At 67.2% G+C, this 51110-nt stretch carries 49 protein-coding genes; 26 read left to right on the forward strand and 23 right to left on the reverse strand.

Going from position 1 to position 51110, the window contains the following annotated elements:
• Positions 1-152: 152 nt before the first annotated feature.
• The 4 genes from R1L06_RS14345 to R1L06_RS14360 are packed head-to-tail and all read right to left on the reverse strand — an operon-like array spanning position 153 to position 3957.
• The gene (locus tag R1L06_RS14345; RefSeq protein WP_005414428.1) at positions 153-803 is read right to left on the reverse strand and encodes a response regulator; all 651 of its coding nucleotides are present in this window, start codon (positions 801-803) and stop codon (positions 153-155) included.
• 28 nt (positions 804-831) lie between these two features.
• The gene (locus tag R1L06_RS14350) at positions 832-1887 is read right to left on the reverse strand and encodes an ABC transporter substrate-binding protein (RefSeq protein ID WP_317218043.1); all 1056 of its coding nucleotides are present in this window, start codon (positions 1885-1887) and stop codon (positions 832-834) included.
• On the reverse strand, positions 1884-3275 hold the full coding sequence (locus tag R1L06_RS14355) for a sensor histidine kinase N-terminal domain-containing protein (RefSeq protein WP_317218061.1): 1392 nt from the start codon (positions 3273-3275) through the stop codon (positions 1884-1886). The genes R1L06_RS14350 and R1L06_RS14355 overlap by 4 nt, the downstream gene beginning before the upstream one ends.
• Complete coding sequence (locus R1L06_RS14360) at positions 3268-3957, reverse strand: response regulator transcription factor (protein ID WP_049463657.1); 690 nt, start codon at positions 3955-3957, stop codon at positions 3268-3270. The genes R1L06_RS14355 and R1L06_RS14360 overlap by 8 nt, the downstream gene beginning before the upstream one ends.
• A gap of 242 nt (positions 3958-4199) precedes the next feature.
• On the opposite strand from R1L06_RS14360, the gene R1L06_RS14365 reads away from it, so the two are divergent.
• The 5 genes from R1L06_RS14365 (at position 4200) to R1L06_RS14385 (ending at position 10698) form a co-directional block, all read left to right on the forward strand.
• Positions 4200-5339, forward strand: coding sequence for an OprO/OprP family phosphate-selective porin (locus R1L06_RS14365; RefSeq protein ID WP_142808079.1), 1140 nt, complete (start codon positions 4200-4202; stop codon positions 5337-5339).
• A gap of 75 nt (positions 5340-5414) precedes the next feature.
• Positions 5415-6743 carry a CitMHS family transporter gene (locus R1L06_RS14370; protein ID WP_032130486.1) on the forward strand — a complete coding sequence of 443 codons (1329 nt, stop codon included), beginning with the start codon at positions 5415-5417 and terminating at the stop codon, positions 6741-6743.
• A 24-nt stretch (positions 6744-6767) separates the two neighbouring features.
• Positions 6768-7508 (forward strand): acetoacetyl-CoA reductase, encoded by a 741-nt coding sequence (gene phbB / locus R1L06_RS14375; RefSeq protein WP_005419193.1) that lies wholly within the window; start codon positions 6768-6770, stop codon positions 7506-7508.
• Between the two features lie 207 nt (positions 7509-7715).
• The gene (locus tag R1L06_RS14380; protein ID WP_182266675.1) at positions 7716-8240 is read left to right on the forward strand and encodes a hypothetical protein; all 525 of its coding nucleotides are present in this window, start codon (positions 7716-7718) and stop codon (positions 8238-8240) included.
• A gap of 160 nt (positions 8241-8400) precedes the next feature.
• Positions 8401-10698 carry a TonB-dependent receptor gene (locus tag R1L06_RS14385; RefSeq protein WP_071228130.1) on the forward strand — a complete coding sequence of 766 codons (2298 nt, stop codon included), beginning with the start codon at positions 8401-8403 and terminating at the stop codon, positions 10696-10698.
• Positions 10699-11007: 309 nt separating this feature from the next.
• On the opposite strand, the gene R1L06_RS14390 is transcribed toward R1L06_RS14385, so the two are convergent.
• Positions 11008-12261, reverse strand: a complete 1254-nt coding sequence (locus R1L06_RS14390) for a flavohemoglobin expression-modulating QEGLA motif protein (RefSeq protein WP_317218044.1) — start codon at positions 12259-12261, stop codon at positions 11008-11010.
• A 227-nt stretch (positions 12262-12488) separates the two neighbouring features.
• On the reverse strand, positions 12489-13598 hold the full coding sequence (gene rsgA, locus R1L06_RS14395; RefSeq protein WP_032129866.1) for a ribosome small subunit-dependent GTPase A: 1110 nt from the start codon (positions 13596-13598) through the stop codon (positions 12489-12491).
• Positions 13599-13712: 114 nt separating this feature from the next.
• Between rsgA and R1L06_RS14400 the strand changes: the two genes are divergently transcribed.
• The 3 genes from R1L06_RS14400 to R1L06_RS14410 are packed head-to-tail and all read left to right on the forward strand — an operon-like array spanning position 13713 to position 16329.
• The gene (locus R1L06_RS14400) at positions 13713-14987 is read left to right on the forward strand and encodes a pyridoxal phosphate-dependent aminotransferase (protein WP_005414441.1); all 1275 of its coding nucleotides are present in this window, start codon (positions 13713-13715) and stop codon (positions 14985-14987) included.
• 3 nt (positions 14988-14990) lie between these two features.
• Positions 14991-15608 carry an SGNH/GDSL hydrolase family protein gene (locus tag R1L06_RS14405; RefSeq protein WP_317218045.1) on the forward strand — a complete coding sequence of 206 codons (618 nt, stop codon included), beginning with the start codon at positions 14991-14993 and terminating at the stop codon, positions 15606-15608.
• Positions 15609-15612: 4 nt separating this feature from the next.
• A complete protein-coding gene (locus R1L06_RS14410) occupies positions 15613-16329 on the forward strand; it encodes a class I SAM-dependent methyltransferase (RefSeq protein ID WP_049400245.1) in 717 nt (238 codons plus the stop codon).
• A gap of 68 nt (positions 16330-16397) precedes the next feature.
• Here R1L06_RS14410 and R1L06_RS14415 read toward each other — a convergent pair whose 3' ends face one another.
• Complete coding sequence (locus R1L06_RS14415) at positions 16398-17177, reverse strand: polysaccharide deacetylase family protein (protein WP_317218046.1); 780 nt, start codon at positions 17175-17177, stop codon at positions 16398-16400.
• Between the two features lie 59 nt (positions 17178-17236).
• Between R1L06_RS14415 and grxD the strand changes: the two genes are divergently transcribed.
• Entirely contained in the window at positions 17237-18163 is a 927-nt protein-coding gene (grxD, locus tag R1L06_RS14420) for a Grx4 family monothiol glutaredoxin (protein WP_049421809.1), read from the forward strand.
• A gap of 77 nt (positions 18164-18240) precedes the next feature.
• Here the strand turns inward: grxD and R1L06_RS14425 are convergent, their stop codons facing one another.
• Positions 18241-18780: a DUF924 family protein gene (locus tag R1L06_RS14425; RefSeq protein WP_006384394.1), complete on the reverse strand. Its 540-nt coding sequence runs from the start codon at positions 18778-18780 to the stop codon at positions 18241-18243.
• Between the two features lie 43 nt (positions 18781-18823).
• The gene (locus R1L06_RS14430) at positions 18824-19600 is read right to left on the reverse strand and encodes an AMP nucleosidase (protein ID WP_005414446.1); all 777 of its coding nucleotides are present in this window, start codon (positions 19598-19600) and stop codon (positions 18824-18826) included.
• Positions 19601-19751: 151 nt separating this feature from the next.
• Here R1L06_RS14430 and R1L06_RS14435 point away from each other — a divergent pair, with 151 nt between their 5' ends.
• From R1L06_RS14435 to R1L06_RS14455, 5 genes are all read left to right on the forward strand, one after another.
• Positions 19752-21161 carry an amidohydrolase gene (locus R1L06_RS14435; RefSeq protein WP_317218047.1) on the forward strand — a complete coding sequence of 470 codons (1410 nt, stop codon included), beginning with the start codon at positions 19752-19754 and terminating at the stop codon, positions 21159-21161.
• Positions 21161-22423, forward strand: coding sequence for an amidohydrolase family protein (locus tag R1L06_RS14440; protein WP_317218048.1), 1263 nt, complete (start codon positions 21161-21163; stop codon positions 22421-22423). The genes R1L06_RS14435 and R1L06_RS14440 overlap by 1 nt, the downstream gene beginning before the upstream one ends.
• 20 nt (positions 22424-22443) lie before the next feature.
• A complete protein-coding gene (locus R1L06_RS14445) occupies positions 22444-23076 on the forward strand; it encodes a 2-hydroxychromene-2-carboxylate isomerase (RefSeq protein ID WP_032129874.1) in 633 nt (210 codons plus the stop codon).
• Between the two features lie 95 nt (positions 23077-23171).
• Complete coding sequence (locus R1L06_RS14450; protein ID WP_032129875.1) at positions 23172-24113, forward strand: DegV family protein; 942 nt, start codon at positions 23172-23174, stop codon at positions 24111-24113.
• Positions 24114-24190: 77 nt separating this feature from the next.
• Positions 24191-24529, forward strand: coding sequence for a hypothetical protein (locus R1L06_RS14455; protein ID WP_032129876.1), 339 nt, complete (start codon positions 24191-24193; stop codon positions 24527-24529).
• A 144-nt stretch (positions 24530-24673) separates the two neighbouring features.
• Here the strand turns inward: R1L06_RS14455 and R1L06_RS14460 are convergent, their stop codons facing one another.
• From R1L06_RS14460 to R1L06_RS14475, 4 genes are all read right to left on the reverse strand, one after another.
• Positions 24674-26086 carry an efflux transporter outer membrane subunit gene (locus R1L06_RS14460; protein ID WP_317218049.1) on the reverse strand — a complete coding sequence of 471 codons (1413 nt, stop codon included), beginning with the start codon at positions 26084-26086 and terminating at the stop codon, positions 24674-24676.
• On the reverse strand, positions 26083-27165 hold the full coding sequence (locus R1L06_RS14465; protein ID WP_006384446.1) for an HlyD family secretion protein: 1083 nt from the start codon (positions 27163-27165) through the stop codon (positions 26083-26085). Before R1L06_RS14465 ends, R1L06_RS14460 begins: the two co-directional genes overlap by 4 nt.
• 21 nt (positions 27166-27186) lie before the next feature.
• Positions 27187-28716: an MFS transporter gene (locus tag R1L06_RS14470; RefSeq protein ID WP_032129878.1), complete on the reverse strand. Its 1530-nt coding sequence runs from the start codon at positions 28714-28716 to the stop codon at positions 27187-27189.
• Between the two features lie 153 nt (positions 28717-28869).
• Entirely contained in the window at positions 28870-29787 is a 918-nt protein-coding gene (locus R1L06_RS14475; RefSeq protein ID WP_032129879.1) for a LysR family transcriptional regulator, read from the reverse strand.
• Positions 29788-29928: 141 nt separating this feature from the next.
• Between R1L06_RS14475 and R1L06_RS14480 the strand changes: the two genes are divergently transcribed.
• A complete protein-coding gene (locus R1L06_RS14480) occupies positions 29929-30375 on the forward strand; it encodes a universal stress protein (protein WP_032129880.1) in 447 nt (148 codons plus the stop codon).
• 5 nt (positions 30376-30380) lie between these two features.
• Complete coding sequence (locus R1L06_RS14485; protein WP_049400257.1) at positions 30381-30851, forward strand: hypothetical protein; 471 nt, start codon at positions 30381-30383, stop codon at positions 30849-30851.
• Positions 30852-30905: 54 nt separating this feature from the next.
• Here R1L06_RS14485 and R1L06_RS14490 read toward each other — a convergent pair whose 3' ends face one another.
• The 5 genes from R1L06_RS14490 to frmR form a co-directional block, all read right to left on the reverse strand.
• Positions 30906-32342 (reverse strand): GGDEF domain-containing protein, encoded by a 1437-nt coding sequence (locus R1L06_RS14490; protein WP_317218050.1) that lies wholly within the window; start codon positions 32340-32342, stop codon positions 30906-30908.
• A gap of 13 nt (positions 32343-32355) precedes the next feature.
• Positions 32356-33186 carry an S-formylglutathione hydrolase gene (gene fghA, locus R1L06_RS14495; RefSeq protein WP_317218051.1) on the reverse strand — a complete coding sequence of 277 codons (831 nt, stop codon included), beginning with the start codon at positions 33184-33186 and terminating at the stop codon, positions 32356-32358.
• Between the two features lie 63 nt (positions 33187-33249).
• Positions 33250-33609, reverse strand: a complete 360-nt coding sequence (locus R1L06_RS14500) for a YqcC family protein (RefSeq protein ID WP_012512081.1) — start codon at positions 33607-33609, stop codon at positions 33250-33252.
• 8 nt (positions 33610-33617) lie between these two features.
• Positions 33618-34727: an S-(hydroxymethyl)glutathione dehydrogenase/class III alcohol dehydrogenase gene (locus tag R1L06_RS14505; RefSeq protein ID WP_012512082.1), complete on the reverse strand. Its 1110-nt coding sequence runs from the start codon at positions 34725-34727 to the stop codon at positions 33618-33620.
• Positions 34728-34784: 57 nt separating this feature from the next.
• Complete coding sequence (gene frmR / locus R1L06_RS14510; RefSeq protein WP_005411009.1) at positions 34785-35060, reverse strand: formaldehyde-responsive transcriptional repressor FrmR; 276 nt, start codon at positions 35058-35060, stop codon at positions 34785-34787.
• 212 nt (positions 35061-35272) lie between these two features.
• On the opposite strand from frmR, the gene R1L06_RS14515 reads away from it, so the two are divergent.
• On the forward strand, positions 35273-38362 hold the full coding sequence (locus R1L06_RS14515; RefSeq protein ID WP_317218052.1) for a TonB-dependent receptor domain-containing protein: 3090 nt from the start codon (positions 35273-35275) through the stop codon (positions 38360-38362).
• Positions 38363-38496: 134 nt separating this feature from the next.
• A complete protein-coding gene (locus tag R1L06_RS14520) occupies positions 38497-38994 on the forward strand; it encodes an Imm70 family immunity protein (RefSeq protein WP_317218053.1) in 498 nt (165 codons plus the stop codon).
• An 8-nt stretch (positions 38995-39002) separates the two neighbouring features.
• Here R1L06_RS14520 and R1L06_RS14525 read toward each other — a convergent pair whose 3' ends face one another.
• Positions 39003-39908 carry a LysR family transcriptional regulator gene (locus R1L06_RS14525; RefSeq protein WP_317218054.1) on the reverse strand — a complete coding sequence of 302 codons (906 nt, stop codon included), beginning with the start codon at positions 39906-39908 and terminating at the stop codon, positions 39003-39005.
• Between the two features lie 129 nt (positions 39909-40037).
• Here R1L06_RS14525 and R1L06_RS14530 point away from each other — a divergent pair, with 129 nt between their 5' ends.
• Both R1L06_RS14530 and R1L06_RS14535 read left to right on the forward strand, forming a co-directional pair.
• Positions 40038-41141, forward strand: coding sequence for an alkene reductase (locus R1L06_RS14530; protein ID WP_317218055.1), 1104 nt, complete (start codon positions 40038-40040; stop codon positions 41139-41141).
• Between the two features lie 59 nt (positions 41142-41200).
• Positions 41201-41617 carry a VOC family protein gene (locus R1L06_RS14535; protein ID WP_317218056.1) on the forward strand — a complete coding sequence of 139 codons (417 nt, stop codon included), beginning with the start codon at positions 41201-41203 and terminating at the stop codon, positions 41615-41617.
• Positions 41618-41629: 12 nt separating this feature from the next.
• On the opposite strand, the gene R1L06_RS14540 is transcribed toward R1L06_RS14535, so the two are convergent.
• Positions 41630-42325 (reverse strand): DAPG hydrolase family protein, encoded by a 696-nt coding sequence (locus R1L06_RS14540; RefSeq protein WP_049421839.1) that lies wholly within the window; start codon positions 42323-42325, stop codon positions 41630-41632.
• A 75-nt stretch (positions 42326-42400) separates the two neighbouring features.
• Between R1L06_RS14540 and R1L06_RS14545 the strand changes: the two genes are divergently transcribed.
• Positions 42401-43063 (forward strand): TetR/AcrR family transcriptional regulator, encoded by a 663-nt coding sequence (locus R1L06_RS14545; protein ID WP_317218057.1) that lies wholly within the window; start codon positions 42401-42403, stop codon positions 43061-43063.
• 51 nt (positions 43064-43114) lie between these two features.
• Here the strand turns inward: R1L06_RS14545 and R1L06_RS14550 are convergent, their stop codons facing one another.
• Together R1L06_RS14550 and R1L06_RS14555 are read right to left on the reverse strand one after the other, a co-directional pair.
• Positions 43115-43777 (reverse strand): SMI1/KNR4 family protein, encoded by a 663-nt coding sequence (locus R1L06_RS14550; protein WP_317218058.1) that lies wholly within the window; start codon positions 43775-43777, stop codon positions 43115-43117.
• Positions 43778-43906: 129 nt separating this feature from the next.
• A complete protein-coding gene (locus R1L06_RS14555; RefSeq protein WP_180845154.1) occupies positions 43907-44791 on the reverse strand; it encodes a LysR family transcriptional regulator in 885 nt (294 codons plus the stop codon).
• A 107-nt stretch (positions 44792-44898) separates the two neighbouring features.
• Here R1L06_RS14555 and R1L06_RS14560 point away from each other — a divergent pair, with 107 nt between their 5' ends.
• The 3 genes from R1L06_RS14560 (at position 44899) to R1L06_RS14570 (ending at position 47959) form a co-directional block, all read left to right on the forward strand.
• Positions 44899-45957, forward strand: a complete 1059-nt coding sequence (locus R1L06_RS14560) for an NAD(P)-dependent alcohol dehydrogenase (RefSeq protein WP_032129891.1) — start codon at positions 44899-44901, stop codon at positions 45955-45957.
• Positions 45958-46074: 117 nt separating this feature from the next.
• Entirely contained in the window at positions 46075-47331 is a 1257-nt protein-coding gene (locus tag R1L06_RS14565) for an NnrS family protein (RefSeq protein WP_317218059.1), read from the forward strand.
• A 31-nt stretch (positions 47332-47362) separates the two neighbouring features.
• A complete protein-coding gene (locus R1L06_RS14570; protein WP_032972196.1) occupies positions 47363-47959 on the forward strand; it encodes a GrpB family protein in 597 nt (198 codons plus the stop codon).
• Between the two features lie 45 nt (positions 47960-48004).
• On the opposite strand, the gene R1L06_RS14575 is transcribed toward R1L06_RS14570, so the two are convergent.
• Entirely contained in the window at positions 48005-49369 is a 1365-nt protein-coding gene (locus R1L06_RS14575) for a glutamate--cysteine ligase (RefSeq protein ID WP_317218060.1), read from the reverse strand.
• Between the two features lie 152 nt (positions 49370-49521).
• On the opposite strand from R1L06_RS14575, the gene R1L06_RS14580 reads away from it, so the two are divergent.
• On the forward strand, positions 49522-50226 hold the full coding sequence (locus R1L06_RS14580) for a VIT1/CCC1 transporter family protein (protein ID WP_049421856.1): 705 nt from the start codon (positions 49522-49524) through the stop codon (positions 50224-50226).
• Positions 50223-51047: a helix-turn-helix transcriptional regulator gene (locus tag R1L06_RS14585; protein ID WP_049400270.1), complete on the forward strand. Its 825-nt coding sequence runs from the start codon at positions 50223-50225 to the stop codon at positions 51045-51047. The genes R1L06_RS14580 and R1L06_RS14585 overlap by 4 nt, the downstream gene beginning before the upstream one ends.
• Positions 51048-51110 lie beyond the last annotated feature (63 nt).

Below are 51110 nucleotides of genomic sequence, written 5' to 3' on the forward strand. Positions count from 1 at the left end.
TTGCCGTGTGCGCAGGACAGCGCACACGAGCAAGCGGCGACCGAGCTTACATGGACGTACTTGCAGCGGCCCCTGCGCAGTCCACCTGCCCGGCCTCACCCATGAACTGCTCTACGTGTCCACCCACGAGGGGCTGCGCCGTTGGCTGGAAACTACAACCCGATGCCGGCGTCGCCCTCGGGCTCCAGCGCCTTCACCAGCACCGCCGCCTGCGTGCGGCTATGGCATTCGAGCTTCTTCAGGATCGCGGTGACATGCACCTTCACCGTGTTCTCGGCCAATCCCAGCGTATAGGCAATCTGCTTGTTGAGCAGGCCATCGGCCAGGCACAGCAGCACGCGGAACTGCTGCGGGGTCAGCTGGGCCAGGCGGCTGGCCAGCAGGGCGTCGGCCTCTGAGCGTTCGGCGGCCATCGCCGGGAACCACAAGCCGCCATCAAGGACCGCCTGCACCGCCTCGCCGATGGTCTCGGCCGGGGCCGACTTCGGGATGAAACCGGCGGCACCGAACTGCTGGGCGCGGCGAATCACACGGGGGTGGTCGTTGGACGAGAGGATCACCACCGGGATGTCCGGATGCGAGCCACGCACGTGCAGCAGCGCGGAAAAACCGTGTGCGCCAGGCATGGTCAGGTCGAGCAGCACCAGGTCCACGTCCGGGTGCGCGTCGAGGGCTTCGGCCAATGCCTCGGCGCTGGCGACCTCGCGCACCTGCGCCAGCGGCAGGCTCTGCCGCAATGACTGCACCACCGCCGAACGCAGCAGCGGGTGGTCATCGGCGATCAGGATGGTGTATTCGCTCATGCCGCCATTGTACGGGCAGGCCGTCGCCTCAGCGCCCTGCCGGCTCCACGCTGCTGCGCCAGGCATCGAGGAACTGGCGGCGTTTGAGTGCATCCAGGTACACCAGCAGGCCCGGGCCCAGCTGGATCGGGCGGCGGCTGCGGCCGGGCGCATCGTCGCCACGTGCGCTGCCGGTGACGATCGGCATCAGCCGTGCCTCGCGTGACAGCACCTGCTGGCCACGCGGCGACAACAGGTAGTCGAGGAAGCGCCGGGCTTCTTCCGGGTGTGGGCCGGTGCGTGGAATCACCGCGGTACGCAGTACCACCAGCGTGTAGTCCTCAGGCTCCACAATCGCCAGCGGAGCACCCGCGTCGATGCGCGCCTGCGCGTAAGAGCCGAGCACGTTGTAGACCAGCGACAGCTGTCCGCTGGCCACCTTGTCCAGCAGCACGCCGGTGCGCTCCTCGCGCACCACGTCGTTGTCGCCCAGCGCGCCCAGCAGCGCACCGGCGATGCTGCCACGCTGCGCATCCTGCGTTGACAGCAGGTAGCCGACGCTGCTGCGTTCGATGTCATAGGTGCCGACCCTGCCGCGCAGCGGTGCGCCTTCGGCGCGCAACCGGTCCAGCAGTTGCCGGCGCGTGTGCGGCACCTTCGCCGACGGCAGTGCACGGGTGTTGTAGACCATCACCACCGGCTCGTAGCTGATGCCGAATGCCTCGCTGCGCCACTGCGCCCAGGCCGGCAGCGCGGCGGTCTGCGCGGAGCGGTGCGGCAGTGCATGACCATCGTTGACCAGCTTGGTCTGCAGGTCCATGCCACTGGAGATCAGCAGGTCCGGCGATGCCGGTCCGCCGCGGTCGTGCAGGTACCGCGCGTACAGGTCCTGGGTGATGATGTCCTCGTACACCACTTCGGTGCCCGGGTGCAGCCGCTGGTAGTCGGCGATGACCACCGCGAACACTTCGATGTCGGTGGTGCCGTGGATGCGCAGCTGCGCCGTGGTCTTTGCCTGTGCGGGAAAACGGCGCACATCGCCGGGCGCGGCCAGCACCGGCAGGGCCAACAGCAGGGCAACGGCGGTGGCGAACAGGCGGATCATGAACTGCTCCGGGGCAGGCGGATGGTAGCGATCAAACCACCCTGCGGACGGTTGCTGAGATCGATGCGGCCGCCATGGCTGTCGACCACGCGCTTGACGATGGCCAGGCCCAGCCCGGCGCCGCCGGACGGCGCGCCCTCGCCACGGGCGAAGCGCTCGAACACGCGTTCGGCATCGGCGGCGGCAATGCCGGCACCGTGGTCGGCGATGGTCAGCACGGCCTGCCCGCCTTCCACGGTCAATGCGATCTGCAACGGACCGTCGCCGCTGTACTTGAGTGCATTGTCGACCAGGTTCTTGATCGCCTCGCGCAGCAGCAGCGCATCGCCATGCACCTGTACCGGCTCGGCGGTCATCGCCAGCTGCACGCGCGGCGCCGGGCCGGCCTGCGGCAGCGCTTCATGCAGGGCCTGGTGCACGGTCTCGGCCAGATCCACTGCAGCAAAGCGCTGCAGATGCGAACGATGGATCACGCTGGCATCGCTGAGCAACTGATTCAACAACCGGCTCATGTGGGTGGCGTTGCGCTCGATCGCCTGCAGGCTGCGCCGCATGTCTTCGGGATCGTCGTCATCCAGCGCCAGCTGTGCCTGCGCACGCAATGCCGCCAACGGCGTGCGCATCTGGTGCGCGGCCTCGGCCATGAACGCACGCAAGGTCTCGTTGCTGCTGGATAGGCGTTCCATGAAGCGGTTCAACGCCGCCACCATCTGGTCCATCTCGCGCGGTACACGGGCATCCAGCGGCTTCAGGTCAGAGGGCTCGCGGCGTGACAGCTCGCGTTCCACCCGCACCAATGGCCGGAATGCGCGATGCACGCCAAAGGCCACCAGCGCCAGCAGCAGGCCGGACAGCACACCGATCGCCAGCAGTGCGCGGTTGACCATGTCCTGCGCGACCGCTTCACGCGCACGCCGGGTCTGGCCGACCTGCACCTGTACTTCGCCCTGCGCCGAGGCGGCGGCGAAACTGCGGCCGACCACCACGAAGCGCACGGTCTCGCCACTGTACGCCGCATCAAACAGCTGCGGTTGCGTGCCGGGCCGGCGCGGCGGCGCCGGCAGGTCGCCATAGCCGGTGATCAGGTTGCCACGGCTGTCGGCGACCCGATAGAACACGCGGTCTTCCGGGGCCATCGCCAGCAGGTCCAGCGCCGCATAGGGCAGATCGACCTGCCATTGGCCATCGACCAGGGCCACCGAATCGGCAATGGACAACGCCGAGGACACCAACAGGTGATCGTAGGAACGGTTGGCGGCGCGCTGGCCATAGCCGCGCGCGGCAAACAGCAGAGCCACCGCGAACACCGCCAGCAACGCGCCGAGGTAGAGCAGCAGCGTGCGCCGCAGCGAGCCCGGTGCGGCGTTCGCGGTCCGCGCGTCAGCCATCGGCGTCGGCGCTGTCATCACTGGCTTCCAGCAGGTAGCCAACGCCGCGCACCGTGGTGATGCGCAGCGGTGCACCTGCCAGCTTCTTTCTAAGGCGCCCCACATACAGCTCGATGGCATTCGGGCCGGCTTCATCGTCGAAGCCGAACAGGCCATTGCCTATCTCATCCTTGCCGACCACCTGGCCGAGGCGGCCGACCAGAATCTCCAGCAGCCGGTACTCGCGGTTCGGCAGTTCGATCGGTTCGCCGTCGAGGCTGACCCGGTGCGCGGCATTGTCGAACTGGAAGCCACCGATCTGCACCACTTCGCTGGCCTGGCCGCGCGCGCGTCGCAGCAGCACGCGGCAGCGCGCTTCGAACTCGCGGAAATCGAACGGCTTGCCCAGGTAATCGTCGGCGCCGACGTCCAGCGCCTGCACACGGTCTTCGATGCCGTCGCGCGCGGTCAGCATCAGCACCGGTGTGCTGTCGCCGCGCTCGCGCATGCCGGCCAGCACGCGCAGGCCATCGAGCTTGGGCAGGCCGATATCCAGAACCACCAAGTCGAAGCTCTGGTAGCGCAGCACGCTGGCGGCCGCCAGGCCATCGGCCTGCCAGTCCACGGCGTGCCCACTGCGGCGCATGCGGCGGATGATCGCATCGGCCAGATCCGGGTTGTCTTCGACCAGCAGCAGGCGCATGGGCACGGGGGTGGGAGGGGAAACGAATGCTACCGCATGCCGCCGCCGCGCTTGCCGGGCGTGGCCCAGTGAGCGCAGTGGCCGGTTTTACGCTGCACCGCACAATCCGTTGACAGGACGATGACAGCTACGGCAACCCAGACTGCGGCCGCGCACCGTCCGGTGCCCACGATTGCCGCGCGCCTGGCGCGCACCTGGGAGGGTTTGTGGAATTCACGTTTGCCTGGCGGCGCCCTGCCGCCATGATGGCGCTGGCTGCCCTGTCGGCGCCGGCCTTTGCCGCCGAAGACGATCGTCCGGTCACGGCCTCGCTCGGAGGCCGCCTGCACCTGGACTTCGCCACCTTCGACAACGACAATCGCGGTACGCCGAACAAGGATGACACCGAGATCCGCCGTGCCTGGGTCGATGTGTCCGGCAAGTTCTTCGTGGTCGACTACAAGCTGGAAGCCGATTTCTCCGGCGACCGCGTCGAGGCCAAGGACGTGTACCTGGCACGCAGCTTCGGCAAGGCCGGCAAGCTGACCGTGGGCCAGTTCAAGCAGTACTTCTCGCTGGATGACCGCACCAGCTCCAACTACGGCAGCTTCCTGGAGCGCGGCAACGCCGGCACCACGCTGGCACCGCTGTATCGCCTGGGCGCATCGTGGCAGGCCAATCCGGGTGACTTTACCTGGGCGGCCAGCATCTACAGCCTGGAGAGCATCGACGCCTGGCAGGTGAAGGGCCGTGCCGCCGGTGGCCGCGTCACCTGGGCGCCCTCGCCCAGCGATGGCGACGTGCTGCACCTGGGCCTGTCGCTGGCCCGTGAGGCCTACGACAACCCCGGCGCCAATGGCGTGCCTGGCCTGCGCATCCGCCCGCGCCCGGCCGGCCACCTATCCGACGAGAGCCGCCTGACCCTGGTCGACTTCTCCGCCGGCCGCGATACCGACGTCAACAAGTGGTCGCTGGAATACGCGCAGGTGCGCGGTCCGCTGTCGTGGCAGGGCGAATTCAGTGGAGCCACCTTCGATGACGGCGCGCAGCGTGGCGACGTGATGGCGGCCTACGGCATGCTCAGCTGGTTCGTCACCGGCGAAAGCCGCGCCTACGACCGCAAGACCGGCCGCTTCGCGCGGGTGAAGGACATCCGCCACAAGGCCGGTGCCTTCGAAGTGGCGCTGCGCTACGACCAGATGTGGGGCGCACAGCACCTCGACGGTGCCCCCGACCTGCGCCGCGGCAGCACCGAAGCATGGACGCTGGGTGGCAACTGGTACCTGCGCGACAACCTGCGCTTCATGCTCAACGTGATCGAAAGCCGCAACCGCGACCGCCTCGCCGGGGTCACGGTGGACCGCACGCGTGCGGTCACCGGCCGCCTGCAGTACGACTTCTAAGCCCGACATTCCGGGCATTCCGCCCGGGCCCCTTCCACTCCCCCACGTCCTGTTTTCGCAAGGAGTCCGCAGATGATGCTGAGCATCCTCGGCTTTGGCATGGTCATTACGTTCATGTACTTGATCATGAGCAAACGCCTGTCGCCGCTCGTCGCCCTGATCACCATCCCCATCCTGTTCGCGCTGATCGGCGGCTTCGGCGCCAACATCGACGAGATGATGCTGGAGGGCATCAAGAAGATCGCGCCCACCGGCGTGATGCTGATGTTCGCCATCCTCTACTTCGGGGTGATGATCGACGCCGGCCTGTTCGATCCGCTGGTGCGGGTGATCCTGCGCTTCGTGAAGGGCGATCCGATGAAGATCGTGCTCGGCACCGCGGTGCTGGCGATGCTGATCTCGCTGGACGGTGATGGCTCGACCACCTACATGATCACCGTCTCGGCGATGCTGCCGTTGTACCAGCGGCTGGGCATGAACGCGCTGAACATGACCTGCGTGACCATCCTCGCCGGCGGCGTGATGAACCTGACCCCGTGGGGCGGCCCGACCGCCCGCGCGGCCACCGCGCTGCACGTGGACCCGGCCGATGTGTTCGTGCCGCTGATCCCGTCGATGGTGATCGCCTGTGCTGGCGTGCTGCTGCTGGCCTGGTACCTGGGCCTGAAGGAACGCCGTCGCCTCGGCGTGGTGACCCTGCCCAAGGGCGGCAGCTGGATGGACAACAGCGTGTCCGACGACAGCAACCCGCTGCCGACCGTGGAAGACGCCGAGGACATCAAGCGTCCGAAGCTGCTGTGGGTCAACCTGGCCCTGACCGTGGCGCTGATGACCGCGCTGATCATCGGCGTGCTGCCGATGCCGGTGCTGTTCATGGTCGGCTTCGCCATCGCCCTGGTGATCAACTACCCGAACCTGGCCGAGCAGCGCCGCCGCGTGGTCAACCACGCCGGCAACGTGCTGTCGGTGGTGTCGCTGATCTTCGCCGCTGGCATCTTCACCGGCATCCTCAACAACACCGGCATGGTCGAAGCGATGTCGCACAGCTTCCTGGCGGTGATCCCGGAATCGTGGGGGCCGTACCTGGCGGTGATCACGGCGGTGGCGTCGATGCCGTTCACCTTCTTCATGTCCAATGACGCGTTCTACTTCGGCGTGCTGCCGATCCTGTCCGAAGCCGCCGGCAACTACGGCATCACCCCGGTGGAAATGGCGCGCGCCTCGCTGGCCGGTCAGCCGGTGCACCTGCTCAGCCCGCTGGTGCCGTCCACCTACCTGCTGGTTGGCCTCGCCAAGGTCGAGTTCGCCGATCACCAGAAGTTCACCCTGAAGTGGGCCATCGCCATCTCGATGCTGCTGATGGTCGGCAGCCTGCTGTTCGGCCTGTACCCGCTCGCGGCCTGACCCCTTACCAAGGAGCCTTCTGCAATGACGCTTCGAATCGCTTACGTCACCAGCGGCATGGGCAGTGTCGGTACTGCCATCTGCCAGAGCCTGGCCCGCAGCGGCCACACCGTGGTCGCCGGTTGCGCGCCGAACTCACCGCGCAAGGCCAACTGGCTGCGCGAGCAGCGCGAACAGGGCTTCGACTTCATCGCCTCCGAAGGCAACGCGACCGACTGGGCCTCGACCAGCGCGGCGTTCGCCAAGGTCCGCGCCGAAGTCGGCGAGGTGGATGTACTGGTCAACAATTCCGGCGGCAGCCGCGACCTGCTGTTCCGGCAGATGACGGTGGAAGACTGGAACGCGGTGATCGCCTCCAACCTCAATGCGCTGTTCAACCTGACCAAGCAGGTGGTGGACGGCATGGCCACGCGGGGCTGGGGCCGCATCATCAACATCGGTTCGGTCAGCGCCCACAAGGGCCAGATCGGCCAGGTGAACTACGCCACCGCCAAGGCCGCGATGCATGGTTTCAGCCGTGCGCTGGCCGCCGAAGTGGCCTCACGCGGGGTCACCGTCAACACGCTGTCGCCGGGCTACATCGCCAGCCAGGCGATCAGCAGCTTCCCGCCGGACGTGCTGGACCGGCTGGCCGCCTCGGTGCCGGTGCGACGCCTGGGCCGTCCGGAAGAAGTGGCCGGCCTGTGCGCATGGCTGGCCTCGGATGAAGCCTCGTACGTGACCGGCGCCGACTATCCGGTCAACGGTGGCCTGTACATGGGTTGAGCCCGTCTCCACGCAGCGCGTGGACCGCCTCCCCCACGGAGTGCGCGGGGCCGGTGAACCTTCGTTCGCGAGGGGGATCCGGCCCCTTTTTGTTTCTGCATTTCTGAGACGCACTTCCCGATGCATCGGCAGAACCGGTGCTATACCTGCTAGCGCTTGCCGCGCCCAATGGACGAACGGCTGACATCGCGGATCAAGGAGGTTGGCATGCGTGCAATGCTGATTGCGCTTCTTGCGGTCGCCACCACGCCACTGGCGGCAACCCCACCCGCTGCCACTGCAGAAGAGGCGGACGCAACCTGGCGGCTCGTGGAGCGCTGGTCCTTGCAACTGGCACGCTCTGACCTTGTCGCGCAGCTGTCACCCCTGGCTCCGGCCGGCTCGCGTTCGGAAGCAGGAAGGGGCCGGGGCGACAGCGCCACCATCGATCTGGCGCCTTTCGTGGTCGCTGGGAGGATCAGGGCGCCTTCTGGCCAGATCTACAGCGATGCGTCGGGGCGAATCATCAAAGGCATTACGCTGTCGCTGGGCGGCGCCTGCATCTCGCGAAAGCAGATGGGTCGTCGCTACCCCGACTTCAACGTCCTTTCCGTCCCGTCAGGGCATAGTCTGGACGAGTCGACGGTGTTCGGCACGGTACTGAACGGCATCCAGATCGGGTTCTCATTCTCCGAACATGATCGTGACTGCATGGACCAGCTCAAATTCAGGTGGCCCGGTGAGCGCTTCTGATTCTCTCCGGCATACCACCATGACGAACAGGTTGCAGGACGCACACCACTGCCCTGCATCGTTCGTTGGTTTTCCGTAAAGAAGGTTTCATGTTCCGTTCGCATAGTGGCCATGCACCGCGCACGCGTGCCGGTGACCACCCCCAATGCAACGGACCACCATGCAGACCCGACACCTGACGATCGCCGTGGCGATCGCGCTTTCCGCCGCCGCCAGCGCCCATGCTGCCACCGCCGCCGATACCGGCGCCAGCACCGATGCCGCGCTGAGCGCGCAGACGCTGGATACCGTCTCCGTGATCGGCCAGGGCGAGACCCGCCAGGTGCAGCGCATCACCGCCGTCGACAAGCAGGTGCTGCCGCCGGGCACCAGCGGCCAGAAGATCCTCGATCGCCTGCCGGGCGTGTCGGTGCAGTCCAACGACGCCTTCGGTGCCAACGAGGAATCGCAGACCATCAGCCTGCGTGGCTTCGACAAGAGCCGCCTGGGCTACACGCTGGACGGCATCCCGCTGGGCGACAACAGCTACGGCAACTACAACGGCCTGAGCATCGCCCGCGCGATCATCGCCGAGAACCTGGCCGGCGCCGAGCTGTCGCAGGGCATCGGTTCGCTGGGCGTGGCCTCGACCAGCAACCTGGGCGGCACCATCCAGTACTTCTCGATGGACCCGTCCACCGAATTCGGCGGTCGCGCCAGCGTCACCGTCGGCGACAACAGCCAGCGCCGTGGCTACCTGCGCGTGGATACCGGCGACATCAACGGCTTCTCGGCCTACGTGTCCGGCGTGCACCAGGACCAGGACATGTGGGCTGCGCCGTACCAGAACCAGACCACTCGCCAGTTCAACGCCAAGGCGGTGTGGAACGTGGGCGACCATCGTTTCGGTGCGTTCGTGGCCACCTCGCGCGCCAGCCAGGCCAACTACGCCTACCTGTCCAAGGACATGCTGGCACGTGGCCTGGGCTATGACTGGAACATCTACGCGCCGGACTGGGATCGAGCCGTGGCTGCTGCGTACTGCGCGCCGGGCACGCTGGACCGCAGCAAGTGCAGGTTCAGCGGTGGCGTCACCAGCATCGACGATGCGTACTACCAGAGCCGTGCACTGCGTGACGACAACCTGTACTCGGTGGATGCCGACCTGCGCCTGGGTGAGCAGGGTCGCCTGAAGCTGCTGGCCTACCACCACGACAACCGTGGCCAGGGCCACTGGTGGGCACCGGGCCAGCCGTCCTACCCCGGCACCGACAAGATGCTGCCGATCTCGATCCGCAGCACCAACTACACGATCAACCGCGACGGCCTGACCGCCGCACTGTCGTGGACGGTCGGTATCCACGAGCTGGAAGCCGGCCTGTGGTACGAGCAGAACGACCATAACGTTTCGCGCAACTTCTACTACATCAGCGGCCCGTTCCTGGACGACCTGTACCTGAAGAACCCGGACCGCCTGCTGTTCAACCAGGACTTCGACATCCGCACGCGCCAGTTCTACGTGCAGGACCGCATGCGCTTCCTGGACCAGCGCCTGACCGTGGACGTGGGCATCAAGAGCCCGAACACCCGCATGCGCGCCACCGCCAACCCGGGCGTGGAAACCAGCATCGCCTCAGGCACGCTGACTGCCAAGGAATCGGTGCTGCCGCAGCTGGGCCTGGGCTTCAAGCTCAACGCCAACAACGAGCTGTTCGCCTCGTATGCCGAAAACATCGCTGCCTTCGTCGGCGGTGGCAGCGGCGGCCCGCTGCAGGTGTCGCCGGAATCGTTCGCGGCCAGTGCCGGGCTGGAGCCGGAGAAGTCCAAGAGCCTGGAAGCCGGCTTCCGTACCTTCGGCGAGAAGTACCAGGCGTCGATCGCAGGCTACAACGTGAAGTTCGACAACCGCCTGCTGTCGCTGAACCCGTGCTCGAGCATCGAAGTCGGCACGCGTCCGGAGTGCGTGACGCGCTTCATCAACGTCGGTTCGGTGAAGAGCTACGGCGCGGAACTGACCTTCATCCTCAAGCCGATCGACGGCCTACAGTGGTACAACGCGCTGTCCTGGAACAAGACCACCTACGAGGACGACTACCTGTCCGGCGGCGCGGTAGTGCCGGTGGCCGGCAAGATCACCGTGGATACGCCGCAGCGCATGGCCTCCAGTGAAATCAGCTGGAACCGCGATGGCTTCTTCGCCAGCCTGCGTGCCAAGTACACCGGCAAGCGCTACTACACTTACACCAACGACCAGTCGGTGCCGGGCGTGACTACCTTCGACGCCGGTGCGGGCTACGATTTCGGCCCGGGCCTGGGCCTGCGCAATGTGCGGGTGTCGTTGAACGCGACCAATCTGACCAACAAGCGCTATGCGGGCCAGCTGAGTTCGTTCGCACCGACCGATCCGGAGGGCAAGCGCTATGCGATCCACGCGAGCGCGCCGCGGCAGTTGTTCATGACGGTGGCGGCGGAGTTCTAAGTCAGAAGCGGGCGCTGCGGGGCATCGAGTGTTCCTGCATGGCGCGGAGGCAATGAAAAGCAAAAGCAAAGAGCCGGGCATTGCCCGGCTCTTTGCTTTTCAAGCGCAATCCCTTCGGCGCGGTGATGTGCTGCCGCCCGCGCGGGAAACTGTCTGGCGGCGGTGGGGCACCCTGGCCAAGACCGTGAGGCGCATGGATGCGCCGATCGAGCCCCCATGGATGGGTTTACGGCGTGTCCTGACCAGGGTGCCCCACCGCCGCCCAGCGATATCAATCGAGGCGCCAGCGCATCATCCCGCCAACGCATTTCATTCCGGCGCCAGCTGGTCCATCCGTATCCGGTTGGCGAACAGCGAGAACGCCAGCATCCCGGCCAGGCCATTCGCCCGGCTCACCCAGTGCGGCAGCCAGCGCGGCGGCTTCAGCACCCCCGCATCGAACAACGGCGCGAACGCAATCGCGTCGGTCAGGTTCATCTTGCCGGCAAACAACCAGCGGCAGACCTGCAGGCGGTCCTCGGCCAGCATGTGGCGGAAGAAGGTGTGCACCGACACCAGGCCGCGCAGGTACACCGTGTCCTTGGTGAAGGCCAGGCCGCCACTCGGCGGCACGCCGCGGAACACGCGCTGTGCCGAGGCGAAGCTCTCCTCCGCGTTCTGCCCGGCATCGCAGAAATAGCGGAACACTTCGATGAAGTCGGCACCTTCGCGTGCCATCGCGATCGCTTCAGTGCGCAGGCTGATGCGCTTGAGGCGCTCGATGTCGATGCTGCCGGTGATCTGCTCGGCAAAGGTGGCCAGCCCTTCCTGGGTGGCCGTCACCCGCGGCGAGGACAGTGCCAGGCTGGGCAGCACCGGCTGCTCGCGGCCGTTCAGGGCGGTCAGCGAATGCACCAGCGCTTCATGGTGGAACAGCTGCGCGCGGTCGTAGGCGCTGAAGCGTGCACTGGTGCGCAGGCGGATGCGGGTCGGGCCGGCGGCGGCCTTGGACACCAGCTCCGGGTCGAGCTGTACCTGGATGATGCGCGATTCGAAGAACGCGTCCAGATCGTTCTGCAGTTGCAGTTGCAGCGCGATGGCCGAGACCGGCACCTGTTCTTCCGGCGCCAGCAGTTCGTGGTCCAGTTCGGCGGCGATCTGGATGAAGTGGCGTGCAGCCTCACGCGTGCTGGGGCCATTGCCCGGCAGCGGCTGCTCGGGGGCGCCGAACAGCTGCACAGAACAGGTATCGACTGCAGCGGTGCCCAGCCCTTCCAGCAGCTGTGCGGCCAGGTCCCAGCTCTGTGCCGACTGCCGCACGTAGTGGCCCAGCGGATGGCTGTCGTCACAGTCGGCGGCGATCGCGGCCAGCGCGCGGCGTTCTTCGCTGAAGTCCAGCTCCGGGTAATCCACCTTCGGCAGTACCGGCTGGCCGCGCGCTACGCTGTCCAGGAACGGTGCCTGCACCGTGGCTGGCCAGCTGGTCAGGCCCAGCAGGCGGATGCCTCCCACGGCCTCGACCAGGCGCGCATCGAGCGCTGCATGGTGGGCCACGTCACGGTCCAGCGTCGCAGTCGGTTCCATGCGCGGACTATAGCGCCCTGCCCGCACGTTGGTAGGTGCAATGGATCGGGTAGCTGCCAACCTTGGTTGGCATCCGCCGAAGGCGGACTTCGGATACATCCGTGCCAACCAAGGTTGGCACCTACCAGGAGCGGGCAGTTGGCACCCACCCGAAGCAGGCAGACGCAGGTTCATTGCAGGGGGCAGAGCCCATTGCGGTGCAATGGGATCCGACCCCGCGATACCGATCAACGCCTGCGCGGCTTGCCGGCCGGGCGGAACTGCTGGCCCTTGCCCTTCTTGCCACCGCGTTCCTGCGCGGTCTCAGCCTGGCGTACTGCCAGCTTGGCGGCAGCGGCGGCCACTTCTTCCTTCAGCTTGAAGTAGTTCAGCAGCCGGCTCTCTTCAATCTCGCCAGCCTCGATCGCTGCACGCACGGCACAGCCCGGCTCCTGCTGGTGCTTGCAGTCGTTGAAACGGCACTGTGCGGCCAGCGCTTCGATGTCCGCGAACCCACCCTCGGACAGGGTCTCTTCGCCGGTCGGCTTCAGTTCGCGCATCCCGGGGGTGTCGATCAGGCAGGCGCCGGTCGGCAGCGGCATCAGCGCGCGGTGCGTGGTGGTGTGGCGTCCACGCGAATCGTTGGCGCGCACTGCGTTGGTCTTCATCCGCTGCTCGCCGAGCAGGGTGTTGGTCAGCGTGGACTTGCCGGCACCGGAAGAACCGACCAGCACCACCGTGCGGCCCGGGCCCAGCCACGGCTGCAGCACCGCCACGCTGTCGGCATCCAGGCCGTTGATCGCATGCAGCGCGATGCCCTGCATCTCCAGTTCTTCCAGCACCGCCAGTGCGTCTTCGCTGTACTCGGTCTGGTCGGCCTTGGTCAGCACCACCACCGGTTCTGCACCACCACCACCGACCAGCAGCAGGTAGCGCTCGATGCGGCGCGGATTGAAGTCGGCATCCAGGCCACAGACGATGAACACCGTATCGATGTTGGCGGCGATCACCTGCTGGTGGTAATGCTCGCCGGCCGCACCGCGCTTGATCGCGGTACGCCGCGGCAGCAGGGCGACGATGCGGATGCCATCGAGCAGCACCCAGTCACCCACCGCTGGCCGTTCATGGCTGGGGAAGCGCGGGCGCTGCCATTCCGGCAGGGACTCGGCCTTGATCGACGCATCCGGGCCATCGGCCACCACGTAGTGGGTGCGGTGCTGTTCGATCACCCGTGCCGGGCGGGCCTGCGGATGTGCGGCCATCGCGGCCTGCCAGTCGGCCTGCTGCGCCGGGCCCGGCCAGGGCCAGCCAATGGTCTGCAGGGCGATGAAATCGGGGGTCTGGGTCATCGCCGCCATTCTACCTGTGCCGGCGCCCTGCCAGCCCAGCAATGACGGGCCCGGAGCCCTTGCCATGCATTGCAGCAATTCCGGTAGGATGGAAGCCCCATGCCTTTTGACGGCCCAGCTCCCATGTCCACCAACTCGCCCAAGCCCCTGGCCATCCGCGAGCGCCTTTCCGAAGTGCGCTACGAAATCCGCGGAGAACTGGCGCGGCGAGCCCGGGAGCTGGAGGCGCAGGGCCGCAAGCTGATCAAGCTCAACATCGGCAATCCCGGCGCCTTCGGTTTCCGCGCGCCGGAGCACCTTCAGCGTGCGATCGCCGACGACATGGGCCGCACCGACCCCTACACGCACCAGCAGGGCCTGCCGGTCGCGCGTGAAGCCATCGCCAGCTACTACGCCCGCCGTGGCGCGCCCGATGCGCACCCGGACCGCGTCTTCCTCGGCAATGGCGTCAGCGAACTGATCGACCTGTCGCTGCGTGCGCTGCTCAATCCCGGCGACGAAGTGCTGGTGCCCTCGCCCGACTACCCGCTGTGGTCGGCCTCGACCATCCTCAACGATGGCCGCCCGGTGTACTACCGCTGCGCACCGGAGAACGGCTTCCAGCCGGACCCGAGCGAGATCGAGACGCTGGTGTCCTCGCGCACCCGCGCCATCGTGCTGATCAACCCGAACAACCCCAGCGGCGCCAGCTACCCACGCGAACTGCTGGAGCGCGTGGTGGAGATCGCGCGCCGCCACAACCTGCTGTTGCTGGTTGATGAGATCTACGACCAGATCCTGTACGACGACGCGGTGTTCCAGCCGGTCGCGCCGCTGGCCGGTGATCATCCGTGCCTGACCTTCAGCGGCCTGAGCAAGGTGCACCGCGCCTGCGGCTGGCGCGTGGGCTGGGCCCACCTCAGCGGCGATGATGCCCGCCTGGGTGACTTCCGCGCGGCGCTGGACCTGCTCGGTGCGCTGCGCCTGTGCGCCAACGTGCCGGGCCAGTACGCCATCGAGGCCGCGGTGAACGGCCCGGACACCATTTCCGAGCTGTGCACGCCGGGCGGCCGCCTGTATGAAACCCGCCGCGCGGTAATCGAGGCCTGCGAAGCCAGCGAGCACCTGTCGCTGGTCGCGCCGGCCGGTGCGCTGTACGCGTTCCCGGCCGTGGTCGGCGCTGCGGCGAAGGGCTTCGACGACCACAACTTCGCGCTGGACCTGATGAACAACGAGGGCGTGCTGGTGGTGCCGGGCTCGAGCTTCAACGTGCCCTACCGCCACCATTTCCGCGTGACCCTGATGCCAGAGGCCTCGGTGATGCGCGATGTGTTCGCGCGCATCGACCGCGTGCTGGCACGGCGTGCCGAGGACGCGACCAAGGTCGTGCCGCTGAAGCCGCGCCGTTCGGTGGCCTGACCTGTGACCCTGTCCTATCTGGCGCTGGGCGATTCGTACACCATCGGTGAAGCGGTTGCAGTCGAAGGCCGCTGGCCGCACCAGCTGGCTGCCGCGCTGCGTGCACAGGGCACTGAGCTGTCCGATCCGCAGACCATTGCGACCACCGGCTGGACCACCGACGAACTCGATGCGGGCATCGATGCGGCCGCGCCGCAGGGGCCGTTCGATTTCGTCAGCCTGCTGATCGGCGTCAACAACCAGTACCGCGGGCGTCCGCTGGACGAATACCGCAGCCAGTTCAAGGCCCTGCTGCAGCGGGCGATCGGCTTCGCTGGCGGTGACGCCGGCCGCGTGCTGGTGCTGTCCTTCCCCGATTGGGGTGCGACCCCGTTCGGCGCCGGCAGTGGCCGCGACCTGGCCACGATCGAGATCGAGACCGACGAGTTCAACGCGGCTGCCGAGGTGATCAGCACCCAGCAGGGCGTGGCCTTCGTCGACATCACCGATATCAGCCGCGCGCAGGGCGAAGACCCGACGATGATTGCCGAGGACGGCCTGCACCCTTCAGCGCGGATGTATGCGCTGTGGAGCGCGCGCGCTCTGCCGGTGGCCGCGCATCTACTTGGCGGCACGGACTGAGACGATGGACGGCACGCCACGGAACGGCCCGCCCCTGCCCTGCACGCCCCTGACCGCCCCGCAGGCCCGCTTGATCGCAGAAGCATTCCGGCCAGCGCAGGCCTGGGGCAGCCGCCGCGACTACTACTACACCCGCGGCAAGCTCGGCAGCGATCCGCTGTACGACGGCGTGCTGCAGCATCTGCCTGACGATGGGCAGCCGGTGCTGGACCTGGGCTGCGGGCTGGGCCTGTTCGCCCATGTGCTGCGCCAGCGCGGCGGTACCCAGCATTACCTGGGCGTGGACGTGGATGCCGGCAAGATCACCCGCGCGCAACGTGCTGCCGCCGACCTGCAGGACGTGCGCTTCGACTGCGTGGATGTGCAGGCGCCGCTGCCGGCGCAGGCCGGGCACGTCCTGCTGCTGGACGTGCTTCAGTATCTGGACGCGGGCCCACAGCAGGCCCTGCTGCGCGCGGCCAGCGCGCAGGTGGCCCACGGCGGCTGCCTGTTGCTGCGTACACCGCTGGCCACCGGCGATGGCCGCGACCGCACCACGCGGGTGGCCGACCGGCTGGCCTGGCTGATCGGCTGGATGGGCACACGACCGCGCCACTATCCCGATCCGCAGGTGTTGCAGGCGACATTGATCGAGGCCGGATTGCAGGTGACGTCGCCCCGGCCGCTGCACGGGCGTACCCCGTTCAACAGCTGGCTGCTGGTGGCGCACCGCATCCGGTAGCGCGGGGCCATGCCCGGCGGATTCCATCCATGCCGCTGCGCTCGCCGGGCGTGGCCCGGCGCTACCGGTTATCCGGCCGGCAGCTGCGCCTTCAGCCCGCGCTCGTGCAGCGCCTGCAGCACGCGCTCGATGATCACCAGGTTGTGCCCATGGGCGGCACCTTCGTGCAGCAGCACGATGGCGCCCGGGCGCAGGTCAGGCAGCAGCCGTGCCAGCACGCCATCCGGCGTGCAGCCGACGCCGTCGTAGCCGCGCGCGCTCCAGCCTACCCGGACCAGCCCCAACCGCTGCAGCACCGGCGCCACGAACGGATTGGTCATGCCCACCACCGAGCGGTACCAGCGCACCGGCTGGCCGCTTACCGCCTGCAGGGCATGCTGGCAGCCCTCGATCTCGGCGCGCATCGCCGCCGGGCCCAGCCGCCAGAAGCGCGCCTGCGGATGGCTGTGGCTGTGATTGCCCAGGTCATGGCCACGGCGCAGGATCTCCTGCACCAGTTCCGGCTGTGCCAGCGCACGTTCCCCCACCAGGAAGAAGGTGGCGCGTGCCTGGTGGCGGTCCAGCCGGTCGAGCACGGCGCGGGTTTCCGGACCGGGGCCGTCATCGATGGTCAGCCATACCGTGTTGCCGGCCTCCGGCAGTCGGCTCAGCACCGGCGCATAGAAGCGGCTGTTGGGCAGGAACACCGGCACCATGAACAGCGCATGGCTGGCCACCATCAGTGGCAGCCCCCAGTGCCAGCCGGCCAGGGCCCAGACCAGGATCACGGCCAGCTGCGACGCCACCAGCCAGGGCAGCCAGCGCCAGGGGCGGGCCGGGATGCGATGCAATGTTCCTGCGTTGCTCATCCCCCATGATGCCATGGGGGTTAGAATTGATGATTCGAATTCCCGGAACCCCGACGTCCATGTCCCTCGATCCCGCCCTGCGTTCGCGCATCGAATCCATCCTCAACGCCAACCGCGTCGTGCTGTTCATGAAGGGCCAGCCGTCGATGCCGCAGTGCGGTTTCTCGGCCAAGGCCGTGGGCGCCCTGCAGGACCTCGGCGTCGAGTTCGCCCACGTCAACGTGCTGGCCGACCAGGAAATCCGTGAAGGCATCAAGGCCTACGGCGACTGGCCGACCATCCCGCAGCTGTACATCGACGGCGAACTGGTCGGCGGCAGCGACATCGTGCTGCAGATGGCCGCCAGCGGCGAGCTGAGCAGCGTGCTGGGCCTGGCTGCGCCGGACCGTACCCCGCCGAGCATCACCGTCACTCCTGCCGCCGTGGAAATGCTCAAGGGCGCGCTGGCCGATGCTCCAGGCGCTGCCCTGCAGCTGTCCATCGACGCCGGTTTCCAGCCGAACTTCCAGCTGGCCCCGCACGACGAAGGCGCGATTGCCGCCGAGTCCAACGGCCTGCGCGTGCAGTTCGACCTGGCCAGCGCGCGTCGCGCCAACGGCATCACCATCGACTGGGTGGACGACATCCGCGGCAAGGGCCTGGCGATCGACAACCCGAACGCGCCCAAGCCGGTGCAGGAAATCAGCGTGCGCGACGCCGACGACCTGGTGCGTGCCGGCAACATCACCCTGGTGGACGTGCGCCCGGCCGACGAGCGCGCCATCGCAGCCGTCGGCGTACCGTTCAAGAGCTTCGACGGCAACGGCCGCGCCGCGCTGGAAGCCCTGCCGAAGGACACCGCACTGGCCTTCATGTGCCACCACGGTGGCCGCAGCGCGCAGGCCGCCGAGCAGTTCCGCGCCCTGGGCTTCACCAAGGTGTTCAACGTCACCGGCGGCATCAACGCCTGGTCGGAAGACGTCGACAACGGCGTGCCGAAGTACTGATCGGCACTGAAAAAGGGGACGGAGGGAATTAAGTCGTTTGTGGCAAAAACGACTTAATTCCCTCCGTCCCCTTTTTCTTAGCCGGCGAACCCGCCTTCGGCCAGGTAATCCAGTTCTTCCGGCGTGGGGATGCGGCCCAGCACGGCGTTGCGATGCGGGAAGCGCCCGAAACGGCGGATGATGTCGCGGTGCAGTTCGGCGTACTGCAGGTATTCCTTGTCACCCAGCACGTCGAACATCGCCACCGAGCGGTCCTGGTCCAGCGGATCCTCGGAGTGCTCGAACGGCAGGTAGATGAAGGCGCGCAGCTTCGGCACCAGCTGCAGGTCCAGGCCTTCCTCGATGGCACGCATGGCGTAGTGCCGGGCCAGGCCATCGGTGGCGTAGGAATGGGCAGTGCCCCGGAAGCAGTTGCGCGGGAACTGGTCCAGCAGCAGCATCAGGGCCAGCGCCCCTTCGGCACTGCCCAGCCAATGCTCGCGCCCGCGCGAAGCGGCGGCGAAATGCTCATCCAGAAACAACTGGCGGAACTGCGCGTCGAACGCGTCGTCGCGGGCGAACCACTTCGCAGGGCCCGCCTCCTTCCAGAATTCCACCACTTGCGCGGCAACGTCCATTACCTACTCCCAGGCCCGGACGCCCCGCGCCCGGCCTTCATCATCATTCGTCGAAGCGCAGGTGGCGGACCGACTTGCCGTTGCGCCGGATAAGCTTAAGCGCCTCGATGCCGATCTGGATATGGTTTTCCACGAACTGGGAGCTGACCTTGGCATCGGAGGCCTCGGTCTTGACCCCGTCCGGGATCATCGGCTGGTCCGAAACCAGCAGCAGCGCGCCGCTGGGGATGTGGTTGGCGAAGCCGGCGGCGAACACCGTGGCCGTTTCCATGTCGATGGCCATGCAGCGCATCGCCCGCAGCCGCTCCTTGAAGGCCTCGTCGTGCTCCCAGACCCGGCGGTTGGTGGTGTAGACGGTGCCGGTCCAGTAATCGTGGCCGAGGTCGCGGATCATGGTCGAAACCGCACGCTGAAGCGCGAAGGCCGGCAGCGCCGGTACTTCCGGCGGCAGGTAGTCGCCCGAGGTACCCTCGCCACGGATCGCCGCGATCGGCAGCACCAGGTCGCCCAGCTGGTTCTTGCGCTTGAGACCACCGCACTTGCCCAGGAACAGCACCGCCTTGGGCATCACCGCCGACAGAAGGTCCATGATGATCGCGGCATTGGGACTGCCCATGCCGAAGTTGATCATGGTGATGCCATCGATGGTGGCACTGGCCATCGGCCGGTCCAGGCCGATGACCGGCGCGCCGGTCAGCTCGGAGAACGTATGCAGGTAGCCGCCGAAGTTGGTCAGCAGAATGTGCTGGCCGAACTGGTCCAGCGGTACGCCGGTATAGCGCGGCAGCCAGTTGTCGACGATTTCCTGCTTGCTCTTCATGGGCAGTCCGGTACGGCGGGGGACCGGGTATTTTCAGCCACCCGGCCGGTGCCGTCGAGCCACCGTCGACAGGCCTGTGAAGAAGGTCACTTGGCAAGCCCGCCGCCTCCGGGCTAGCGTCGGCGGTTGGACCAGCTGCAAGGGGAACTGCATGGCATCGACGTTGTTGCGCGCCGGGGTAGCCCTGGCACTGCTTTCATTGAGCACGGCTCCGGCGGTGGGCGCCTCGCGCTTCGTCGCCGATCCCTACCCCAGCACCTACCAGGCGCATCCCGATGCGCCGGTGCTGATCCAGAACGCCACCGTGCTGACCGGCACCGGCCAGCGCCTGGACAATGCCGACGTGCTGCTGCGCGAGGGCCGCATCGTCGCCGTTGGCCGCCAGCTGCAGGCCGATGCCGGTGTCACCCGCATCGATGCGCAGGGCAAGTGGGTCACCCCTGGCCTGATCGACGTGCACTCGCACCTGGGCGTGTACCCCAGCCCCGGCGTCGGCGCGCACAGCGACGGCAACGAGATGACCGCACCGGTCACCGCCAACGTCTGGGCCGAACACTCGGTGTGGCCGCAGGACCCGGGCTTCGCCACCGCGCTGGCCGGCGGCGTGACCAGCATGCAGGTGCTGCCGGGCTCGGCCAATCTGGTGGGTGGCCGCGGCGTGACCCTCAAGAACGTACCCGCGGTGACCTACCAGGCGATGAAGTTCCCCGGTGCACCCTGGGGCCTGAAAATGGCCTGCGGCGAGAACCCCAAGCGGGTCTATGGCGAAGGCAAGGGCGTGACCCCAGCCACGCGCATGGGCAACGTGGCCGGCTACCGCGCCGCCTTCATCGATGCCGCCGACTACATCGCCAAGAACAAGCCGAAGCCGGCCAAGCGCAAGGGCTGGTTCGGCAGCGACAAGGGCGACAGCGCCGGTGATGCCGGCGGCAAGCGCGATCTCAAGCTGGACACGCTGGCCGGTGCGATCGAAGGCGACATCCGCGTGCACATCCACTGCTACCGCGCCGACGAGATGGCCACCATGCTCGATCTGGCCAAGGAATTCGGCTTCAAGGTAGCCGCCTTCCACCACGGCGTGGAGGCCTACAAGCTGGCCGACCGGCTGGCCGCCGACGGCGTCTGCGGTGCGCTGTGGGCCGACTGGTGGGGCTTCAAGATGGAAGCCTTCGACGGTATCCCGGAGAACATCGCGCTGGTCGACCGGCCGAAGAACAGCTGCGCCATCGTCCACTCCGACTCACCCGAAGGCATCCAGCGCCTGAACCAGGAAGCGGCCAAGGTGATGGCGTCCGCGCGCCGCGCGCGCATGCCGGAGATCACGCCCGAACATGCCATCACCTGGATGACCGCCAACGCCGCCAAGGCACTGGGCATTGAAGGCCAGACCGGCACCCTGGAGGTCGGCAAGATGGCCGATGTGGTGGTCTGGAACGGCAATCCCTTCAGCTCGTACGCGCTGGCCGAGCAGGTCTTCATTGATGGCCGCAGGTTGTACGACCGCAGTGCACCGGCAGCGACGCCGCGTTCCGATTTCCAGCTTGGCCAGGAGGTGCGCTGATGGGCGTGTTGAACAAGCGTCGCCGGGCATGGCACGGCGCTACCGTGGTTGCGCTGTTGTTGATGACAACCGCAGCCTCGGCGCAGGACCTGCTGGTGCGCAACGCGACCGTGCATACGGCCAGCACGCGTGGCAGCCTGCAGAACGCCGATGTGCTGGTGCAGGGCGGCATCATCCGCGCGGTGGGCAACGGCCTGTCGGCGCCGGCCGGCGCCAGCGTGGTCGAGGCCAATGGCCGTCCCCTGACACCGGCACTGTTCGGTGGCATCACCGAGACCGGTATCGAAGAAGTGTCGGGTGAATCGAGCACGGTGGACAGTTCGCTGAAGCTCGGTGAGCAGCCACTGCGGCCGGAATTCGACGTCACCCTCGCCTACAACCCGGCCTCAGTGCTGATTCCGGTCACGCGGCTGGAAGGCATCGGCTTCACTGCGCTGGGCGCTGCCACCGGCGGTGGTTTCGTGGCCGGCCAGGGCGGCGTGATGCGGCTCGATGGCAGCACCGATCCGATCGGCCCGCGTGCCCTGTTCCTGCGCATCGGCGCGGCCGCCTCCGAACTGACCGGGCATTCGCGCGCCGCGCAATGGATGCTGTTGCAGCAGATGATCGACGAAGCACGCGGACAGGTGGCTGCGGACTCGCCGCACGCGCTGCTGACGCCAGCCGGACGCCGCACACTCAGTCGCTACCTGGCCGGCCAGGGCCGCATCGTGGTGGAGGTGGATCGCGCCTCCGATATCCGCCAGCTGCTGCGCTGGGCCACCCGCGAAAAGGTGAAGATCGCCATCGCCGGTGCCAGCGAAGCCTGGCAGGTAGCCCCAGAGCTGGCCGCTGCGCACGTACCGGTGTTCGTCGACGTGCTGGCCAACCTGCCGGCCAGCTTCGACCAGATCGGCGCCACCCTGGAAAACGCCGCGCGCCTGCAGCGTGCCGGCGTGCCGGTGTCGTTCGTGCAGCGCGGCGACGCCACCCACAACGCGCGCAAGATGCGCCAGCTGGCCGGCAACGCGGTGGCCAACGGCCTGCCGTGGGCCGATGGCCTGGCCGGGCTGACCCGGGTGCCTGCACAGGCGTTTGGGGTGGCCGACCAGATCGGCAGCATCGAGCCCGGCAAGCGCGCCGACCTGGTGCTGTGGGAGGGCGATCCGCTGGACGTGGCGCACTATGCCGAGCAGGTCTGGCTGGGCGGCCGTGCGATGCCGATGCGCTCGCGCCAGACCGAACTGCGTGACCGCTACCTGCAGCGCAACGCGCAGCCCTGACCGCACACGAGGACACACCGATGGCGACACTGCGCTGGTACTTCGACCTCATCTCGCCCTACTCCTACCTGCACTGGCAGAAGCTGAAGCAGCTGCCGCAGTTCGCGCAGATCCAGACCGTGCCGATCGCCTTCGGTGCGGTGCTGCATCACCTGGGCAACCTGGGGCCGGCCGAGATTCCGGCCAAGCGCCGCTTCATCTACCGCCAGCTGCTGTGGACCGCGCAGGCCGAGGGCACACCGCTGCGATTCCCGCCCGGCCATCCGTTCAACCCGCTGCCCGCCCTGCGCCTGTGCCTGGCCGCCGGTGCCAGCGTGCAGGCGGTGGACGTCCTGTTCGACTGGATCTGGCGCGACGGCAACGCGGCCGACAGCCCTGACGCCCTGCGCGAACCGGCCGCACAGCTGGGTATTGACGATGTCGCCAGCGCCATCGCCGACCCGGCGGTGAAGGAGCAGCTGCGCCGTAACACCGAGGCCGCGATCAGCGCCGGGGTGTTCGGTGTGCCGACCCTGGCTATCGATGAGGAGCTGTTCTGGGGCAACGACTCGCACCCGCTGATGGCTGCCGTTCTGGCCGATCCTGACCTGCTGCGGCAGCCCGAATGGCTGCGCCTGGCCACCCTGCCGGTGGCGGTGCAGCGCAGTCGCTGAACAGGGCGTGGCGCGTTTCCCTCGCGCGCCTGGCTGGGATTTGAGATAGATTTCACGTTTCCGAACCTACAACCGCCCTGGAGGGGGAGCCGCGGATGCGCATCGGAATCGTCGTCGACTCGGCCTGCGACCTGCCGCCGGACTTCATCGCCACCCACAACATCGTGCTGCTGCCGATCACCGTACGCATCGGCGAAGCGGTGCTGGCCGATCATCGCGATGAACAGGCCACACTGAGCTTCCTGCACGCGCACGTGGCCGAACACGGTGCTGAAGCGGAAACCATCCCCTTCAGCGTCAACCAGATCCGCGACCTGTTCCTGCAGCAGTTGGTGATCGATTACGACCACGTGTTCTGCATGACCATCACCAAGACCCGCAGCCCGATCCATGACAACGCGCTGCAGGCCAGCTTCGCCATCCTCAACGACTACAAGCCGGTGCGGCAGGCAGCGGGTTACAACTCGCCGTTCGCGCTGCGCGTGCTCGACACCCAGAACCTGTTCGCCGCGCAGGCGGTGACCGCAGTGGAAGCGGTGCGCCTGCGCGACAGCAACGCCAGCGTGCAGCAGATCCGCGAGCGGCTGGAGGAGCTGGCCAGCAACGTGCACGGCTACATGGTCACCCGCGACCTGTACTACATGCGCGCGCGTGCGCGGCACAAGGGCGACCGCAGTGTCGGCCTGCTCAGCGCCGCACTGGGCAGTGCGCTGGACATCAAGCCGGTGCTGCACGGTTACCGCGGCGAGACCGGACCGGTGGCCAAGATCAAGGGCTTCGACAACGCCGTGCAGAAGTTGTTCGCGGTAGTTGGCCAGCGCGTACGCGCCGGGCTGATGACACCGACGGTGTGCGTCAGCTACGGCGGTGAGCTGGAAGAGCTGCGCACCTTGCCCGGCTATGCACAGCTGAAAGAGGTCTGCGCCACCCATGGCGTGACCGTGTACGAATCGGTGATGAGCCTGACCGGCATGGTCAACGTCGGCAAGGGCGCGGTCACCGTGGGCTTCGCCGATGGGCCGCATCGGTTCGAGTGAGGCCCCGACGCGGCGCGGATCTGCACATCGATTCCACCGCGGTTATGCCAGTCTTCCCGCACTTCAAGGAGAACTCCATGCCTGCGCAGTACCACATCAGCCTGCCCGACCCGTCCAAGGCCCGCGGCAATGACCCTGACCTGTCCTTCCATTCGCAGGGCGCCGCCGGTTTCGCCGAAGAGCTGCAGGATGCGCTGCGCAATGGCAGCCTGTTCGAGCGCTGGAAGGCCAAGCAGCCTGACCCGGACGCGGTGGAACCGCAGTGGGGCGTGACCGATCCGGATGCCACCGTGACCGGCGAGCAGAAGGACCTGCGCATCAACCTGGTGGCCACCACCCGCATCGACAGTGACGTGTTCAAGCAGCGCCTGCGCCTGCTGGCAGGCCACCATTGGGAACTGCGCGACGTGCGTTGAGGCCCCGCTCTGGTAGATGCCAACCTTGGTTGGCGCTTCCTAAAAGAGCTGCCAACCAAGGTTGGCAACTACCGGGGCACACGGTAGTGCCGGCCGCTGGCCGGCAACCGCAACATCCATGGAGGTGCCGGCCAGCGGCCGGCACTACCAGCCGCCGCCCAGCGCGCGGTACAGCTCCACCCGCGCGATAGCAGCCGTGGCCTGGCTGTTGGCCAGTGCAGCCTGGTTGTCCAGCGCGATGCGCTGGGTGGTCAGCACATCCAGCATGTCGACCACGCCAGCCTGGTACTGCCGGCGCGCCGCGCCCAGTGCGCTCTCGCTCTCGTCCACCGCCACATGCAGCTGCACCGTGCGCTGCTGCTCGGCGGCATAGCCATCGATGGCGTCGTCCACTTCATGCCAGGCCTGCAGCACGGTACGGCGGAACTGCAGCGCCGACTGTTGCTGCTGCAGCCTGCTCAGCGCGAGGTTGGCCTTCAGCCGCCCGCCCTGGAAGATCGGTACGCTGATGGACGGCCCGATGCTGAAGCGGTGCGCGTTCCACCCATCCAGATCATCCAGCTGCTTGGCCTGGAACCCAGCGTCGCCATTCAAGGTGATGCGCGGCAGGAAACTGGCCTTGGCCACGCCGATGCCGGCGGTTGCCGCATGCAGTGCCGCTTCGGCACGACGGATGTCCGGGCGACGCTCGGCCAGTTCGCTGGGCACCCCCACCGCTACGGCCGGCAGCGCCGGCCAGTCGCGGCGTGCATCCTGCAGCTGCGCGTCCAGCGCCTGCGGCGGCTGCGCCAGCAGCAACGCCAGCGCATTGCGCAGCTGCGATTCACGATGCCGCAGCGGCGCGATGCGGGCCTGCAGCGATGCCACCTGCGCGGACGCGCTGGACACCTGCAGCGTGCTGGCCACGCCCTGTTGCTGGCGTGCCTCGGTCAGGCGCTTCATGTCGAGGGCAATGCTGAGGTTGTCCTCGGTGATCGCCAGCAGCTGCCGCGTCGCGCGCAGCTGCAGGTAATCACGCGCGGTTTCCGCCAGCAGCGCGATGCGCACCGCGTGTGCATCCTCCTCGGCGATCTGCACGCGTGCGTCGGCCGCTTCCACCTGGCGGCGCACACGCCCCCACAGGTCCAGTTCCCAGCTCAGGCCGATGCCGGCCTGGAACAGCCCGTAGTCATCACGGCCGCCGTTGCCGGACGGATCATTCAGGCCCACCTCGCTGTTGCGTGCACGCACGCCACTGGCGCTCGCGCTGACGCTGGGCAGGCGATCGGCGGCGGTGATGCCACGTGCGGCGCGGCTCTGCTGCACGCGGTTGGCGGCCAGCTGCAGGTCCAGGTTGGCCGCGAGCACCTGGCCGGCAAGCTGCCCCAGCAGTGGATCGTCGAAGCCGGCCCACCAGGCCGCGTCCTGGTCGATGGCGTTGCCGGCGACCGCCTCACCCTGCCAGTGGCTGGGCAGTTCCGCCTGCGGGCGTACGAAGTCCGGACCCATCGTGCAGGCAGCCAGGGCCGTGCACAGGCTGGCCGCAACGAAGGTGCGGAACAGGGTGACTGCGCTCATGCACCCTCCCCGCTCTTGTGGCCCGGACTGTGCTGCACACTCTGCGCGCGGGCGCGGCTGCCCAGGTCAACACTGGCTTCCACCGACATGCCGGCACGCAGCTGGTCCAGCAGTGGCTGGCCGGGTTCCAGCACGATCTTGACCGGAATGCGCTGCACCACCTTGGTGAAGTTGCCGGTGGCGTTTTCCGGTGCGACGGCGGCGAAGGTGACGCCGGTGGCCGGTGCGATGCTGTCGATGTGCCCGCGCAGCGGCTTGCCCGGGAACACGTCCACCTTCAGTTCAACCTGCTGGCCGGCCTGCATGCGGGTCATCTGCGTTTCCTGGAAGTTGGCGACCACGAAGGCGCGCTTCAGCGGTACCACCGCAGCCACCGGCGTACCCGGGGTCAGGTAAGCGCCCACGCGTACCGCACGGCGGCCGACCATGCCGTCGATCGGCGCGCGCAGCACGGTGTGCGACAGGTCCAGTTCGGCACGCGCCTGCGCCGCTTCTGCACGCTGTACCGCCGCCTGTGCGGCCTGCACGCCAGCGCTGAGGATGTCGGTGCGCTGGCGTGCGGTCGACAGCGCGGCCTGGCCCTGCTGCAGATGCGCACTGGCCACGGCCTGCTTCGACTGCGCCTGCTGGGCGTTCTGCACGGTACCGGCGCCATCACGGGCAAGCTCGCGGTAACGCTGCTGGTCGGCGCTGGCCAGGGTCAGTTCGGAACGGCTGACATCGACACTGGCCCTGGCCTGTTCGATCAGCGAGTCCTGCTGGGCCAGTGCGGCCTGCGCGTTGGCCAGCTGTGCACGGGCGTTGGCGAGGTCTGCACGGGCCGCCTGCAGGGCCACCTGGTAGTCGCGGTCGTCGATGCGGGCAAGCACGTCGCCCGCCTTCACCGACTGGTTGTCCTCTACTTCCACGGCACTGACGAAGCCGGGAATCTTCGGCGCAACCAGCGTGTAGTCGGCAACGACATAGGCATTGTTGGTGGTCTGGTGACCGCCGTCGCGCAGCAGCAGCCAGGCACCGATGGCCAGGGCCAGCACGCCCAGGCCCAGGCCGGTATTGAGAGTGGTTCGATTGATCGTCATGAGGGGGTTCCTGCGAAAGGTTCAGGCCACGGCACGTGGCGGATGGATGCGGGTGGGCATCCAGGCAATGAGGGGAATGAAGGCCAGCGCCACCAGCGCGACCACCCAGTACAGGTCGGCCGAGGTCAGCGCCTGCACCTGTGCATGCAGGCGCGCACCCAGCTGCGGGCCCTCGGCCAGCCACGGCTGCTCGCCAAGGCGGTCGACCAGTACGGTGGAATGGAAATGACGGCGGCCCTGGGCGACGGCATCCAGCACGCCGCTGGCGAGCACGGCAGCAAAGCCCTTGACCGTGTTGAACCACGCCGAGGCGAACGGACCGTCCTGCGGTGCCAGCCCGCCAGTGGCCAGCATCAGCAGCGGCAACACCGCCATCGGCTGGGCGAATACCTGCAGCAGCTGTACCCACAGGAAGTTGTCGCGGATCCAGGCCACATCCAGGTGCGAGCCCAGCCAGCAGGCCAGCGCCAGCATCGCCAGGCCGGTGGCCTGCACCCAGCGGCAATCCACTGCGCGGATGTTCAACAACGCCGCCACCAACGGCAGTGCGATCACCTGTGGCAGCGCCACCCACAGCAGCATCGGTGCGGTCTGCAATGGCCGGTAGCCCTGCACGCTGGCCAGGAATCCGGAGGGAATCGAGATCACTGCCAGCAGCACGAACAGCACGCCGCCCAGCGTCACCAGCGAGTAGCTGAGGTTGCGGTTGGCCAGCAGCTGCAGCTTGAAGAACGGCAGCGGGTGGAACCATTCATTGATCATGAACAGCACCATCAGGCCGGCGCCGCCACCGATCATCAGGGTGATCATCGGCGAGTCGAACCAGTTCAGGCGCGGGCCCTGCACCAGGCCCAGCACCAGCAGCACCAGCGCCGGCAGGCCCAGCGCCAGGCCCACGCCATCGAACTGGGCAAAACGCTCCAGCCGCAGCGGGTCCTGCGGCAGGCCCCAGCTGACCATCGCCATGGCAGCCAGGCAGTACGGCACGATCTGCCAGAACGCCCAGTGCCAGCCCACCTGCTCGACCCAGAACGCGGCCAGCGGCGTGCCCATGCTCGGGCCGAAGGTAGCGGTCAACGCGTAACCCGCCAGGCCATACAGCTTGATGCCCGGCGGCAGGAAGCGCAGTGCCACGCTCATCAGCAGCGGCGGCAGCGCACCACCACACAGCCCCTGCAGCGCGCGCAGCAGCAGGAACACCTGCAGGTTCGGGGCAAGCGGGCAGAGCACGCCCAGCACCATGAAGCCACCGATCATCGCCAGCGCGAAGCGGCGCAGCGAGAAGGTGGCGGCACACCACGGGGCGAAGGCCATCGCGCTGACCGACATCGCGCTGTAGAGGGCGACGATCCAGCTGCCGTCATCGACGCTGAAACCCATCGCACCGCGGATGTCGGCCAGGGCGACCTTGGTGATGTTCTCGTTGAAGCCCGACACCAGCACCGCCAGCAGCACGCCACACAGGCCGACCAGAACGCGGCGGTCGAGCCCGGGGGCGGCGGCAGGACGGGGCGCAGCAGCGGCCGGGACAGCGGCGGCCGGCGTACTCATCGCCGGGCACCGATCCGTGCAGTGCACGGCATGTTGGGGGTCATTGGAATGCGCTCAGTGAAACTCCGGGGAGCGCAGTCTAGGGAGCTGGTACCCTGCGAAAAATGGCGCAGCCCGCATCCCAGGCGTGCGTCACGCGCACGCATGAAAGTGTCAGCGCGGAGCCTCCCCTGCGCTTTCGCACATGGTCTTGATCGAGCGCCGCAGCCACTGGTGCGCAGCATCGTTGTCAAGCCGCGGGTGCCAGGCCTGGACGATGGCGGCGGTGCGCACCGGGATCGGCAGCGGGAACAGGCGCAGCGGCAGGCGCATGCTGACGATCCGCTCCAGCATCACGCTCGGCATCTGCGGCAGGATCAGGTCCGACTCGGCGGCAGCGAAGATCGCGCCGTGGAAGGTCGGGCTGATCAGCGCCACCCGCCGCTGCAGGCCCAGCGTGGCCAGGTCGTCATCGATCGGGCCACGCGGCAGCCCCCGCCGCGACACCGCGATGTGGTCGCAGGCAGCAAAACGCTCGGCGCTGATCTCCTCATCGAACAACGGATGATCTTCGCGCGCGGCGCCCATGAACGAGGTACTGAACAGGTTCTGCACCTTGGTATCGGGTGCATGCTTGCCGGCGGTGCTGATGTACAGGTCGATCCGGCCCTGCGCCATCGCGTCGTCGTCGGTATCGCCCTCGGGCACGAAGCGCAGTACCGCACGCGGCGCCTGCTGGCGGAACAGTTCACGCAGGCGTCCGCCGAATCCACCGATGAAGACATCATTGGCGCGGACATTGAAGGTGCGCTCCAGGGTGCGCAGGTCGATCTCGCGACCGGCGTTGAACACACGGTGGGCCTGCTCGATCACATCGCGGACCTGCTCACGCAGCTGCAGCGCGCGGGGCGTGGGGGCCAGACCGCGGCCGGCACGCACCAGCACCGGGTCGCCCAGCGCGGTGCGGATCCGGCCCAGGGTACGGCTCATCGCCGGCGCGCTCAGGTTCATCCGCCGCGCGGCGGCGGCCACGCTGCATTCGTCAATCAGCACGTCCAGTGCCAGCAACAGGTTCAGGTCCGGCAGGGGCATGACAGTCTCCAGTAAATCAGATGACTCTACGACACTTGTAACCACAGCGGATTGCGTTTTACGCATTCATTGACTGCCGCGCACGGCATGGGTGCGCGCAGTGACATCGGCGACCATCCCCGGCCTGCCAAGGAGACATCCATGTTCAATACCCTGCTGGTCGCCCTGGACGGTGGCCCCCAGCACGCACGCGTGCTGGACCTGGCCGCAGCCATCGCCGGCCCCCACAGCCGCCTGCACCTGCTGTGCGTGCTCGACCCCGAATTCGCGCTGGCGGCCGATGCCAGCGAAGCCGACCGCATCGAGTACCCGGAAGCCGCCCGCCAGCGCTCGCGGGCCGAAGCGGTGCTGGCCGAAGCCCTGGCCGAGCTGCGCGAGCGCGGCGTCGACGCCATCGCGCAGATTCCCTCGGGTGACCCGGGCGAAGTGATCAGCGAGCAGGCCCGGCGCCTGAAGTGCGACCTGATCGTCATCGGCCACCGCCACCTGTCCCGCCTGGAACGCCTGTTCGAACCCTCGATCGGGCAATGGACCATCGACCACGCGCCCTGTCCCGTGCTGGTGGAAACCCGCGACCCACAACCCTAGCAACCATGGCCTCCCGTTCCCCGTTGTTTCCCACCCGCGTCAACTACCGCGCCTTCGGCCGCCAGTTCGGCCGCGGCGAACAGGCACTGCTGGCGGCGATACGCCAGCTGCACGATCCTGATCAACAGGCCGATGGACTCGCCCAGCTGAGCAGCCTCGGTATTGATCCCGAAGGCTGCGACGCGTTCGTCGGCCTGCTGCCGCTGCTGGCCACGCCCACCGCCCCGATCGACCTGCTGCCCGCTGGCTCACCGTTCATCGCGGCCAGCGAACTGGACCTGCTGGTCTGCCTGCTACGCATCGCCCAGTGGCGGCATGCACGCCCGCGCGAAGATGACACGCTGGCACCGTTGCGCCAGCAGCTGGCGCGCTGTGCGATGGCCGTGCAGGCGGCAAACCTGCCGTTGCGCCAGCGCTCGTTGTCACCGGTCGGGCTGAGGCTGCTCGATCCCACTGGCTGGTTGCGGCAGCGCTGACCCGGCCGCGCCGCCCGTGCGCAATCACGCACGGGGACCGGGCACCTGGCGCGCTCAGCAATCCATCCTGCCGTGCGCACTGCCTTCATCGTCGAGCACGTGCGCATGCAGGATCACCTGGTTGCGACCGGCACGCTTGGCGGCGTACAGGCCGGCATCGGCATCCGCCAGCAACTGGTCGGCGCTGGCCAGAGCCGGCGGGTGCAGGTAGCCCACGCCGATGCTGATACTGACCGACCCTTCGGGCAGTGGCAGCGCCGCCACCGCCTCACGCAGGCGCTCGGCCAGCGCCAGCACGCCCGACAGCGGGCTTCCGGGCACGATCACCGCAAATTCCTCGCCGCCGTAACGGGCAACACTGTCACCGGCACGGCCGGCACTGATCTTCAGGACCGTGGCCACGGCCTGCAGGCAGCGGTCCCCGGCCGGATGTCCGTGGCGGTCGTTGAAGACCTTGAAATGGTCGATGTCCAGCAACAGCAGCCCCAGCTCGCTGCCGCTGCGCCGCGCACGGTTCCATTCCGCCAGCAGCAGTGCATCGAACTCACGCCGGTTGGCCACACCGGTCAGGCCATCCTGCCGAGCGAGCTGGTCCAGCGATGCCTGCCGTTCCATCAGGTCCACCTGCAACAGGATGCTGCGCACGCCGAAGCCCAGCGTTGCCACCACGAAGCCAGTGACCGCCAGCGGCCGCGCATGATCAACCACCAGGGTACCGACCACCAGCAGCAGCAATGGCAGGATCATCGGCCCCGCCGCCTGCACCGTTCTGCCCAGCCTCGGGTGCATCACGAACGTCGGCGCTGGCGCCTGGCTCATCGCCAGCAACGCCAGCAGCAGGAACGGCAGGTCGATCAGCAGATCGTTGTAGGCACCGAAGGACTGTTCCGAGGTGTAGTGGTTGATGTAGTACGCCACCATCAGGTAGCCCACCGCGTAGATCGCCAGCGCGCGGAAGAAGTTGCGCCGCTCCGGAACGTCGCCCACCAGCCAGCGCACCACCGCGAACCCGGCAATGCACAGATTCTGGATATCGAACATGCGCTGCATGTTGGACAACGCGTGGTCGTCGATGTCGACGCGCGCGGCGAACGACTGCGCATGCACGAAGAACAGCACGCCCAGCAACGCGGCCATCGCCGCGTCGATCAGGCTGATGCTCAGCCGCTCGCGGCGTGCACGGGCCAGGATGAACACCAGCGGCACGCCGTACAGCACATACAGGAACAGGCTGGCCTGCGGCGTGACATCGGCACGGCCGGCACCGAGCGCATCGATCATGTTGACGGCCATGCCACTCGCCCAGAGCAGCAGCGCCAGGGCGGTGGCGCGCCAGCCGAGCGCGGCACGGTCGCGGCGCGCCCGCCACAGGCAGGCCGCCGCCGCCAGCAACGGGGCGCCCGTGAGGAACCCGAAGGAACCCGCACCGGCGGGACCCGGCCACAGGGCCACGACCAGGCCGTGGCACAGCACATACAGCAGCGCCAGCACTACCGGAAAGCCGTCAGCCGTGCAGGGCGCAGGCGTGGTGGGCGATGTGCTCGCCGATGAAACTGGCGATGAAGTAGTAGCTGTGGTCGTAGCCCGGCTGCAGGCGCAGGGTCAGCGGATGACCGGCGGCATCACAGGCCTGCTGCAGGCGCTGCGGTTGCAGCTGGGTCTGCAGGAATTCGTCCGCCTCGCCCTGGTCGACCAGCAACGGCAGGCGCTCAGTGGCCACGGCGACCAGTTCGCTGGCATCCCACTGCGCCCAGTCCGCCGGGTTGTCGCCCAGGTAGGCGTGGAAGGCCTTCTGCCCCCACGGCACGTGGCTGGGCGCAACGATCGGCGAGAACGCCGACACGCTGCGGTAGCGCCCCGGGTTGCGCAGCGCGATCACCAGCGCACCGTGACCGCCCATCGAGTGGCCGCTGATGCCGCGCGCATCGGTGACCGGGAAATTCGCCTCGATCAGTGCCGGCAGTTCCTGCGCCACGTAGTCGTGCATGCGGTAGTGCTTCGCCCACGGTGCACGGGTGGCATTGAGGTAGAACCCCGCCCCCTTGCCCAGGTCATAGCCCTCGGCATCGGCCACGTCATCGCCGCGTGGGCTGGTATCGGGCGCGACGATGATCACGCCATGCTCGGCCGCGTAGCGCTGCGCGCCCGCCTTGGTGATGACGTTCTGCTCGGTGCAGGTCAGCCCGCTCAGCCAGTACAGCACCGGCAGTTTCTGCGTTTCCGCCTGCGGCGGCAGGTACACGGCGAACTGCATGTCGCAGCCCAGCGTGGTGGAATGATGCCGGTAGACGTCCTGCCAGCCGCCGAAACAGGCGCGGTGTTCAATACGTTCCATGGTGCTCTCCTGCGCGGCGCGTCAGCGCACGCGTGCTTCTGGTAGATGCCGACCTTGGTCGGCTTATCCACGCGCGGCGTGGATGCCTTTGTTGATCCGTTCATCCAGCTGCGCCAGCAGGCGCAGCAACGATTCGACGCCAGGCTGGCCATCAAGATTGCGCCAGGCCGCCACGGCCACATCGCTGCGCGGCGGCCACTGTCCGGCTGCGCGCGCTTCATGAAGGCGCGGCAGGAATACCTGCGCAAGCCACTGCTCGAACGGCATGCCATCGTCGCTGCCGAAGGCCGAGGTCACCGCACGCGGTGGCCCCACCTCCCCCACTACCCAACCCAGCGCACGCAACGCCTGCTCGATCGGAACCACCAGGGCCGCGCGCGGGTCTTCCGCACGCGGCCGGCGCAGGGCATCCAGCCAGCCCATGACACGGCTCAGTAGTGGACCACCGAACGGATCGACTTGCCTTCGTGCATCAGGTCGAAGGCTTCGTTGATCTTGTCCAGGTCCATGGTGTGGGTGACGAACGGTGCCAGTTCGATATCGCCCTTCATCGCGTCCTCCACCATGCCCGGCAACTGGCTGCGGCCCTTCACGCCGCCGAAGGCGGTGCCCATCCACTTGCGCCCGGTCACCAGCTGGAACGGACGGGTGGAGATCTCCTGGCCCGAACCGGCCACGCCGATCACCACGCTCTGGCCCCAGCCACGGTGCGCGCATTCCAGCGCCGCGCGCATCACGTTGACGTTGCCGATGCACTCGAAGCTGTGGTCCACGCCCCAGGTGGTCATCTCGACGATGACCTGCTGGATCGGCTTGTCGTAGTCCTTCGGGTTGATGCAGTCGGTGGCGCCGAATTCGCGCGCCAGTTCGAACTTGGACGGGTTGGTGTCCACCGCGATGATGCGGCCGGCCTTGGCCTGGCGCGCACCCTGGATCACCGCCAGGCCGATGCCACCCAGGCCGAACACCGCCACGCTGTCGCCTTCCTGCACCTTGGCGGTGTTGTGCACCGCGCCGATGCCGGTGGTGACGCCACAACCGAGCAGGCAGACGTGCTCCGGGTTCGCGTCCGGATTGATCTTCGCCAGCGAGACTTCGGCCACCACGGTGTACTCGCTGAAGGTCGAGCAACCCATGTAGTGGTACAGCGGCTCGCCGTTGTAGCTGAAGCGGCTGGTGCCGTCGGGCATCACGCCCTTGCCCTGGGTGGCACGCACCGACACGCACAGGTTGGTCTTGCCGCTCTTGCAGAACAGGCACTCGCCACACTCGGCGGTGTACAGCGGAATCACGTGGTCGCCGGGCTTGACGCTGGTCACGCCCTCACCGACCTCCACCACGATGCCGGCGCCTTCATGGCCCAGCACCACCGGGAACAGGCCTTCCGGATCATCGCCGGACAGGGTGAAGGCATCGGTATGGCAGACACCGGTGTGGGTGATCTTGACCAGCACCTCGCCCTTCTTCGGCGGGGCGACGTCGATCTCGACGATCTGCAGCGGCTGGCCGGGACCAAAGGCGACGGCGGCACGGGACTTCATGGTGGACTCTCCAGACATAGGGAAAACGGGATGCATGGCGCGGTGATGCGCCATCGCTTACTTCAGGTACGAGCGGATCAATGCGCTCATGTCGCGCACGCGTTCGGCGCGCTGTTCATCGGAGGCCGCAGGCTGGCCGAACTCCTCGCGCAAATGGGCCTCCATCACCTCGGACATCAGGCCATTGACCGCGCCACGGATGGCGGCGATCTGCTGCAGCACCGGCCCGCAGTCGGCACCGGCTTCCAGCGCGCGGTCCAGCGCATCGCACTGGCCGCGGATACGGCGCACGCGGGCCAGGACCTTCTTCTTCTCTTCGGGGGAGTGCGGCATGGCGGGGCCACCTCGGAACTATACTGGGGGATAGTATACACACAGGGGCGAATGAAGCGATCTGGTGCTGCCGAGGCATGCCCCAGGGACAGATCAGCCCAGTATATGAATGAACAATAAATAGATTCATTTGTTACTTTTTCATGACGTAGGGTGCCTGCCTTCCGCCCGCGTTTACCCCCGAGTCACATTGGCGTGACCAGGGAGAAATCATGTACCGACCGTTGTTCGCCCGCAGTCGCTTGTCTGTCGCGCTGGGTTCGGCATTGGTGCTGGTGGCCGCCGCACCGGCCATGGCGCAGCAGGCCGCCACGCAGGAACAGAAGGCCGAGCCCACCAGCAGCAAGACCCCCGTGCAGCTGGACCGGATGACCGTCACCGGCTCGCGCATCTACCGCGCCGGTTTCGACACGCTCGAGCCCGCCGCGGTGGTCAGCCGTGAATCGATCGAGAACTATGGCGACACCAACCTCATCGATGCCCTGACCCGGATTCCCGGGGTCAGTGCCGGCGTCAGTTCGCGCGGCGACCAGGCCGGTTTCGGTGCGGGCGTCAACTTCGCCAGCAAGTTCGGGCTGGGCAGCAATCGCCTGCTGACCCTGGTCAATGGACGCCGCTTCGTCACCTCTACACCGCCCACCATCTTCGGAGCCGGCGGCGGCTCGGGCATCCAGGTCGACATGAACGCCATTCCCAGCGTCATGGTGCAACGCATTGAAAGCCTGAGCGTTGGCGGTGCACCCACCTATGGCTCGGATGCGATTTCCGGCGTCAACAACATCATCCTGCGCGACCGGTTCGAGGGTGCCGAAGTCGAGCTGGGCTACGGCAGGACCAGCAAGAACGACAACGAGCGCTACTCCTGGTCGGCCATCTTCGGTACCGACTTCGCTGATGGCCGTGGCCACATCGTGGTTGCCGCCGAGCTGGACAACGCCGATGGGGTGAACGCGCTGCAACGCGATTTCTACCGCCAGGGCTACAGCCTGCAGGCCAATCCCACGGCGGCCAATGCCACTGCCCAGCCCCTGCGCCGGCCGACCAATGATGGCCGCATCGACGGCAGCATTCCGTTCAACACCGGGCCCCGCGATGGTATCCCCGACCAGGTCTGGATCCGCAACCGGCGCATTGCCAGCATGACCTTCGGTGGCCTGGTGATGCCGGCCACCGGCAGCTACACGCGCAACGGCCTGGGCGACATCCTTGGCTTCGGCCCGAACAAAGACAAACTGTGGCAGTTCAACAACGAGGGCAAGCTGGTCGAGTTCAATCCCGGCACCAGCTACGCGGGCGGCAACGCCTCCGGCGGTGACGGCCTGAACCTGTTCGAGACGGTGCCGCTGATCGCCGACCTCGAACGACGCTCGGTATTCTCCACCGGCAGCTTCGACTTCACCGACAACGTGCGCGGCTTCTTCGAACTTTCGCGATACGAAGCGACCGCCCGCGAAACCCTCGACCAGAACGTCTACAACGCGGTGTCCTTCGGCAATGCGCGCCTGGACGGCGGCGGTACCGCCAGCGGTGCACTGACCTTCAGCGCCAGCAATCCGTTCCTCAGTGCGGAAACCCGCAAGATCCTCGCCGACAACGGCATCACCTCGTTCCGCCTGTCGCGATCTTCGCGCGACCTGTCGATGAACAACGCCAGCACCGAAACCCGCCTGACCCGTGCGGTGCTCGGCCTGAACGGCTTCTTCGAGGTCGGAAAGCGCAGCTTCAACTGGGAAGCCAGCGTCACCCACGGCCGCGGTGACTTCGACTACCTCGGCACCGGCCTGATCCAGCAGAACTTCATCAATGCGATCAACGTCACCACCGACGCCAGCGGGCGCATCATCTGTGATGCCACCCGCCCGGGCACCACGGCCGATGCGAACTGCCGCCCGCTGAATCTGTTCGGCGAGAACCAGGCGTCGCGCGAAGCCCTGGACTATGTCTCCACCCGGACCGTGGCCAAGGCGCAGACCCGCCAGACCGTCATCAATGCGTCGGTATCCGGCGGCCTGTTCGATCTTCCCGGCGGCGAGCTGTCCGCGGCGGCCGGCTTCGAACACCGCCGCGAAGAAGGCTCCTTCACCCCCAGCGAGTACCAGCGCCTGGGCCAGGGCCGTTCAGTGCCGACCCAGGCGGCGGAAGGCGAGTACCACACCAATGAAGTGTTCGCCGAAGTGCTGGCACCGCTGTTCAATCCCGACTGGGATATCCCGGGCCTGCATCGCCTGGACCTGACCGCCAAGTTCCGCCGCGTCGACAATTCCGTCGCCGGCGCGTTCAATGCGTTCACCTACGGCATCCAGTACGAACCGATCGCCGGCCTGCAGCTGCGCGGCAACAAGACCCAGTCACTGCGCGCGCCCTCCATCGCCGAGCTCTACACCACCCAGCAGCCGGCCTACTACAACATCCCGGAAGTGTGCTCGCTGGACAACATCAGCGGCGGCTCAAATCCGGCGGTGCGTCGCCGCAACTGCCAGGCGTTCTTCGCCGCCTACCCGGGTGCCGATCCGAACACTTTCCGCCAGCAGCCGACCAATACGCTGGGTTCGACCAACGGCAGCACCCGCCTGCAGAACGAAACGGCGAAGTCGTGGACGGCCGGCATCGTGTTCGCCCCAGAATGGATCCCGGGCCTGCGCGTCGCCGCCGACTGGTATGACATCAAGATCAACAACGTGATCACGTCGCTGAGCGCCAACGACATCATCACCGGTTGCTTCGACACTGCCGACTTCAACGCCGCCAACGTGCCCAACGCCAACCGCTTCTGCAGCCTGGTGACGCGTGATCCGAACACCGGCGTGGCTACCAGCATCAAGACCGAGTATGGCAACGGCCCGGTGCTGATGTTCCGTGGCTGGACCGCCGAAGTCGGCTACCGTTGGGACCTGTCGCGCTTCGGCGTACTGGACCTGGACTTCTACGGCTACATGCCGAAGAACCGTGGCCAGGCCGCGAACCGGGACGTGCCGTTCGTCGAACAGGCGGGCAGCTTCAACGAGCCCAAGCGCCAGTTCCGTTGGACCGCCCAGCATCGCATCGGCAACTGGAACTACGGCGTGGCCTCCAACTACACCAGCCGCGCCCAGTACACGATGACCGATACCCCGGAAAGCCGTCAGTACTTCTACCGCGACAGCTGGACCACCTGGGACGCCAACGTCACCTACCGCATCACCGACGCCGCGCGCGTGACGTTGTCGGTGATCAACGTGGGCGATGACATCGGGCCGTTCCCGTATGTGCTGGATGCACTGGGCCGTCGCTACATGGCCAGCCTGCGCTACAACTTCAAGTAGGCCTGGCGCAGCGTTTCCACAGGCGGGGCCCGGTGTACGGGCCCCGCCTTTTTTCAGTTCGCCCTTGGATTCTGCAATGTTTCGTATGGACGTCCCCTCTAGCGGGGCCGACCATCAAGGGAACATCACGCGGAATGAAAATCGATGAAGCACCACCAGAAGATCGCCTACATTCTGCCTGCAGCTCCTGCGAGTCATTGGGGTTCACGCGCATGACAGTCGGCATCCGGCTTGGACAGATCACCGATGAGATAGGAAGTTCCAGCTTCCTGTACGCGTTCTTCTCAACCATCTCCGGGAATCTCGAACCGGATGGATGGGGAAGCCGATTCCCTATCCTCATGAGGCAGCTATATGCCGGCAGACTGCAGCAATCAGATGCTGCCGACGCACTGGCCGAACTGCATATGGTTCGACGTGAGCTGGCCGATCTGCCGCCAGCCCGTGTCATCTGGTCGCTCGAGGATCGAACCCAGCATCCACCGTGGGGAGACGATATCGCTCCCGACATCGACAGCCTGGCGACCTACTTCGTGACCGCACATGGACGCGATCTGATTGCTCTTCTGGCTGAGGTATTTGAAGCACTCCAGGAAGGCGAAGACACGTCCGCCCGGATCGTCGACTACTGATACCCAGCTCAGTCAAACACGCCCTCACCCGCCAACCGGGTCAGCTCATCCACCACGTAGCGCACCTTCGGCCGCAGGTGGCGCGTCGGTGGCCACAGCGCATGGATGTCGATGTGCCGCTGCATGTGCTCGTCCAGCACCGATTGCAGTACGCCGGATTCCAGGTGGCGGCGCACCAGTGAAATGGGCATCTGGCAGATGCCAAGGCCGGCGATGGCCGCTTCAATCACCGCATCGCCGTCATTGAGTTGATACGGCGCATTCGGGATGAATGTCCCTTCGTCATCCTCGCTACCGATCCGCCACCACACCGGTTGCCCGTGGCGGAAGCCGACGATGCTGCGATGCTGTGTCAGTTCCTCCACCGTGCGCGGCACGCCATGTGCCTGCAGGTACGCCGGCGCTGCGCAGGTAACCAGCCGCTGGCGCCCCAGCCGGCGTGCGACCAGATGCTCGGCATGGTGCAGCCCACCAAAACGGATCAGCAGATCGATGCCCTCTTCGACGGGATCGACGAAGTGATCGGTGAAGGTCATCGTCAACTGCAGGTCCGGGTACTGCCGGCACAACCGCAGCAGCACCGGCAGCACCACCAGCCGCCCGAACGAGGACGGCATGTCAATGCGCAGCCGCCCGCTGGGCAGGCCCGCCGAACCCAGACAGGCCTCGGCCGCGGAGATTTCTTCCAGCGCCGTCGCACAGGAGGCGTAGTACGCCTCGCCATCAGTGGTCAGTGCGATGCGCCGCGTAGTGCGATGGAACAGGCGCCCCCCCAGCCGCGCTTCCAGACGGGCGATGGCCTTGCCCACCGCCGAGCGCGAGATGCCCAGCGCGTCTGCCGCCTCGGTGAAGCTGCCCGAGCGTGCGGTCGTGACGAACGTCACCAGGCCATTCAAGGATTCCAGCGGCAGCATCGTTCGCACCCCATTGGGGACAAATAGTCCCCCACCAAGGGAGATCGAAGCGCTTTATGCGCCCGCATGTCAACTCCATCCTGTGTGCATCGCGCCGCTGGCGCTCTTCCCCGCACCGAGATGACCAACATGACCGCCGCCCTGTTCCGTCCGTTCGACCTGACAGGCATCGCCCTGCGCAACCGCATCGCGATGGCCCCGATGACCCGTGCCCGCAACCCCGGCTCGGTCGCCAATGAGCTCACCGCGCAGTACTACCGGCAGCGTGCCAGCGCCGGCCTGATCATCAGCGAAGGCACGCCGGTCTCGCCGCAGGGCCAGGGCTACATCGACGTGCCGGGTATCTGGTCGGCCGAGCAGGTGGCCGGGTGGAAGCTCGTCACCGAGGCGGTGCATGCCGCGCAGGGCACGATCTTCGCCCAGCTCTGGCACGTCGGCCGCATGTCGCATGCCTCGCTGCAGCCCGGGGGTGGGCAACCGGTCAGCGCCGGTACCCGCCCGGTGGCCAGCGCACCGAAGAACACCTCGTTCGTCTATCTGGACGACGGCAGCCGCGGCCATGCCGATCCCACCCCGGCACGTGCACTGGAGACTGCGGAGATCCCCGGCATCATCGACGACTTCGTACGCGGGGCGGACAACGCCATTGCCGCCGGCTTCGACGGCATCGAACTGCATGCCGCCAACGGCTACCTGTTCGAGCAGTTCCTCAACCCGCTCATCAACGAACGCGAGGACCGCTACGGCGGCTCATTGCCGAACCGTGCGCGGTTGATCCTGGAGACGGTCGATGCGATGGCCGAGCGCATCGGCGCGCACCGCATCGGCGTGCGCCTGGCGCCGAACAACCTCACCTTCGACATGCCGTACTACCCCGACAACGAGGCCACCTATCTGTACCTGGCCGAGGAACTGGGCAAGCGCGGGCTGGCCTACGTGCATCTCAACGACAACCTGCAGGCGGGGCAGTCGGTGCTGGGCGAGGCGTTCCTGCAGCAGTTCAAGCAAGCCTACGGTGGCAACGTGATCCTGGCCGGTGGCATGACCCGCGAGCGCGCCCTGCAGCTGGTCGAGGCCGGCACCATCGACCTGGCCGCGTTCGGCCAGCCGTTCATCGCCAATCCGGATCTGGTCGAACGCCTGCAGCGCGACATCGCGCTGGCCACTCCGGACCGCAGCAGCTACTACGGTGGCGGCGAAGCGGGCTACCTCGACTACCCACGCGCACAGTAGATCCACGCCCTGCGTGGATGCGGGCGTACACTGCCCACCCGCATCCACCGGATCTGCCCATGGATACGCCCACCGCATCGTTCATCGTCAACCTCGATGTCCCCGATCTTGCCGCTGCCGAGGACTTCTACATCCGAGTCTTCGGCCTGCGCATCGGGCGCCGTCTAGGCCCAGGCGCCGTGGAGCTGCTCGGTGGGCCAACGCCGCTGTACCTGCTGCAGAACGAGGCCGGCAGCGCCGCCACCGAAGACGGCGACGTGCGCGACTACGAGCGCCATTGGACGCCGCTGCACCTGGACTGGGTGGTGGATGACATCGAGGCGGCACTGGCACGTGCGGTTGCGGCCGGGGCGACGCTCGAACAGCCTGTGCGCGAGCGCCGCTGGGGCCGCATCGCCGTGCTGGCCGATCCGTTCGGGCATGGCTTCTGCCTGATCCAGTTCAGCGGCGAAGGCTACAACGCGCTGGTCGAATGACCGGTGCGCCGTTCACCACGGCAACGGCACTGCTTCACCGTTGGCGCGCTCACCGTAGTACAGCGACGGCAGCAGGCGCGAGAGGAAACTGAACTCCGTGTAGCAGTGCTTGAGCAGGCCCAGGCCGACCGCATCGCCGGCATCGCAGTGCGGATCGGTGCTGTCCAGGCCGAGCACGAAGCGGCTGCGCAGCACACAGCCAAACGGCGTATCGCGCGCCACGTGCAGCATCTGCCCGTCGCAGGGATCACCGTTTGCATCCAGGCGTACGTGGTCGCCAAAGCCGATGCGCGCGGCGATCACTGCCGATACATCGCCTGCATCCTGTGCCGCCTGCAGGCGCTCTGGCACCAGCAACGTGCGCGGGTCATGGAACTTCAGGCGCGCCGCCACCGGCGGGATGTCGGCCAGCGATTCCACCGCGTGGATGCTGGCACCGTGGTAGCTGCGTCCGCGCTGCCAAGCCGCGTCCCAGCCGCGATGCTCGACATGATCGACCGGATGCCACCAGCGGATGTGCTGTGTGGTCTCAAAGAACGTAAACCACCAGTCCAGCATGCGGCCCTTGCAACCGTGCAGATCGGTACGCACCGCCACCAGCAGGGTGCCATCTTCGCGGCGCTGGATGCCGGTTTCCAAGCGCATCGGTGCGGGGTCGAGCAGATCGTGGTGGTCCAGCCAGGCGCGGGCGTTCACAGCGGTATCCATCGGGGTCTCCTGCATGTCGGGAGACCTGACAATACGGAAACGTTCTTCGTTTCTCAATTATCCGAATGCGGTAAGATGGGCGCAATGAACAGCACCACCCTGCCCGAGCCACCCTCACCAATCCGCCGCCGCGGCCGCCCTGCGCGGCCGGAAGCCGAAGTCCGCCACGCCGTGCTGCAGGCCACGCTGGAGCTGCTGCTGGCACAGGGTTACGAGGCCACCACCATCGAAGCGGTGGCGACGCACGCCGGGGTAGCGAAGAAGACCGTGTACCGCCACGCCAGCAACCGCGAGGAACTGGTCGGGTTGGCCGTGCGCGAGTGGACCGACGGCTTCGCGCCGCAGTTGCAGCGCGATGCGCACGACGCCGATGAGGTGATGCCGTTGCTGCAGGCCATCCTGCACGCGGTGTGCGCGCAGGCACTGTCGGCGCAGGCAGTGCAGGTATTCCGCCTGCTGGCCACCGGCTTTCCTGGCAAGGACGCGCTGCTGCAGGCCTATCTGGACAATGGCATCGAACGCGGCCGTGCGCTGCTGGCCGACTGGCTGGCGCGTCAGCAGCAGCGCGGGCTGCTGCGCGAGGGAGATGCCGCGTGCATGGCACGGCTGATCCTGGCGATGGCCGTGGCCGAGCCGCTGCGCGAACGCGTGATCGGTGTGGTGGCCGAGGATGCGCCGGTAGAGGTGCATCTGCATGATTGCCTGGAATTGTTGGCACCCGTACTGCAGGTGCCGTAGCCGGCCGCATCCACGCATGGCGAGGTTCTACCGGCAGCGCTTCGGATCAGGTCACGCCTGCACGTAGGGCATTTCGCTGTCGATACCGTCGAACGCGATCAGCTGCAACAGCGGCTGCACGTCCTCGTCACTGATCTCACCCGCAGTGATGTCATCCACGCGTGCATACAACGCCTCCAGCGCCGCTACCTGGTCCCCTCGCAGCCAGCCACGATGGGTACCGAGCCAAGCCTGCAGATTGGTTCCGATATCGCCCTCCGAAAGCAGCGAATCCTCATCCTCCAGCTCCACCACCGCTTCGGCCATCTTGCGGAACAGGAAGTCCTGGAAGTTCGCGGCCAGCAGATCGGCGCGATCATCGTCATGCCAGACCAGCAGCACCGGCGACTCGCTGGAACCCGGTGCATTGGTCCAGAAACAGTAGTGATCACCCGCGCCGGTGCGCGCGAACGGCAGCAGTTTCAGATCATCGCGCAGCGGGTTGTAATGATCTTCGGCAGTCAGATCTTCCCACGCTGCGCGCAGTTTGCTCGGCTCGATCGGTTCATAGTCGTTGGCATACAGCAGTACCGGCGGCTGCGGCTGCACCTGCGGGAACACCGTGCGGTACCAGTTCGGGCCCTGCTCGCCCCAGCTGAAACGGTTGCCTTCCACCAGCTGGCGGAACAACGGCGGGAAGGTCTGGCCGGAAGCCTGTTCGAGATCGGCGAGCATGCTCAATGACGTCCTTTTGTTGAGAAGACTCACTCTAGCGGGTGAACGCCATCCACGCATGGCGTGGATCTACCCGGAAAGCTCTCGTTGGAGCCGGTCATTGGACGGCACTGCGCCATCCACCGCGATTCACTCGCGCAGCATATCCACGAACGCACGCAGCGCACCGGGCATCTGCCGCTGCTTCGGGTAATACAGCGCGAAGCCGGCGAACGGCTCGCTCCAGTCTTCCAGCACCGCCACCATCTGCCCCGATTCGATGTAGGGCCGCGCGGTGTCTTCCAGCACGTAGGCCAGGCCGATGCCATCGAGTACCGCGCCGACCACGGTGCCCTGCTCGCCCAGCGTCAGCCGTCCGGGCACGTCGATCTCCAGCGCCTGCCCACCGCGCTCGAACTGCCACTTGTACAGATGCCCGCTGGCGAAGCGGAAGCGGATGCATTCGTGTGCAGCGAGATCGCGCGGATGCTGTGGCGCAGGATGCCGCCGCAGATACTCCGGCGAGCCGACAATCAGCCCGCGCAGTGGTGGCCCCATCGGCACTGCCACCATGTCCTCGGGTACGAACTCGTGCAGGCGCACGCCGGCGTCGTAGCCCTCGGCGACGATGTCGACCAGGCCGTCGTTCTCGGTCAGCTCCACCCGCACGTCGGGATGGGCGTGCAGGAAGCGCGCCAACCGTGGTCCCAGCTGTGTCGCCACCGCCGCACGGGTGGCATTGATGCGCAGCAGGCCAGCCGGGACAGCACGGAACTGGTTCATCTCCTCCAACGCATCGTGCACCTGCCCCAAGGCCGGCTGCAGGCGCTCCAGCAGGCGCTGCCCGGCCTCGGTCAGGGCCACGCTGCGGGTGGTGCGATGAAACAGGCCCACCCCCAACCGTTCTTCAAGCGCGCGGATCGCATAGCTCACCGCCGAGGTCGACAGCGCCAGCTCGGCGCCGGCACGGCGGAAGCTGCGGTGGCGGGCGACTGCGGCGAACGCGGCCAGGTGGGAGAGATTGTCAGTGGCCATGATTGTGCAGTTTCACTTGATGAATCATGCCGATATCCGGGCTTTTTGCCGCTGGGTACGGGGCGTATTGTAAAGCGCCTTTCGACAAACCCTGCCAAGGATTCCCCATGTCCCTCGCCCGTGGTTACGCCGCCCATTCACATACCGACCCGCTGATCCCCTACGAGTTCGAACGCCGCGCGGTCGGCCCGGACGATGTACGTATCGAGATCCTCTACAGCGGCATCTGCCATTCCGACCTGCACCAGGCCCGCGACGACTGGGGTGGCTCGATCTACCCGATGGTGCCGGGCCACGAGATCATCGGCCGCGTCACCGAGGTCGGCAGCAACGTCACCCGCTTCAAGGTGGGCGACCACGCCGGCGTGGGCTGCATGGTCGACTCGTGCCGCCACTGCGACGCCTGCGAGCACGACCTGGAGCAGTACTGCGCCGAAGGCGCGACCTGGACCTACAACGGCCGTGAACGCGAAAGCGGCGCGCCGACCTACGGCGGCTATTCCGACCACGTGGTGGTCGAACAGCGCTTCGTGGTGAAGGTGTCCGAAACGCTGGACCTGAAGGCCGCCGCCCCGCTGCTGTGCGCCGGCATCACCACCTGGTCGCCGCTGCGCCACTGGAAGGTCGGCCCGGGCCAGAAGGTCGGCGTGATCGGCCTCGGTGGCCTCGGCCACATGGGCGTGAAGTTCGCCAAGGCCCTCGGCGCGCACGTGGTGATGATCACCACCACGCCGGAAAAGGGTGCCGATGCCAAGCGCCTGGGCGCCGATGAAGTGCTGGTCTCGCGCGATGCCGCGCAGATGAAGGCGCACGCCGGCAGCTTCGACTTCCTGCTCAACACTATTCCGGTTGGCCATGACACCAACCCGTACATGGGCCTGCTCAAGCGCGAGGCCACCATGTGCCTGGTCGGCGTGCTGACCGAACTGGATCCGCCGCTGACCGGCGGCAGCGTGATCTTCGGCCGCAAGCACCTGACCGGCTCGGCGATCGGCGGCATGGCCGAAACCCAGGAAATGATGGATTTCTGCGCCGAGCACGGCATCGTCAGCGATGTCGAGATGATCGACATCAAGAACGTCAACGAAGCCTGGGAGCGCATGGCGAAGAACGATGTGCGCTACCGCTTCGTGATCGACATGGCGACGATGAAGAACGCCGCCTGATCGATCGGCGACTGTGAACGAAGAACCCCGGCACTGCCGGGGTTTCTTGTTTGCGTTGCACGGCCCGTCCGCCGGGCCATGCCCGGCGAGCGAAGCGGTTGCCTCCCCTCCTTGGGCATGACGAAGATCAAGGACCCGGCCACCAGCCGGGCGCAGACTCGCTGCATGGCCCGCCTGCCCTCCCCTGCGATGCTGATGCGCGCGCCGCACCGGCTGCTGTTCTTCATCGGCGCCAGCAACCTGCTGCTGGCAATGCTGTGGTGGGCGTTGTGGCTGGGCGCATTGCGCGGGTTGTGGAGGCCGCAGCCACCGCCGCTGCCTCCGGCCTGGCTGCACGCGCTGCTGATGCAGTACCTGGTACTGCCCAGTTTCATCTTCGGCTTCCTGCTCACCGTGTTCCCGCGCTGGATGGCACAGCCGGAGCTGCCACGCAGCCGTTATGCGCCGGTCGGCATCGGCCTGTTTGGTGGGCAGGCGTTGCTGATTGCCGCCGCCTGCGGGTGGACACCCGGACTGTGGCCCGGCCTGCTGCTGGCACTGGCCGGGTGGAGCGCCGGACTGATCGTGCTGGGACGCGTGCTCAAGGCCGCCGGTCCCAACCGCAACTGGCATGCGCGCGCCTGCTATGCCGCACTGCTGCTGGGCTGGCTGGGGCTGCTGCTGTTCATGGCGGTGGGGCGCGGCCACGCCACGCTGATGCCAGTCACGGTGGCACTCGGCACCTTCGGCCTGCTGCTACCGGTCTACCTCACCGTCGCGCACCGGATGATCCCGTTCTTCGCCAACAACGTGGTGGATGGCTATGTGGCGTGGCGCCCGCTGCGCTGGTTGGCTGCGATGTGGGCGCTGCTGATGCTGCGCCTGCTGTTGAGCGCGTTGCAGGTCGACCACCTGCTGTGGCTGGCCGATGCGCCGCTGCTGATGTTGTCGCTGCAGGCGCTATGGCACTGGTGGCCACGCGGGCCGATGCCGGGCCTGCTCGCGGCCCTGTTCCTTGCACTGGCGTGGCTGCCGATCAGCTTCGCGTTGTATCTGCTGCAGGACATCGGCCAGATGCTGGGCCATCCGCAACTGCTCGGCCGCGCGCCGCTGCATGCCCTCGCCGTGGGCCTGTTCGGCAGCCTGCTGGTGGCGATGGTGACCCGGGTCACCCAGGGCCATTCCGGCCGACCGCTGGTGATGCCGGCAGTGGCCTGGTTTGCGTTCGTCGCGCTGCAGGCGGTGGCGATCATGCGCATCGCTGCCGAACTGATGCCCGACGCCCATGCGTGGCATTTCGCCGCAGCCATCGGCTGGTTGCTGGCCTTGGCACCGTGGGTGGCGCGGCTCGGCTGGATCTACCTGTGCCCACGGCGCGACGGCAAGCCGGGCTGACATCACCGCCGGGCATGGCACCATGATGGGCATGTCCGATATCCCGCTCGATCCCACCGCAATCACCACCTTCGCCGATGGCGACCCTGAGGAGAATCCCTGGGTTCTCGGCGCGCCGCAGCCGGAAGCGCTGCAGGTGGTGCCCTGGTCCACGCTGTGGGCCGACCAGTTCGAGCAGCAGCGCACGCAGCTGCAGGCGACACTCGGCAACACCGCGCTGGGCATTGAACATGTCGGCTCCACCGCGGTGCCGGGCCTGCCGGCCAAACCGGTACTGGACATCGACCTGCTGGTTGCCGATCCCGCCGACGAAGCGGCCTGGCTGCCAGCGCTGCAGGCACTGGGCTACGTGCTTACCATCCGCGAACCCTCGTGGTACCAGCACCGCATGCTGCGACTGGACGTGCCGCGCGTGAACCTGCACGTGTTCGCACCTGGTTGCGCCGAGCACCTCCGCCACTGCTTGTTCCGCGATTGGCTGCGCAGCCATGAAGATGACCGCAGGCGCTATGCACAGGCCAAGCAGGCAGCACTGCAGGGCAATGCCAACGTGCAGGCCTACAACCGCAGCAAGCAGGATGTGGTTCGCGGCATCTACGCGCGCCTGTTCGCAGCGCGCGGGTGGTGACGCAACGGCAGGTGCCGGCCCCGGTTGGCACCCGCCGGAACAGTGTCAGTACGCGAACTCGCGGAACACCGGATCGACGTCGCCGTGCCAGCGGCCATGGAACAGCGCCAGCTTGCGTTCGGCCGGGGTCAGGCCGGACTCGACGATCTCCTGCAGCACGTCCAGGAACTTGCTCTCGTCCTGGCCGTCGGCATTGCGCGCCGCGCGGCGCTTGAGGCCTTCGACGGAAATCTTCACCGCTTCACGGGCCAGGTCGCGCACGCTGCCAGTGCGGAACGGCAGGTTCATCGCATGCTTCGGCACGCCGTCGCGCAGTGCATGGCGCTCGGCCAGGGTGAAATCACGTACCAGGTCCCAGGCCGCATCCAGTGCGGTGTCGTCGTACAACAGGCCCACCCAGAATGCCGGCAGCGCACACAGGCGGCTCCACGGGCCACCGTCGGCACCGCGCATTTCCAGGTACTTCTTCAGGCGCACTTCCGGGAACGCGGTGGTCATGTGGTCCGACCAGTCGCGCAGCGTCGGCAGCGCGCCCGGTAGCACCGGCAGCTTGGCCTGCATGAAATCGCGGAAGCTCTGCCCGCTGGCGTCGTGGTAGATGCCATCGCGGTAGGAGAAATACATCGGCACGTCGAGCAGGTAATCGACATAGCGCTCGTAACCGAAGCCATCCTCGAACACGAAGTCGAGCATGCCGGTGCGGTCGGCGTCGGTGTCGGTCCAGATATGCGAGCGGTAGCTCAGGTAGCCGTTGGGCTTGCCTTCGGTGAACGGCGAATCGGCGAACAGCGCGGTGGCGATCGGCTGCAGCGCCAGCGACACGCGGAACTTCTTCACCATGTCCGCTTCGGTGGCGTAGTCCAGGTTCACCTGCACCGTGCAGGTGCGGGTCATCATGTCCAGGCCCAGCGAGCCGACCTTGGGCATGTAGGCGCGCATGATCTTGTAGCGGCCCTTCGGCATCCACGGCATTTCATCGCGCTTCCATTTCGGCTGGAAGCCCATGCCGAGGAAGCCGAGCTGCAGCTCACCGGCCACCTGTGCCACTTCGTTGAGATGGGTGCCGGTCTCCACGCAGGTCTGGTGGATGGTCTCCAGCGCCGCTCCGGACAGTTCCAACTGACCGGCAGGTTCCAGCGTCACCGAGGCACCATCGCGCAGCAGGGCGATGGTGTTGCCATTCTCCTGCACCGGCTCCCAGCCGAAGCGGACCAGGCCGTTGAGCAGCGCTTCGATGCCGCGCTCGCCTTCAAAGGCCGGCGGGCGCAGGTCATCCAGGCGGAACCCGAACTTCTCGTGCTCGGTGCCGATGCGCCACTGCGCGCGGGGTTTCTCGCCGGAGGCGATCACCTCCACCAGCTGCGAGCGGTCGGTAATGGGTGTATCGGCGACGTGGCTGGGGCTCGACAAGGGGAAGGCTCGCTGGACAGTGGCGGGGGATGTGGGGCCCGGGGCCTTCCATCGCAAGGGCGCACTATAGCGTGGCGACCCGTTGCGTCATGCGACGGAGACGGTTTTCAGCATCCTACCGACGCCCTCTTGACCCTCGTACACTCGGGGCCATGAGCCGCCATTCACGACACCCCGAACTGCACCGCTCCGAGCGCGTCGGCTGGCTGCGTGCCGCCGTGCTGGGGGCCAACGATGGCATCGTCTCGGTGGCCGGCCTGGTGGTCGGCGTGGCCGCCAGCGGCGCCTCCGCGGCGACCATTCTGGCCACCGGCGTGGCTGGCACCGTGGCCGGCGCGATGTCGATGGCTGCTGGAGAGTATGTCTCCGTGCAGACCCAGGCCGACACCGAAGACGCCGACCTGGCGATGGAAAAGCGCGAACTGCACGAAGATCCGCACAGCGAGCTGGAAGAGCTGACCGCGATCTACCGCCACCGCGGCCTGGAGCCGGCGCTGGCGCGGCAGGTGGCCGAGCAGCTCACCGCCCACGACGCACTGGGCGCCCACGCCCGCGACGAGCTGGGCATCACCGATACCCTGCGCGCGCGCCCGCTGCAGGCAGCGCTGGCCTCGGCCGGCGCCTTCACCTGTGGTGCGGCACTGCCGGTGCTGACCGCGCTGCTCGCGCCGGTCGACAAGGTCGCGATGATGACCACCGCCAGCACCCTGCTCGGCCTGTGCCTGACCGGCGCGATGGCGGCCCAGGCCGGCGGCGCACCGCCGGTACGCGGCGCGATCCGGGTGATGTTCTGGGGCGCGTTGGCGATGGCCGCGGCCGCCGGCGTCGGTCGCCTGCTCGGCGCACACGTGACATGACCGCCATGCTGCCCCCGGCCACCGCACTGCTGGCCGAGATGGCCAGTCTGGCGGGCTGTGAGCGCGCCGAAGGCTATGCCTGCATCACCGCCCGTCGCGAGCATGGCGCCAGCTCGGTGGAGATTCCGCAACCGCAGTTCGCGATCCTGCTGGAGGGCCGCAAGCAGGTGCGCACCGCGCACCAGTCGCTGGAATTCATCCCCGGCGACATCCTGCTGCTGACCCAGCGCTGCCGGATCGATGTGGTCAACACGCCTGACCCGGGGACCGGCCGCTACCTCAGTGCCATCGTGCCGCTGTGTGCCGAAGTGCTGGCGGCCGCACGCACGCTGTGGAGCGAGGACCTTCCCGCGCCGGGCCAGGCGATGGCACGTCTGCCGTTGATCGACCATGGCCCGGTGCTGCGCCAGTGGCGGCAATCGCTGCAGGACGGCCGCTACAGCGAGGCACGATTGGCGCTGGCTTCGCTGGTGCTGACCCTGTGCCGGCAGGGCCACGGCAACCTGCTGCTGCCGCAGGCGCCGAGCCTGGGCGAACAGATCCGCGACCGCATCGCCGCCGAACCGGCACGCGACTGGCAATCGCGTGATGTGGAAGAACAGTTCGCGCTGAGCGGTGCGACCCTGCGTCGTCGTCTCGCCGCCGAGGACACCAGCCTGCGCCAGCTGCTTACCGAGGCCCGGCTGGCGCATGGCATGCAGCTGCTCTACACCACGGACCTGCCATTGAAGACCGTCGCAGCACGCGCGGGCTACCGGTCTGCGGCGAGTTTCAGCAAGCGCTTCGCCGAGCAGTACGGACTGGCTCCCACAGACATTTGAAGGGGTTCGGCAGGGCTGCGCCCTGCACCCGCAGAGGCAACGGCAACGGCCGAAGCAACAGCA

Origin of the sequence: Stenotrophomonas mexicanensis, from assembly GCF_032911605.1 — a bacterium.
Taxonomy (GTDB): domain Bacteria; phylum Pseudomonadota; class Gammaproteobacteria; order Xanthomonadales; family Xanthomonadaceae; genus Stenotrophomonas; species Stenotrophomonas maltophilia_A.

Coding starts and splice junctions, on each gene's coding strand:
- R1L06_RS14535 (WP_317218056.1), top strand. CDS start 41,201: ATGGATACGCCCACCGCATCGTTCATCGTCAACCTCGATGTCCCCGAT.
- R1L06_RS14370 (WP_032130486.1), top strand. CDS start 5,415: ATGCTGAGCATCCTCGGCTTTGGCATGGTCATTACGTTCATGTACTTG.
- R1L06_RS14475 (WP_032129879.1), bottom strand. CDS start 29,787: ATGCCCCTGCCGGACCTGAACCTGTTGCTGGCACTGGACGTGCTGATT.
- R1L06_RS14445 (WP_032129874.1), top strand. CDS start 22,444: ATGGCGACACTGCGCTGGTACTTCGACCTCATCTCGCCCTACTCCTAC.
- R1L06_RS14500 (WP_012512081.1), bottom strand. CDS start 33,609: ATGGGCTGGCTGGATGCCCTGCGCCGGCCGCGTGCGGAAGACCCGCGC.
- rsgA (WP_032129866.1), bottom strand. CDS start 13,598: ATGGCGGCGATGACCCAGACCCCCGATTTCATCGCCCTGCAGACCATT.
- grxD (WP_049421809.1), top strand. CDS start 17,237: ATGTCCCTCGATCCCGCCCTGCGTTCGCGCATCGAATCCATCCTCAAC.
- R1L06_RS14480 (WP_032129880.1), top strand. CDS start 29,929: ATGTTCAATACCCTGCTGGTCGCCCTGGACGGTGGCCCCCAGCACGCA.
- R1L06_RS14450 (WP_032129875.1), top strand. CDS start 23,172: ATGCGCATCGGAATCGTCGTCGACTCGGCCTGCGACCTGCCGCCGGAC.
- R1L06_RS14425 (WP_006384394.1), bottom strand. CDS start 18,780: ATGGACGTTGCCGCGCAAGTGGTGGAATTCTGGAAGGAGGCGGGCCCT.
- R1L06_RS14400 (WP_005414441.1), top strand. CDS start 13,713: ATGTCCACCAACTCGCCCAAGCCCCTGGCCATCCGCGAGCGCCTTTCC.
- R1L06_RS14460 (WP_317218049.1), bottom strand. CDS start 26,086: ATGAGCGCAGTCACCCTGTTCCGCACCTTCGTTGCGGCCAGCCTGTGC.
- R1L06_RS14520 (WP_317218053.1), top strand. CDS start 38,497: ATGAAAATCGATGAAGCACCACCAGAAGATCGCCTACATTCTGCCTGC.
- R1L06_RS14515 (WP_317218052.1), top strand. CDS start 35,273: ATGTACCGACCGTTGTTCGCCCGCAGTCGCTTGTCTGTCGCGCTGGGT.
- frmR (WP_005411009.1), bottom strand. CDS start 35,060: ATGCCGCACTCCCCCGAAGAGAAGAAGAAGGTCCTGGCCCGCGTGCGC.
- R1L06_RS14360 (WP_049463657.1), bottom strand. CDS start 3,957: ATGCGCCTGCTGCTGGTCGAAGACAACCCGGATCTGGCCGATGCGATC.
- phbB (WP_005419193.1), top strand. CDS start 6,768: ATGACGCTTCGAATCGCTTACGTCACCAGCGGCATGGGCAGTGTCGGT.
- R1L06_RS14410 (WP_049400245.1), top strand. CDS start 15,613: ATGGACGGCACGCCACGGAACGGCCCGCCCCTGCCCTGCACGCCCCTG.
- R1L06_RS14465 (WP_006384446.1), bottom strand. CDS start 27,165: ATGACGATCAATCGAACCACTCTCAATACCGGCCTGGGCCTGGGCGTG.
- R1L06_RS14485 (WP_049400257.1), top strand. CDS start 30,381: ATGGCCTCCCGTTCCCCGTTGTTTCCCACCCGCGTCAACTACCGCGCC.
- R1L06_RS14540 (WP_049421839.1), bottom strand. CDS start 42,325: ATGGATACCGCTGTGAACGCCCGCGCCTGGCTGGACCACCACGATCTG.
- R1L06_RS14505 (WP_012512082.1), bottom strand. CDS start 34,727: ATGAAGTCCCGTGCCGCCGTCGCCTTTGGTCCCGGCCAGCCGCTGCAG.
- R1L06_RS14455 (WP_032129876.1), top strand. CDS start 24,191: ATGCCTGCGCAGTACCACATCAGCCTGCCCGACCCGTCCAAGGCCCGC.
- R1L06_RS14580 (WP_049421856.1), top strand. CDS start 49,522: ATGAGCCGCCATTCACGACACCCCGAACTGCACCGCTCCGAGCGCGTC.
- R1L06_RS14350 (WP_317218043.1), bottom strand. CDS start 1,887: ATGATCCGCCTGTTCGCCACCGCCGTTGCCCTGCTGTTGGCCCTGCCG.
- R1L06_RS14525 (WP_317218054.1), bottom strand. CDS start 39,908: ATGCTGCCGCTGGAATCCTTGAATGGCCTGGTGACGTTCGTCACGACC.
- R1L06_RS14355 (WP_317218061.1), bottom strand. CDS start 3,275: ATGGCTGACGCGCGGACCGCGAACGCCGCACCGGGCTCGCTGCGGCGC.
- R1L06_RS14385 (WP_071228130.1), top strand. CDS start 8,401: ATGCAGACCCGACACCTGACGATCGCCGTGGCGATCGCGCTTTCCGCC.
- R1L06_RS14365 (WP_142808079.1), top strand. CDS start 4,200: ATGATGGCGCTGGCTGCCCTGTCGGCGCCGGCCTTTGCCGCCGAAGAC.
- R1L06_RS14585 (WP_049400270.1), top strand. CDS start 50,223: ATGACCGCCATGCTGCCCCCGGCCACCGCACTGCTGGCCGAGATGGCC.
- R1L06_RS14470 (WP_032129878.1), bottom strand. CDS start 28,716: ATGAGTACGCCGGCCGCCGCTGTCCCGGCCGCTGCTGCGCCCCGTCCT.
- R1L06_RS14545 (WP_317218057.1), top strand. CDS start 42,401: ATGGGCGCAATGAACAGCACCACCCTGCCCGAGCCACCCTCACCAATC.
- R1L06_RS14435 (WP_317218047.1), top strand. CDS start 19,752: ATGGCATCGACGTTGTTGCGCGCCGGGGTAGCCCTGGCACTGCTTTCA.
- R1L06_RS14570 (WP_032972196.1), top strand. CDS start 47,363: ATGTCCGATATCCCGCTCGATCCCACCGCAATCACCACCTTCGCCGAT.
- R1L06_RS14560 (WP_032129891.1), top strand. CDS start 44,899: ATGTCCCTCGCCCGTGGTTACGCCGCCCATTCACATACCGACCCGCTG.
- R1L06_RS14390 (WP_317218044.1), bottom strand. CDS start 12,261: ATGGAACCGACTGCGACGCTGGACCGTGACGTGGCCCACCATGCAGCG.
- fghA (WP_317218051.1), bottom strand. CDS start 33,186: ATGGAACGTATTGAACACCGCGCCTGTTTCGGCGGCTGGCAGGACGTC.
- R1L06_RS14555 (WP_180845154.1), bottom strand. CDS start 44,791: ATGGCCACTGACAATCTCTCCCACCTGGCCGCGTTCGCCGCAGTCGCC.
- R1L06_RS14430 (WP_005414446.1), bottom strand. CDS start 19,600: ATGAAGAGCAAGCAGGAAATCGTCGACAACTGGCTGCCGCGCTATACC.
- R1L06_RS14550 (WP_317218058.1), bottom strand. CDS start 43,777: ATGCTCGCCGATCTCGAACAGGCTTCCGGCCAGACCTTCCCGCCGTTG.
- R1L06_RS14345 (WP_005414428.1), bottom strand. CDS start 803: ATGAGCGAATACACCATCCTGATCGCCGATGACCACCCGCTGCTGCGT.
- R1L06_RS14380 (WP_182266675.1), top strand. CDS start 7,716: ATGCGTGCAATGCTGATTGCGCTTCTTGCGGTCGCCACCACGCCACTG.
- R1L06_RS14415 (WP_317218046.1), bottom strand. CDS start 17,177: ATGAGCAACGCAGGAACATTGCATCGCATCCCGGCCCGCCCCTGGCGC.
- R1L06_RS14440 (WP_317218048.1), top strand. CDS start 21,161: ATGGGCGTGTTGAACAAGCGTCGCCGGGCATGGCACGGCGCTACCGTG.
- R1L06_RS14530 (WP_317218055.1), top strand. CDS start 40,038: ATGACCGCCGCCCTGTTCCGTCCGTTCGACCTGACAGGCATCGCCCTG.
- R1L06_RS14565 (WP_317218059.1), top strand. CDS start 46,075: ATGACGAAGATCAAGGACCCGGCCACCAGCCGGGCGCAGACTCGCTGC.